Origin of the sequence: Neobacillus sp. SuZ13 (assembly GCF_030123365.1) — a bacterium.
Taxonomy (GTDB): domain Bacteria; phylum Bacillota; class Bacilli; order Bacillales; family Cytobacillaceae; genus Neobacillus.
On the sequence record NZ_CP126107.1, the window covers coordinates 5,020,932 to 5,078,602 of the forward strand.

Sequence of the window (57,671 nt, forward strand, 5' to 3'; positions counted from 1 at the left end):
GAAATACACCAAAGCACTATTAGAAAAGAAAATTGCTTTCGAAAATACATTTTTTGAGATATAAAAAAAGACCAGCATTTCTGCTGATCTCTTTTCTTTTTCCACTATGTAGTGGAGACGGTGGGACGTGCTCTTCCATGCTTTCGTCATGGCACTGACTATATCTTGAACCTGTCATCAAACAGGTCCTCTGGCGTCTTATGCGAATCATAAATTTACCTCTTCAAGGCGGGATTTCGCATCCTAGTACTACCTTTTCTGTGGCAGCCTATAAGTCGATACACGGCTGTTGGATTACTCCACATACCGCTCGGCATTGCCCTATCACAATGAAGTGACTTAGGTTTCACCGATAAAGCCAGATTTTCACTCGTGTGTTACCACACAAGGCGACTAATAACTAATCGAACCCACGTCCAAAGATATCGCCACTTAAGCTTCTACGAGTGTAGTCGATATATTGGTGTTTCGCTGAAGCCATATGCCTATCGACCGGCGTCCGGTCAGCTAGCCTGGTTGTTCTCTTCCTTCATCCTCAGGCGGTGGAATCCGGCGTAGCCCACTTAGAGTGAGTCCCTTACCCTACCACATGGGCAATGGAGGGAGGAACCGCTATGCAGTATTAAGCTGCGAAAGCGAGGTTGTTGTTAGTTTTGCCAGTTATGGCTTTGACGTTTTAACGAGGCCGATCCCCTCGACTCGCGACCTAAGCTCAAACTACCCCTGTCGAATCCGTAGCGTCCCCATAATAAAAGGAGCTGCAATCTAATGAAAGATTAAAGCTGTAGACGTTAGGATGCTCAGACAATTGTCCTTGAGCAAAGTATCTCATCGCTAACTTAGCGACAAACTTATTATAACATACTGTCCGCATATTTCAATTGCAAGTATCTGTAAAATAATTTCCAATTCATCCAACTACATCTTCTGACGATCACGGAAAGCTCGCTCGATTTCACGCTTAGCTTCTTTTTGCTTCAAGGATTCACGCTTATCGTAATTCTTCTTACCTTTCGCAAGCCCGATTAACACTTTACAAAAACCATTTTTCAAGTAAAGCTTTAATGGAACAAGCGCATAACCTGCTTCTTTTGTTTCACCGATTAGTTTATTAATTTCACGCTTATGGAGTAATAGCTTTCGAGTTCGTAATGGGTCATGATTAAAAATGTTACCTTGTTCATACGGACTGACATGCATCCCGAAAAGTATGGCTTCACCATTTTGAATCCTTGCATAGGCATCCTTAAGATTCACTTTTCCCCCACGAATGGACTTAATTTCGGTCCCCTGGAGAACGATTCCCGCTTCGTAGGTTTCTTCAATAAAATAGTCATGGTAAGCCTTTTTGTTTTGGGCAACTACTTTTCCTTCACCTTTTGGCATCTCTTTTTCACCTCATTCTTTGGCTTTATTTTAGCAGAACAGAACAAATAGGACAATGAAAAGGAGCCTTACAAAAGGCCCCCTACCTAAATCATTTGTTTTTCCGCTTATTACTTTTATTTTTTGGCACATTATCATAAAATTTGCGTTTTTTCTTCGATTTATTACCTTGGCCGTTACCGCCTTCAGACTTAGAATTGCCGCTTTGACCACCTCGTCCGTTGCCTTGCTGTTTATTGCGGCGCGGCTTTTTGGTATCGCTGCCTGTTTGGAAAACCCTTGAAGTCTCAACACGTTCCCGGCGTGTCCCTTTCATACCGACAATTTCAAAATCGATGGAACGTTCATCTTTATTCACCTTAACTACTCGGACCGTAATCTCGTCGCCAATTCGGAAGACGTTCCCTGTTCGCTCGCCAATCATGGCAAAATGACGCTCGTCAAAACGATAATAATCATCGGTCATATAGCTAACATGAACAAGTCCTTCAATCGTATTTGGCAGCTCGACAAACATTCCGAAATTCGTTACAGAGCTAATAATTCCGTCATATTCAACGCCAATTTTGTCTTCCATATACTCCGCTTTTTTCAATTCATCGGTTTCACGCTCCGCATCTACCGCACGGCGCTCCATTTTTGAAGAATGATCAGCGATTTCAGGCAAGCGTGCATTCCATTTTTCCTGTGTGGTCGAATCCAGCTTTCCTTCAATTAAATAGGTACGAATTAAGCGATGAACGATCGTATCAGGATAGCGGCGGATCGGTGAAGTGAAATGAGTATAGAACTCGGTTGATAATCCGAAATGACCAAGACTTTCCGGATCATATTTTGCCTGTTGCATCGAACGCAGCATGACAGTGGAAATCACCATCTCTTCCGGCTTTCCTTGAACTTCTTCAATAATTTCCTGAAGGGCTCGTGGATGCACATCATTTGCCGTACCTTTTACAATATATCCGAAGTTCGTAATGAACTCAAAAAATCTCCGCAGCTTATCTTCTTTTGGATCCTCATGAATTCGGTAGATAAAAGGAACTTCCATCCAGTGAAAATGCTCAGCTACTGTTTCGTTAGCTGCAAGCATAAACTCTTCGATTAATCTTTCGGCTACAGACCGCTCACGAAGAACGACATCGATCGGCTTACTTTCCTCATCCACGAGCACCTTTGATTCTTTAAAATCAAAGTCAATCGCACCACGCTTCATCCGTTTGTTTCTTAGGATGGCAGCCAATTCTTCCATCATTTCAAACATTGGCACAAGCGGTTCGTACCGGGCACGGGTTTCTTCATCATGTTCAGCCAAAATGAGATTCACATCATGATAGGTCATCCGCTCTGTTGTCTTAATGACTGATTGAAAAATTTCATGCGAAACAACGGCGCCCTCTGAAGTTATTTCCATTTCGCAGGATAAAACGAGCCGGTCCACTTTTGGATTTAAAGAGCAGATTCCATTTGATAAACGATGCGGAATCATTGGAATAACCCGGTCAACTAAGTACACACTTGTCGCCCGTTCTTCCGCTTCAAGATCAATCGGAGTTCCTTCTTTGACATAATAGCTGACATCCGCAATATGAACACCAAGCTTATAATTGCCATTTTCAAGCTTTGTAACAGTTACCGCATCATCTAGGTCTTTGGCGTCAGCCCCGTCAATTGTAACAATCGTTTCGTTCCTTAGGTCGCGTCGATTGGCCAATTCACTTTCATCAATGGTGTCAGGCACCTCGTTTGCTTGTCTTAACACTTCATCCGGAAAGGACATTGGTAACCCGTGCTTATGTATGACTGAAAGAATGTCCACGCCCGGATCGTTTTTATGGCCGAGAACGGTAATTACTTCACCCTCTGCGCTTTTCCGTCCTTCTGGATAGGTGATTAGCTTAACAACTACTTTATGGCCTTCGACTGCTCCTTTTGAAGCCGCTTTTGGTATAAAAATATCACTAGCAAACTTTTTATCATCTGGAATTACAAAGCCAAAGCTTTTGCTTTCCACATAGGTTCCGACAATTTGCTGTACTCCGCGTTCAATGATGCGGATAATACTTCCTTCCCGGCGCTGCCCCGTGCTTTCAGAGGAGACACGAGCTAAGACTACATCCCCGTGCATCGCGGTGTTTGTTTCATTTGGCGGAATGAAAATATCATCCATTCCAGGTTCATCTGGTGCGACAAAGGCAAACCCTTTGGCATGACCGATCAGCTTTCCGCGAATTAAATTCATTTTCTCCGGAAGTCCGTAACGGTTACTACGCGTTCTCACCACTAGGCCCTTTTCTTCCATTTGGACCAATGCTTTAACAAATTCCTTAAAGTCACTTGAGTCCTGGATACCAAAGGCTGTTTCTAATTCTTGAACGGTTAATGGCTTGTACGCCTCATCCTTCATGTATTGTAATACCTTGTCTATATGCTTTTGTATATTATCTTCCAAACTAATCCTCCTTTGTAGTTTCCGAGTTAATCGCGCCAGTCCAGCTTTTCTAAAAAGCTATAAACATCCTCATGTAATTGCTCCCGCTCCTTGTCGAGTGTGATGACGTGACCGGATTCTTCGTACCATTTCAATTCTTTTTCGACTGATTCGATTTCATTATAAATAATGTTCGCACTTTCAGTGTTAATCATTTTGTCATGACGTGCCTGAACGACAAACGTGGGTGCATAAATCATATCCACATTTTCACGCACATCGGCGATCATTGCCTGTAAGGCCTTTAATGTTTTCATTGGTGTTTTCTTAAACTCATTCATTTCCATTTCGATTTGCTCGTTTGATTTTCCTTCACGTTTTTTAAATTCACGAGCATATTCAAGAATTCCTTCGTACATGACCTCTTCACTTTTTATATACATTGGCGCACACATCGGGATAATCGCTTTTATAGGTACAGTGTATCCCAATTTCAACGAAAATACGCCACCAAGTGATAATCCAGCCACAGCAATTTCGGAGTGACCTTTATTTTTCAAAAATTCATAGCCATTAAGGACATCCTGCCACCAATCCTCTGGCCCCGTGTGAACGAGCTCTTCGGGCGGTACTCCGTGGCCTTTGTAGTGCGGGGCATGACAAGTATAGCCTTTTTTCTCTAAGAAACGCCCCAGCATCCGGACATCCGCTGAGTTTCCGGTAAATCCATGTAGGAGTAGAACAGCCCTTTTTCCTCCTTCAAATGTAAATGGTTTCGGTAAAACAAGTTTCATCATAAAAACTCCCTTAATTTCAATTCATTTAGTTTAGTTTTAGCAAAGCCATGATGAACATTCCAGAAATATGGCTCACGCTTCTGATAATAATTTTTTTCAACAAACAAAAAACCCGGTCACTCGGACCAGGTTCGTGTGTAAATGATTAAATTTTAAAGTAAGTCACTGCAATAGCAAGCAAGATAAACAAGATTGCTAAGACAACCGTAATACGGTGTAAAATCAAATCAAGTCCGCGTGCTTTTTGCTTACCAAATAAAGATTCTGCACCACCAGAAATGGCACCAGATAATCCAGCACTTTTACCAGATTGAAGTAAGACAACACCAATAAGTCCAATACTTACGATTACTAATAAAATCACTAAAAATGTATGCATAAAGGCCACCTCCTGTTAGTCGCACAATTCACAGTATATTAAATTTATCATATTTTGTCGCTTAAGACAATAGTCCCATTGTAACATTCGAGGCCAATGAAACAAAAAAGACACACATCAGAAAATGTGCGCCTTCTTTGATAATAAAATTATTTGCTTAAGTTGTAGAAAGTTTTCTTACCTAGGTATTGAGCTGTTTCACCTAATTGGTCTTCGATACGAAGCAATTGGTTGTACTTTGCTACACGGTCTGTACGAGATGGTGCACCAGTTTTGATTTGACCAGCGTTTGTTGCAACTGCAATATCAGCAATAGTGTTGTCTTCTGTTTCACCAGAGCGGTGAGAGATTACTGCAGTGTAACCAGCGCGTTTTGCCATTTCAATAGCATCAAATGTCTCTGTAAGGGTACCGATTTGGTTCACTTTGATAAGGATTGAGTTACCAATTCCTTTTTCAATACCTTCAGCAAGTTTGCGAGTATTGGTAACGAATAAATCATCACCCACTAATTGAACTTTTTTGCCAAGGCGTTCTGTTAAAAGCTTGTGGCCTTCCCAGTCATTTTCATCTAAACCGTCTTCGATTGACACGATTGGGTACTTAGATGAAAGTTCTTCGTACCAGTCAACCATTTCTGCAGATGTCTTTACGACACCTTCGCCAGCAAGATGGTATTTACCGTCTTCTTTGTTATAGAACTCAGAAGATGCAGCATCCATAGCAAGCATAACTTCTTCACCTGGCTTGTATCCAGCTTTTTCGATTGCTTCAACAATTGTTTGAAGAGCTTCTTCGTTGGATCCTAAGTTTGGAGCAAAACCGCCTTCGTCACCAACTGCAGTGTTAAGGCCTTTGCCTTTAAGAACTGATTTTAAAGTATGGAAAATTTCCGCACCCATACGAAGCGCTTCTTTGAAGCTTGGAGCGCCAACAGGCATAATCATGAATTCTTGAATATCAACGTTGTTATCCGCATGTTCCCCACCATTAACGATGTTCATCATTGGAACTGGAAGCTGCTTAGAGTTGAAACCGCCAAGGTATTGGTATAAAGGAATATCTAAGTAGTTTGCTGCTGCATGAGCAACCGCCATTGATACGCCTAGGATAGCGTTAGCACCTAGTTTTCCTTTGTTATCTGTTCCATCAAGTTCGATTAAAGCTTGGTCAACAGAAACTTGATCTAAAACGCTGAATTCTTCACCAACAAGATGTGGTGCGATAATTTCGTTTACGTTGTCGACAGCTTTTTGAACACCTTTTCCAAGATAACGTTCTTTGTCACCGTCACGTAATTCAACTGCTTCATATTCACCAGTAGAAGCACCACTTGGAACCATAGCGCGGCCAAAGGCACCTGATTCTGTAAAAACTTCAACTTCAACAGTAGGGTTACCGCGGGAATCTAATACTTCGCGAGCGTATACGTCTGCAATAAATGGCATGTAAAATCTCTCCTTAATAATTAGGTTATTTTAATAATGATGTACCAGTCATTTCAACTGGCTTTTCAACACCCAATAAGTCTAACATAGTTGGCGCCAAATCCCCAAGAATTCCTCCTTCACGGAGCTGAATTCCTTGTTTTGTCACAATTACCGGCACCGGATTCGTTGTATGTGCCGTCATTGGTTCGCCTTCTAGTGTAATTACTTCATCGGCATTTCCATGGTCAGCGGTAATAATGGCAGAACCGCCTTTTTCTAAAATTAAATCAACGATTTTTCCTAAGCATTCATCGACTGTCTCAATCGCTTTAATGGTAGGCTCAAGCATACCTGAATGCCCGACCATGTCAGGGTTCGCGAAATTCAGTAAAATCGCATCAAATTTATCTGCTTGAATTTCTTTTAAGAGTGCATCCGTTACTTCGTAGGCACTCATTTCAGGCTGAAGATCATAGGTTGCCACTTTCGGAGAGTTGATTAAAATCCGCTCTTCGCCAGGGAACTTTTCTTCACGGCCGCCGCTCATAAAGAATGTGACATGTGGATATTTTTCTGTTTCAGCAATTCTTAATTGCTTCAAATTGTTTTGGGATAAGACTTCACCAATGGTGTTATCTAAGTTCGTTGGTTTAAAAGCAACATATCCATCAACCGATTCGCTGAAATGAGTTAAGCAGACGAAGAACAGATCCTTCGGATGCTTTGGCCCGCGGTCAAAAGAACGGAAATCATCATTCGTAAATGTATTCGAAATCTGAATGGCACGGTCAGGACGGAAATTGTAGAAAATAACAGCATCATTGTCCTGAATTGTGGCAACAGGCTGACCATCTTCTTTTGTAATGACGGATGGGATTACGAATTCATCAAAGATTCCATGAGAATAAGAATCTTCCACAACATCTAAAGGATTTGTGTAGGTAGGGCCCTCCCCATAAACCATCGAACGGTACGATTTTTCGACACGCTCCCACCGCTTATCACGGTCCATAGAGTAGTATCTCCCTGAAATCGTTGCAAATTCACCTACTCCGTATTCCTTCATTTTGTCCAATGTCTCTTGGATGTATTTCGTCGCTGTTTTCGGACCAACATCACGGCCGTCGAGGAAGGCATGTACATAAACCTTTTCCACGCCTTCTTCTTTTGCCAGTTTCAGCAAGGCAAACATATGTTGAATATGGCTATGAACACCACCATCTGACAATAAACCGAATAAATGAAGGGCTGTACCATTTTTCTTGACATGCTCCATCGCACCTGTAAAGGTTTCATTTTTTTCAAATTCACCTTCACGAATCGCAATGTTTACGCGAGTTAAACTTTGGTACACGATACGTCCAGCACCAATGTTTAAGTGTCCAACTTCAGAGTTACCCATTTGTCCTTCAGGAAGACCCACAGCCTCCCCAGACGCTGTTAAATGAGAATGTGGATATTCGCTCCAGAAACGGTCAAAATTAGGTTTTTTTGACTGAGCAACCGCATTCCCTTTTGTTTCGCCCCTGCATCCAAAACCATCAAGGATGATTAGAGCAACGGGAGATTTACTCATAGCTGCCTGCCTCCAATAGTTGTAAAAAGGATTGTGCTTCAAGGCTTGCTCCGCCTACTAATGCACCATCAATATCTGGTTGTGCCATGTATTCTTTAATATTTTCTGGTTTCACACTGCCGCCATACTGAATTCTTACCGCATCGGCAACATCTTGCGAGAATTGCTGTGCAACAACTTGACGGATATGTGCACATACTTCGTTCGCATCGGCTGAAGTAGAAGATTTACCTGTACCAATCGCCCAAATTGGCTCATAAGCGATGACGGTTTGTTTTACTTGCTCAGCTGATAGACCTTGAAGGGCTTTTGCCACTTGATCGCCAACTAATTGATTGGTTTCCCCATTTTCACGCTGCTCTAATGTTTCACCGCAGCATACAATTGGAGTTAAGTTGTATTTAAATGCTGCTAAAGCTTTTTTGTTCACTGTTTCATCTGTTTCATTGAACATTTCACGGCGTTCTGAGTGTCCGATGATTACATATTGAACGGCAAGGTCAGCAAGTGCTTTAGGGCTGATTTCGCCTGTAAATGCTCCGCTTTCTTCAAAGTGCATGTTTTGAGCACCAATTTTGACATTCGTTCCTTCAGTTACTTCGACAAGGCTTTGTAAAAATAATGCTGGTGCACAGATTACAGAGTCCATTTTTTCTGGAGCAGGTACTTGTCCTTTTACTTCTTCTGCAAAACTTTTTGCTTCAGAAAGTGTTTTGTTCATTTTCCAGTTTCCTGCAATAATTGGTTTACGCATACTGGCACATCCTTTCAAAATTAAAGCGCAAGCGTCCGTTTAGCGGCGTATGGACTGGAGCGCTTCGACCGAGATAAAGGAAACACGGAGAGCGAAGCGATCCGATGTTGACTTATCGTAGTGAGAAGAGTGACGTCCACTAGCCGCTGGACGCTGGAGCTAGATAGCTTTCTAAGTTCAATAACCTTTACTTTCTATTATTATAAAGTAAATTATTTATCGTTCAATGCAACTACTCCTGGGAGTGCTTTGCCTTCCATGAATTCAAGGGAAGCGCCGCCTCCTGTGGAGATGTGGCTCATTTTATCTGCTAAATTGAATTTTTCAACGGCTGCTGCAGAGTCTCCGCCGCCAATGACTGAATATGTACCTTCTGCTTCAGCAAGTGCTTCTGCAACTGCTTTTGTTCCGCCGGCAAATTTATCAATTTCAAATACACCCATTGGTCCATTCCAAATTACTAGTTTTGATTTTTGAATAACGTCACGGTAGATCGCTGCTGTTTTTGGTCCAATATCAAGTGCTTCCCAATCAGACGGAATTTCTTCAATAGAGACTACCTTGGAATTAGCGTCTGCTGAGAAATCATCGGCAACAATAACATCGACAGGCATATAGAAATTCACACCTTTTGCCTTTGCTTTTTCAATGAACGAATTTGCAAGATCAATCTTATCTGCTTCTAGTAATGATTTTCCAACTTCGTGGCCTTGTGCTTTCACGAAAGTATAAGCAAGTCCGCCGCCAATAATTAAGTTATCAACTATTTCTAGTAGATTTTCAATAACACCAATCTTGTCCTTAACCTTCGCTCCACCGATAATCGCTGTAAACGGGCGTTCTGGATTAGAAAGTGCCTTACCAAGTACATCTAATTCTTTTTCCATTAATAGTCCAGAAACTGCTGGTAAAAGATGCGCGATCCCTTCAGTTGATGCATGGGCACGGTGTGCTGCACCAAAGGCATCATTCACATAAACATCTGCTAATTCAGCAAAAGATTTTGCCAACTCTGGATCGTTCTTTTCTTCGCCAGGATAGAAACGGACATTTTCAAGAAGCAGAACATCGCCTTCGGTCATCGTTTCAATCAATGATTTCACAGAATCACCATACGCTTCATCTGCCTTCTTCACGTCTTTACCAAGCAGTTCAGATAGTCTGACACCGACTGGAGTTAAGCGCATTTCTTCGACTACTTTCCCTTTTGGACGGCCAAAGTGGCTCGCTAGAATAACTTTAGCACCTTGATCAACTAAATATTGAATCGTTGGAAGTGCTGCACGAATTCGTGTTTCATCGGTAATTTTTCCATCCTGCATTGGAACATTAAAATCAACTCGGCAAAATACGCGTTTCCCTTTTACATCGACATCTTTAAGCGTTTTCTTATTCATAAGGACCTCCTAGAGTATTGAAAATTCAGCATAAAATCAGTAAAAAAGGGAGGGGGGCATATACTCCCCGCTCCCCTTTGGAAAACCTTTGTATGATTAACTTCTTATGATTGAAAAATCAATCATCGTCCGTTCAGATATATTAAAGTCCTTTTTGTGCAAGGTAGTCACAAAGGTCAACAACGCGGTTAGAGTAACCAACTTCGTTATCGTACCAAGATAATACCTTAACCATGTTGCCTTCAAGAACCATTGTTGATAATGCATCGATTGTTGAAGATACAGTAGCACCATTGTAGTCAGTAGAAACTAAAGGAAGATCGCTGTATGCTAAAATGCCTTTTAATGGGCCTTCAGCTGCAGTTTTTAATGCTGCATTAACTTCATCAGCTGTTACATCTCTTTCTAATTCTGCAACCAAGTCAACAACAGATACGTTTGGAGTTGGAACACGCATAGCCATACCGTTTAATTTACCTTTAAGTTCAGGTAAAACAAGCGCAACTGCCTTTGCAGCACCAGTTGAAGTAGGAATCATGTTTTCAGCAGCTGCACGCGCACGACGGTAGTCCTTATGTGGCAAGTCAAGGATTTGTTGGTCATTAGTGTAAGAGTGAACAGTTGTCATCATACCGCGTTTGATACCAAATGTATCATTCAATACTTTTGCAAACGGAGCAAGACAGTTAGTAGTACAAGAAGCATTAGAAATAACATGGTGGTTGTTAGCATCATATTTGTCTTCGTTAACACCCATAACGATTGTGATATCTTCGTTATCTGCTGGTGCAGAGATGATAACTTTTTTCGCACCTGCTTCAAGATGTTTCGCAGCATCTTCACGCTTTGTGAATCGGCCTGTAGATTCAACTACTACGTCAACACCTAGATCTCCCCAGCCTAATTGTGCAGGATCACGCTCAGCAATAACTTTCACTTTGTGTCCGCCAACTACTAAGTATTCACCATCAACAGTTACGTCTTCTGCAAGAGTTCCGTGAACAGTGTCATATTTTAAAAGATGTGCAAGCATGTTTGCATCAGTTAAATCATTAATCGCAACGATTTCAACATTGCTATTGTTTAATGCCGCACGAAATACGTTACGACCGATACGTCCAAATCCGTTAATACCAACTTTTACTGACATAATAAATTTCCTCCTTTAATTGGGTAAGGATGTTTTTATTTTAAAAAGGATTTACCCTTTTAATAACGTTTTTGCTGCACCCTCATCTGTGATTAATATTGTTGATTCCGGTGCTTGTTTTAAGTATGCTTTGATGGCTTTTGCTTTTGAGCCCCCGCCGGCAACAGCGATGACATTGGGAATGTGAACTAGATCTTCTAACTGCAGGCCAATCGTTGACACCTTGTGAACGATTTCTCCTTGTTCGTTAAAATAATAGCCAAATGCTTCACCTACAGCTTGTTGATTTTCTAGCTTATGCAAAACTTCAGAGTTCGTTTTGCGCCGCTCAGCCATTGTGATAGCATCCCCAATCCCATGAAGAACCATGCTTGCTGATTTAATTAGTTTTAAAACCTCATGAATGTCAGGTTCTTTGATGAGTGATTCATAAATTTCGGTACTAACCTGGTCAGGTACATAGAACACTCGATGTTTGGTATGGGTGTTTTTCGACATGATCGAGCAAATCGTATTTGCTTGATTGTTAACATCCTCACCTACTCCGCCTCTTGCTGGGACAAATAGTAGTTCTTTCTGGGTATGGTCGGGTGAAAGTCTTTCTGCGACAGCAGCCATCGTTGAACCGCCAGTTACAGCAATGATATTTTTTCCGCTGAGCAACTTTTTCATGCACACTGCACATGCCTTGCCAAGTTCACCTTTTACCATTGGCGATTCATCACTATCGCCTGGCACAATGATCACTTTCTTTATACCGAGTCGGTGCTTTAATTCCAACTCCATCACATCAATACCTTTTAATTCACGCATAAAGCCTTCTAAGTCTTCGAGCAAATTTTTCCCTTCAGGCGTTAAACTCATTCCCACATTATTTGTGTAAATTAAATTTTGCTCCCTTAGGAAATCTACTTCGCCTCGAAGGACTCTTTCCGTATATCCCAGGCTAACCGCTAAACTCCTTCTTCCTACCGGTTGCATAAAACCTATATATCTTAGGATAGAATATCTCTTCTGAAGGACTTGAAGGAGATCGGGTAATAGTCTTTTCTGGATATCGATTAATGACTGCATGAATCTCATGCTCCTTTATTATATGTAGTTGGTCTTAAAATGTCCACCATAGACATATTATGTCCCGCTACATCCAAAAAAATAACCCCTGCTACGTTTTTTATTGTAACAGGAGTGAAAACCTATTTCAACTGTTAAGATTGGTTTTTTTTTCATGCAAACGGTTACTTATGTCAAATTTGTTAATGACACCAAAACCTGCTTCTACTCCATCAATATGAACTACTGGAATCATTAAACCGTATTGTTCGGTTAATTCATCACTGGATTCAATATCAATTTCTTCTAAAGCGAAATCCCATTCTTTGCTTAGTTCGTGCAGTGTGTGCTTAGCTTTCTCACAAAGCGGGCAGCTTTTCCTAGTGTAAAACGTTATTATTGTTTGCTCCATCATTTGGTTTCCTTTCAATCAAACCTTTTTCTTTTTGCAGAAGAAGGAATGCCCATTTGATCGCGGTACTTAGCGACGGTCCTTCGTGAAACTACCATACCTTCCTCTGTTTTTAATTGTTCCACAATATCTTGGTCCGAAAGAGGTTTTTGTTTATTCTCATTTTCTATTAACGTGGAGATCTTCTTCTTTACTTGTGTGGATGAGGTATTTTCATCGTCCGAAACGGTTTGAATTGTACTTGTAAAAAATGATTTTAGCGGGAAGGTCCCGTAAGGTGTTTGCACATATTTTTCTCGTACCGCTCGGCTTACCGTAGATTCATGGATATCCAGTTCTCCTGCAATTTCCTTCATCGTCATCGGTACTAAATTGTTTGATCCTTTTTGAAAAAATGTTTCCTGCTTTTCAATAATTTTTGCAATTACCTTAGTGAGTGTCTCTTTCCGCTGCTCAATACTTTTTTGAATCCAATTATAATCTTGCAGTTTATCTTGCAGGAAGCGGCTCACCTGTTGGTCCTGGTCTTTGAATTTATGATAATACTGCTCATTTAGACTAATTCTTGGCAGTGATTCATCCGACATCCTGACAGTTAGGCCCTCACCCGATTGTTCAATGATAGCGTCCGGAATAATATATGTGGTGGTTTCTTTTCCTAGAATGGTTCCCGGCTTTGGGTTCAAGGATTGAATTTGGTCGAAAATATCTTGGATCTCTTTAAGGGTCACCTTTAATTCTTTTGCGATAGGCTTCCACTTTTTTTCGGCGAACGGAATAAAATATTCAGAGACAATCTTTTGAGCTAATTCATTATTTGGGTCTAGATAATAGATTTGCATCAATAGGCACTCTTGCAGGTTTCTTGCACCAATCCCGGCCGGCTCGAGTGTTTGAATGATGGCCAAGCATTCCTCTACGACATCTTCCATTACTCTTAGCTTTTGGGCGATTTCGTTAAGGTCACCTGTAAAGTAACCGTTTTCATCAAGATTCTGAATCAGATGGCGAATTACAGTTAATTGCTCTGCTGATAAGTTCGTTATTTTCAATTGTGAAAGTAGATACTCTTCAAGTGAAAAGGGTTTATCGGCAATTTGCTCAATCCAATCCTTTTCCACCTTTTGGTTTTTCCGGCGATTGCGGTCAATAAGTGGATTCATTGGCTTAATATTGCTATGTTCAACCTGTAACAGGGGATTTTCAAGTGCCTTATCGTCTAAAAAAGCAGTTAACTCTTGGGCAGAGTACTGCAACAATGCAATGGCCTGAGATAGCTCCTGTGTCATTGCCAATTTTAATGTCTGCTGCTGCCATAAACCAGCCTTTAAGTTCATTCGTATCCCCCCTGTTTTCTATTTTACACGATAGAGGGAAATTCGGGAATGGAAAATGATAAACTATGAAGTTCGGTGACTTATTAAACTGAATTTATCCAATAAAAAGCCCCCTGTTTCAGTAAACAGGGGGCCTTGGTGATGCGCTCGGCAGGAATCGAACCTGCATTTCAAGCTTCGGAGGCTTGCGTGCTATCCGTTGCACCACGAGCGCTAAATTGTAACGACTTACATATTATATGCCAGTTTCTCTAACAATGCAAGCAAAGATTTGGTTTAAAATAGTCAGAATTGGTTATGATGGATTAGGGAAAGTTGTCGAACAATTTTATAGTCAAATTGTTTGACCTTTATTGACCATCAGTGTATGATAACTATACATATTACTATTACCTTTACAATCAAAGGAGGAAGAAAAATGAATTTGATCCCTACAGTTATTGAACAAACAAACCGGGGCGAGCGTGCCTATGACATTTACTCCCGTTTGTTAAAAGACCGGATTATTATGCTGGGAAGCGCCATTGATGACCATGTAGCTAACAGCATTGTAGCACAATTATTATTCCTTGAAGCAGATAATCCTGAAAAAGATATTTCTTTATATATCAACAGCCCAGGCGGAAGCATCACAGCTGGTATGGCAATTTATGATACGATGCAATTCATTAAACCTAAAGTTCAGACGATTTGTATTGGTATGGCAGCATCCATGGGTGCATTCTTACTTGCTGCTGGTGAAAAAGGAAAGCGTTATGCCCTTCCAAACGCGGAGGTTATGATTCACCAACCACTAGGCGGTGCTCAAGGACAAGCAACTGAAATCGAGATTGCTGCAAAACGGATCTTATTCCTTCGTGAAAAATTAAACGGAATTTTATCTGAACGGACTGGCCAGCCTCTTGAAGTAATCGCTAAAGATACAGACCGCGACAACTTCATGACAGCAGAACGTGCAAAAGAATATGGATTAATCGACCACATTATCACTCGTAATTTAATTGATGATGAAAAGAAAAATAATAAGTAACATGGAAGCAATCGGTATCGACCGGTTGCTTTTATTCTTCAAAAAAATAAAAAGGCCGGTTCCAAATGGAGCCGGCCGCAAATATATTACTGTTCTTTTTGAATAAAATCAGCCAATGCTTCAATCGCGGATGCTTCATCGTCTCCATCAGCCACAATATCAATCATGACACCAGAGCCAACCGCAAGGCTCATTAAGCCCATAATGCTTTTCGCATTGACTTTCTTTCCATCTTTCTCAAGAAAAATATCCGCAGAGAACCGATTTGCTTCTTGGACAAAAAGAGCTGCAGGGCGTGCTTGAAGACCTGTTTTTAATTTTACTTCTACTTGTTTCACTAACATTATACAATTCCTCCTCATGGTTATCGTCTATATTTCTTGGAGCTTGTTCACAAAATTTACTACGAGCGCATGTTATGGCTTTCACATAATTACCTATTCAAGAAATTTCTATTCTTTTACCATCATATCCCCTGAACGAAGCCTTTCAGCAATAGCATCAATTTTTCTCAAACGATGATTTATTCCAGATTTACTGATCGCACCACCAGAAACCATTTCACCCAATTCCTTAAGTGTCACATCAGTATAGTTTAAGCGGAGTTCTGCAATTTCTCTTAATTTCTCAGGTAAAATTTGCAAACCAACCGTTTGATTGATGTAGCGGATATTCTCTACCTGCCGAATTGACGCACCAATCGTTTTATTAAGATTGGCTGTCTCACAGTTTACAAGTCGATTGACTGAATTGCGCATATCACGAACAATTCGAACATCTTCGAAGCGGAGAAGGGCGTTATGGGCACCAACAATATTTAAAAACTCGGTTATTTTCTCTGCTTCTTTTAAGTAGGTAATGTAACCTTTCTTGCGTTCAAGTGTTTTGCTATTTAGCCCAAATGTATTCATCAATTCGCATAAAGAATCATTGTGTTCTTTATAGAGCGAAGCAATTTCTAAATGATAAGAAGATGTTTCTGGATTATTGACGGATCCGCCAGCTAAAAAAGCACCGCGGAGATAAGAACGCTTACAACATTTCTTCTTTACAAGTTCTGGTGAAATATCATGAATGATCGTAAAACCTTCACCGATAATTTTGGTATCCTCGAGAATTTCCTTTGCTTGCTGGGATAAACGGACAATATAGACATTGTTTTTTTTCAAACGCATCTTCTTCCGAACAAGCAGCTCGACTTGGACATCATAACTCTTTTTTATTAATGTATAAATTCTTCTGGCAATCGCAGCATTTTCGGTTTGAATATCAACAACTAACTTACGATTTGAGAATGAAAGGGAACCATTCATCCGAATAAGAGCCGATAGCTCTGCTTGAATGCAGCACGTTTTCACTTCTAAGTTAGTTAATTCTTTTTTCGTTTCCGAAGCGAAAGACATCCCTTTCCCCTCCATACTAAAAACACACTAGTCTCATGCGTTTTTAAATAATTACTATTATTACGTTTCATAACGCTTTTTGGTTTCAACTAAAAGCAAATTATATAATATTTTCGCCACTTTTTTCGGGTCATGACGTAATGCGCCATTTTCTTGATAGGCAATATCAGCATGAACCACTTCGAGCCCTAATTCAAACAGGCGCGGCAAATCGTAAACAACAGGGTCGGCCAACTCTTCATTATAACGGAGCTGGATGTCCTGTGGAATTTCTTCATTATTAACAAGGATGGTATTGATAAACGCACAGCTCATATGATCATATAAGGCCTTTACATGGTCGCTTGCTGAAAAACCATGTGTTTCCCCCGCCTGGGTCATTAAATTACAGATATAGACCTTTTTGGCGTGTGAACGGCACAACTCATCCCCTATTTTTGGAACCAGCAAATTAGGCAGAATGCTCGTATATAAGCTCCCTGGCCCAATGATAATTAAATCGGCTTGACGAATCGCTTGAATGGTCTCTGGTAATGGACGAATATTCTCCGGCGTCATAAATACCTTTTTAATTCTTTTACCTGAGTAGGGAATTTTCGATTCCCCTGAGACAATCGTTCCGTCTTCCATCTCAGCATGGAGGACAACACTTTGATTGGCTGCAGGCAGGACTTTGCCGTGAACATTTAAAATTTTACTCATTTCCTGAATGGCATGAACAAAATTACCCGTAATCGAAGTCATCGCCGCCAGGATTAAATTACCAAGCGAATGTCCGGAAAGTTCATTCGATGTTTTGAATCGATGTTGAAACATTTCCTCTACGAGCGGTTCCACATCCGATAATGATGCTAAGACATTGCGGATGTCGCCAGGAGGAGGTATATGCAAGTCCTCACGCAAACGTCCTGAGCTGCCGCCGTCATCCGCGACAGTCACAATGGCGGTAATATCGACAGGATACTGTTTTAATCCACGCAATAAAACTGGCAATCCTGTTCCCCCGCCAATGACGACAATTCGTGGCTGTCCGTAAATGCTCATGTAGTTTTTTCCTTTCTCCTCTCAATGTCACGATGAGAAATACATGTCTTATAGTCCTTTTCGAAAAATTTACCAAGATACTCAGCTAGTGTTACTGAACGATGCTGTCCACCTGTACAGCCAATCGCAATAACTAGCTGCGCTTTTCCTTCTCGCTTATAATGCGGAAGCATGAAGGAGAGCAGGTCGGTTACTTTTTCTAAGAACTTATGCGTTTCATTCCATTTTAATACATAGCCGGAAACGTCTTCATCTAACCCAGTTTTAGGTCTCATATGCTCGATATAATGGGGATTAGGCAAGAAGCGCACATCAAACACTAGATCCGCATCAATAGGAATTCCATACTTAAAGCCAAATGACATGACATTGACAGTGAAGATTGATTGTTTATTCGCGGTAAATTCCGTTAATATTTTCTCACGAAGTTCCCTCGGTTTCATCTGGGAAGTATTGTAAATCACCTGAGCCCTGCCTTTTAGTTCCTCAAGAAGCTCGCGCTCAAGCGTGATTCCTTCTAACGGCAGACCTGTCTGTGCGAGCGGATGTGACCGCCTTGTTTCCTTATATCTGCGCACTAATGTGGAATCATCTGCATCTAAAAATAAGATCCTCGGAGCTACCCAGGATGTTTCTGCCAGCTCATCTAATGCTTTAAAAAGATGTTCAAAGAATTCTCTGCCCCGCAGGTCCATCACGAGAGCAACTTTATTCATCTTATTCCCGGATTCCTTCATAAGTTCGAGGAATTTTGGAAGCAGCGTCGGAGGCAAATTATCAACACAGAAGAAGCCTAAGTCTTCAAAACTTTGAATAGCTACAGTTTTTCCTGCACCAGACATCCCTGTAATAATGACCATTTGTATGTCATTTACTGCACCGGTACTCATGATTTATTCCCCCTATAAATTAGCTTGGATCTAATCGGTAACTTATTAGTTGAAAGTCTTTTGTATAAGTAAAAGTACCGTAAATAATTCCTTTTCCATGAATCATATAATCAAGAATATGATAATCGCCAGCGGCCATTGGCAAATTTTTTAATTGGTTAATCATTTGCCATTCCAACTTACCTTCCTCGGATTCGTCTAAATCGACCCCATCCGAATCTGTGGCTACAAATGTAAACATCATCCACTCCGAAAGCAGTTGGTCATTTTCTTTCATAATCATTGTAAATATCCCTTTTAATTGAGGATTTTTTAAATAGATCCCCGTTTCCTCACGGTATTCCCTAATGCAAGAATCCCGGACAGATTCGCCCGGCTCCATTTTCCCGCCAGGAGCTACCCACCAGCCGCGGCGTGGCTTTTGCAGCAGCAATATTTTTCCGTCTCTAATCAATACACAATTGGTGACTCGTTGCACAGCATTCACCCTCTTTTACACAGCATCTGCCATTTAACAACTCTCCCTTGAAGCTTGGTCTTTTTCTATACAAGCTCTCTTGAGACATGGCTATATTTCCTACTATAACTTTGAATTCATTCTTATTATTATACTATTTTTAGGATACAGTCACAATGGATTCAAATTTGATATTTATGTTAATTATTTGTACTTTGGAAAAATATAGAGGGATGAGCAGGTCTAGCTCAAAAAAATAGCACAGGCAACGGGCCTGTGCATGAAAGAAATATATTTTTAAAGGGGGTCAATTACTGTTTCTATCATACCGTAACTATATTGCACAATTGTTACAGAAGAATTAAAACAGAGTTACGTTTTTGTAAATCCCCGCCGCAATATTTCTTTTTTAAGCTTTTGGCTGTGTTAGACTTGTCTGTTGATTTACGTTCCAGGCGCTTTGCTTTCCGCGGGCGTTGCGGGGAGCCTCCTCGGCGCTTTTAGCGCCTGTGGGGTCTCCCCTGCCCCGTACTCCCGCAGGAGTCTTCGCGCCTTCCACTCCAATCAACAAAGTGCCAAAATTTACAATAAGCTTTAACACAGCCTAACTTTTTTGTTTCATTCCCTCTTTAAGTTCCTCAATATAATGCTGGGCGCTTTGGGCCGCGATACTGCCATCTCCAGTTGCTGTTACAATCTGGCGCAGTGTTTTTTCACGAATATCACCTGCAGCATAAATTCCCGGTACCTTTGTCTCCATCCGGTCATTCGTTTCAATATATCCATTTTCATTAGTAATCCCAAGGCTCGTAAATGGTTTCGATAGCGGTACCATTCCGATGTAAATGAAGACCCCGTCAGCCGGTAATACTTGCTCTTCGCCATTTTCGGTCGAAACAAGTGTGACACTGCCTACTTTGCCCTCTTTATCATTAATGGACTTGATTGTGTGATTCCAAATAAAATCCACTTTTTCATTGGCAAAGGCACGATCTTGAAGAATTTTTTGAGCACGCAATTCATTACGGCGATGGACGATGGTTACCTTGGAAGCAAAGCGGGTTAAGTACACACCCTCTTCAACAGCCGAATCCCCTCCGCCAATGACAAATAATTCTTTTCCTTTAAAGAAGGCTCCATCACAAACCGCACAATAGGATACACCGCGGCCGCCCAGTTCTTTTTCCCCTGGAACGCCAATTTTCTTATATTCTGCACCCGTTGTAATGATAACAGCAGAGGCTTTATATTGCTTTGAGCCTGTGACAACAATTTTATAATCGCCATGGTCTTGGATTTCTTTGATATCGCCATACGCGTATTCAGCACCAAATTTTTTCGCATGCTCGAACATCTTTGTTGATAAATCCGGTCCTAAAATACTTTCAAAACCTGGATAGTTTTCAACGTCCTCCGTATTGGCCATTTGTCCGCCCGGCATCCCGCGCTCAATCATTAATGTGGATAGGTTTGCTCTCGATGTATAAACAGCCGCAGTCATCCCCGCAGGGCCAGCGCCGGCAATAATAACGTCATAAATTTTTTCTTCTGACATTTTGTGGTCACTCCTTAAAAAAATACGATTAAGTAAGATTATTGTTCCCTTACTTAATCGTATATAACAAATGTTTTATCGTCCACCAATATGCTTAATTCAAATAGTTATTTACAATTTTCACATATTTACCAATGGTTGCGGAGGAAATTCCATAACGATCGGCTACCTCTTGCTGAGAAACCTTTTCACTACGCAGTTTGTGCCAAATATACTCGACGGCGCCCGCCCAGGCACGTTTATTTTTCAATTGGAGCCTGTCTTTAGAAACCTCGACAAACACAGAAAACCACATCAAATATAACCCGGACTCTATGGTACCAATTGGTTGAAAGGTTTCATAAAAGAGTTCGGCAACTTCCTGTGCATCGGACGTCTCAGAAGGTCTACCCGAACGAATCAATGAGATATATTCCTTTTCCAAAGGCGTGAATTTTTGATTTTGAATCAGCCGTTTGGAGGTGATGATTTCTTCCTTTTTACTCGAAACAGTCGTGAGAAAAAGAGCAAATAAGCGCTCCTCTACATAGTCGCTGTCCAGTTTTTGAAAAATTGAACCCGAAAGGTCTTCAAAACCGTTAGCAGGTGCATTTTCTTTGTTCCATGGTTCGGAGCCTTCTTTATCAGGATTAAGTTCCAGCACTTTTTTCCAGATATTTTTCGCAAACGTTTCATTGCCTGTGAAGTAGGCTGAATAGGAAAGCCAGTAGTAAAACGGACTATCACCATCAAAGCCGTGCTTATATAGTTTTTTCAGCCATAAATAGGCTTGCTCATATTCTCCTACTAAAGCAAATGATGCCCCAAGTTTAAATTGCTGTTCACTTAGAAGCGGTTGAATTTTCTTTAAGATGTCAATCATACCGGAAACATCTCTCTCCTGCCCTTGATAATAGGCAAAAACAAGCCTGTTACATAGGGCATGAAGGTTACCCGGATTTCGCTCTAATACCTCATCTAAAATGGATTCCGCCTTTTTTGTCTTTCCTAAATAAAAATAGGCGAGCGCTAAGTTGTTATACGCAGACCAATACTCCGGATAATCCTTGACGACATCTTTTAGAAGTTCAATTGCTTTTGGAAAGTATCCTGACTCAAGCAGGTCACGAGCCTGTTCTTGTTTAACGATAAGGTCATCCTGTTGATACAGATCATCCTCAAGATCTTCTGCTTCCAATGTAAGTACATCTAGTAAATCCTCAGTGTCCTCGCTAAAGTCACCATCTGGATCTAGCTGTAAATACAGTTTAGCGTGGTGATACGCATCTTTAAAAAATCCCATATGGGCATAATTATTGGCCAAAAAGTAATGGCATTCCACCATTTCTTGATCTAGTTCTTCAAGGATGAGGTGCAAGAGCCGGTTGGAATGTTCAAACTCGCCAAGTTCTGTTGACACAATCGCCAACTGGCATATAATCATCGGTTCACCCGGTTCAAGCTGCATCGCTCGCCCAAGATATTTTTTTGCTTTTATAAAATCACGGCGATGGTATGCCTTTAAACCCTTCGTGAAATAATATTCCCCCGTAGGAACAAATGTAAGTAATTTTCCCATATGCTTTCTTGCTTTCGCGTCTTTACCCATGAAGTCCTCCACATTTTTAACATAACTAAGGTAGTATACCACACTAGGGAGTTGTTCGAGAAGGGCTAGTATTGGGGGGAATTTCGGTTTGGTTTAAGGAGATACGGGGAAATGGAAGGATTTTTACAATTTTTGTTGAATTAATCTTACTTTTGTAAAATTATTGCTGCGCTTTGTAAAATAAGTTCTCAGTTTTGTAAAAATACAGCCTGTTTTGTAAAATTAGCCCTTAATTTTGTATAATTCTCTTTGCAATGTAGTTCCAAATAAATAAAACCAGTCGAATTACGACCGGTCTTTGTGTCTCTCTTCTAAAGTTCTCAAAACTTCCTTGAATGGAAGGCCTTGTTCGACGAGCAATACCTGCAAGTGATAAAGCAAATCAGCTGCTTCCCAACGTAGTTCCTCAGCATCGCGGTTTTTCGCTGCAATAATTACTTCTGCCGCTTCTTCCCCAACTTTTTTCAAGATCTTATCGACGCCTTTTTCAAACAAATAGGTGGTGTAAGCCCCTTCTGGACGCTCTCGTTCGCGGTCAACGATGACTTTTTCAAGCGATTGTAAGATCTGATAGTCTGCCAGACTTGAAGTCCCGGTATAGCCTCTTTCGGAAAAACAACTTACCGCTCCAGTATGGCAAGCAGGACCTTTCGGATATACAAGGACTAATAACGCATCTTGGTCACAGTCATAATTCATGCTTACAACGGTCTGGGTATTACCGCTTGTTGCACCTTTATGCCATAATTCCTTACGAGAACGGCTGTAAAACCATGTTTCGCCCGTTTCAATCGTTTTTGCGAGCGATTCCTCATTCATATAAGCAAGCGTTAATACTTCTTTGGTTCCAGCATCTTGAATAATGGCTGGCACTAACCCTTTTTCATCAAATCGTACATTCATCGAACCGTCACTCCTTTTTCCCGTAAATAGCTTTTTACTTCATGAACGGATGTCTCTTTATAGTGAAAGATGGATGCAGCTAGCGCCGCATCTGCTTTTCCGGCTAAGAACGCTTCCTCGAAATGTTCCGAATTCCCGGCCCCGCCCGAAGCAATGACAGGAATGGTTACTGCTTCGCTTACTGCCTTTGTGAGCTCCAGATCGAATCCATTCTTCTCACCGTCACTATCCATGCTCGTTAGCAAAATTTCACCCGCACCCAAACGGGCAGCTTCTCTAGCCCACTCAACAACTAATTTATCTGTGGGCGTTCTGCCGCCGTGCGTGAATACCCTCCATGTCCCAACTTCTTCATCATATTTTGCATCAATTGCGACAACGATGCATTGTGAACCAAAGTAGCTGGCACCTTCTTTGATCAGTTCCGGGTTAAGGACAGCAGCCGTATTCAGGGACACTTTATCCGCGCCGGCACGGAGGATTCTTTTCATATCATCCAACGCATTTATGCCCCCGCCTACCGTAAAAGGAATGGCCAACTCAGACGCGACAGCCTTGACGACTTCAACCATTGTTTTTCGACCTTCAACAGAGGCGGAGATATCTAGAAAAACAAGCTCGTCCGCTCCCTGCTCATCGTAAAATCGTGCAAGTTCAACAGGATCGCCGGCATCGCGCAGTTGCACGAATTGGATTCCTTTGACCACTCGGCCATCTTTTACATCAAGGCATGGGATGATTCTTTTTGTTAGGGTCATCGGGAGCCACCCACTTTCAGGGCCTCTTTTAAGGTGAATCGGTTTTCATAAAGGGCTTTGCCGACGATTGCTCCTTGAATCCCTTGGGATGCAATCGCTTGTAAGTCTGCTAGACTGCTCACTCCGCCGGATGCTATCACATTTTTCCCCGTCACTTCGGCCATTTCACAAACAGCGGCAATATTAGGACCGGCTAGTGTTCCATCCGTAGCGATATCAGTAAAAATAAACGTCTCGGCTCCAGCTTCAGCAAAGCGCTTGCCGAGGTCGACGGCCTTCAGTTCTGAAGTATCTAACCAACCGTGTGTCGCCACATAGCCATTTTTGGCATCAATGCCGACAGCAATTTTCGCACCATATTTTTTAATCATATCAATGGCAAATTCAGGGTTTGATACAGCAATACTGCCAATGATAACACGGTTTACACCATTCTCAAGATAGTGGAGAATATCCTCCTCCGAACGAATGCCACCGCCTATCTGAATATTTACATTTAACTTCTGTGCAGCTTCAATCACAAACCGGTCATTGACTCGCTTGCCATCCTTTGCCCCGTCAAGGTCCACCATGTGAATCCACTCGGAGCCATCTGCGGCAAAACTTTTGGCCATATCAAATGGCGAGTCACCATAAACGGTTTCTTGATCGTAGTCCCCTTGGAGGAGTCGGACGCACTTGCCGCCGCGCATATCAATTGCTGGATAAATCGTTAAACTCATCGGATTGCCTTCCTTTCCTCCACCATTTGTAGAAAGTTTGCTAAAAGGGCCATGCCCAGCTTGCTGCTTTTTTCAGGGTGAAATTGCATCCCAAATATATTATCTCTGCCTACAACCGCAGATACTTGCTCGTGATAATTCGCTTTTGCCAGTAACACGTCCGAGTTTTCCGCATCTACATAATAGGAATGGACGAAATAAACGTAATCCTCTTCTAAGTTTTTTAATAGAGGGGATTCTTGGACAAATTCAAGCTGATTCCAGCCCATATGCGGAACTTTATAGGTCTGTCCTTCTGGTGTTTTCCCCGGAAAACGATAGACACTGCCTGGCAGCAATCCTAACCCTTCCGTCGGTCCATTTTCTTCACTTCGTTCAAACAGAAGCTGCATCCCTAGGCAAATGCCAAGAAGCGGTTTACCTGATGCTGCAAATTCCTTGATCGTCTCAACGGGCAAACGCTCCATCGCATCCCGAAAAGAGCCCACCCCTGGAAGAAGCAGGGCATCCGCAGCCAGCAGCTTACCCTTATCAGCCGAAATAAAATACTCAGCACCGAGCCGCTCCAACGCCTTGCTAACACTAAACAGATTTCCCATTCCATAGTCAACAATGCCAATCATCTATAAAACATCCTTTCACGGTGCCTATCATGGTGCCTGACACCTTAGTTATGTTTTTCACATGGTGCCTGACACCATTACACTACTTTCATCTAGAACTACTAGAGCATTCCTTTGGTCGATGGAACGCCTTTGATGCGCGGGTCGATGGTTGTTGCTTCGTCGAGGGCACGCCCGAGTGCTTTAAAGACGGCTTCGATCATATGGTGTGTATTTTTTCCGTAATGGACGATGACATGAAGATTCATCCGGGCCTCGAGTGCTAGTTTCCATAAAAATTCATGAACTAGCTCGGTGTCAAATGTGCCCACTTTTTGTCCTGGGAACTCGGCACGCATTTCTAGATGCGGACGATTACTAAGGTCAACCACAACCTGTGCTAACGCTTCATCCATCGGAACAAAGGCATTTCCGTAACGCTTAATCCCGCGTTTGTCTCCCAATGCTTCGCGTAAGGCTTGTCCAAGACAAATACCGATGTCTTCTGTTGTATGATGGTCGTCAACTTCTGTATCCCCGTTGGCATTCACTGTCAGGTTGAATTGTCCATGCTTTGTGAATAAATCAAGCATATGGGTCATGAACGGTACACCCGTTTCTAAATTGGACAACCCTTCACCATCCACATCTAATGTTAATTGAATTTGTGTTTCATTCGTGTTCCGTTCAATACTTGCGATTCTTTCCATGTAATGGGCCCCCCTATATATTGTGCAGTACGATATTTTTATAATTTTCCATCGTTTTTCAATCGGAATTCAACAGCCCGTGCGTGAGCCTCAAGCCCTTCCTTCCGGGCAAATTCAGCAATTTTAGCACCATTCTCTACCATCGCCTTTTGGCTGTAGATGATCACGCTGGACTTCTTCTGGAAATCATCGACATTCAACGGGCTAGAGAACCGTGCGGTCCCGTTTGTCGGAAGAACATGATTAGGACCAGCGAAATAGTCGCCAACCGGTTCCGAGCTATAACGGCCGATAAAAATGGCACCTGCGTGTCGGATTTTCCCAAGCAGTTCGATCGCATTTTCCGTGATAATTTCTAAATGTTCAGGTGCTAATTGATTAACAGTTTCGATGGCTTCTTCCATCGTATCGGTTATGTAAATGGCACCATAATCCGCAATTGAGCGTGAGGCGATGTCTTTTCGTGGCAGCAGCTCGAGTTGCCTTTCCACTTCCATGCTGACTGCCTCTGCCAGGACACTTGAAGGTGTAACCAAAACACTGCAGGCCCGTGGGTCATGTTCTGCTTGTGATAGCAGGTCTGCCGCTACCTCGTCCGCTCTTGCTGTTTCATCTGCCAAAATGGCAATTTCACTTGGGCCGGCAATCATATCAATGTCAACATCCCCGAAAACCTCTCGTTTTGCCAACGCAACATATATATTTCCCGGACCGGTAATTTTATCGACGGAGTTAATTGATTCGGTTCCATAGGCAAGTGCCGCAATCGCTTGGGCACCACCCACCTTATAGATTTCCTCGACGCCTGCTTCCTTGGCAGCCACCAGGACCGCTGCTGGTAATTGGCCTTGATCGTCAGGCGGCGACACCATCACGATTCGCTTCACACCAGCAACTTTCGCTGGAAGGACGTTCATAAGAACGGAGGAAGGATAAGCTGCAGTTCCACCTGGCACATATACCCCGACGGAATCAAGCGGCGTGATTTTTTGACCTAGAACGGTTCCATTTTCCTCAGTCGTCATCCATGAAGGCCGCAGCTGCTTTTCATGAAATGAGCGAATATTTTCCGCTGCTTCTCGGACGATCGAGAGAAAACGCTCATCTACCTGCGCGTAGGCTTCCTCTATTTCTTTTTCAGTGACGGAAAAAGAAGATAAGTGTACACGGTCGAATTTCTCGGTATATTCCCGCAATGCTTCATCACCAAGTGTGCGAATCGCTGCGATAATTTCTTTGACCACGGTTACCTGCTCAGAGGTACCTGACTCGATCGATCTCTTTAACGAAACGAGGTCATTTACTTTTATTATTTTCATGTTAATTTCCCTCCAAAGAGACGACTTTACTAAGCCTTGTTACCAGTTCGTCAATCTTCGTATCCTTGATGCGGTAACTAACGGGATTAACGATAAGGCGGGATGTGACATCAACGATTCTCTCATACTCAACAAGACCATTTTCCCTCATCGTCCGGCCCGTCGAAACAATATCGACAATCCGGTCCGATAAACCAATGATTGGAGCCAGTTCGATGGAACCGTTTAATTTGATAATTTCCACCTGTTCTCCCTGCTCACGGAAATAGGCTTCAGCCACATTTGGATATTTTGTTGCGACCCTAGGTGCCACATCATTCATTTTTGTTCCGGGAAGACCGGCCACTGCTAAGTAGCAAGCACTTATTCGTAAATCGAGGAGTTCATAAACATCGCGCTCTTCCTCCAGCATGACATCCTTGCCGGCGATACCGATATCGGCGACCCCATGCTCTACATAGGTAGGAACATCGGTCGGTTTCGCCAAAATAAAGCGCAGTCCCTCATTTTCAACCTCGATGATTAGTTTACGTGAATCATCAAATTCTGGCGGAAGCTGATAACCAGCTTTCCGAAGCAATTCGACCGCCTCTTCAAAAATCCGCCCTTTTGGCATCGCAATTGTAAGTATATTATTCATCGGCACGCCCTCCGAGTAAGTAGGTAGTATCCGCAAATTTCTTTGTATAGGCATCAAGGTTTTTGACGCCATTAATATCCTGGAGCACAGTCCTTTTTCCTTCCTCATGCATCTGTTCGGCTAATTGAAAGGCTTCCTTTCGGCGCTCCTGACTGAAAAAGATGCAGGTAACTGCGTTTTCGAGGTCGATATTGCCAAGTGCCTCGAGAAGCCGATCAAGATGTACCGCGAACCCGGTGGCACTTGCATTTTTGCCAAACTTCTCGATTAAGCTGTATCGGCCGCCATTACCGATGGGAAAGCCAACATTCCCCGCGTAAACTTCAAACAATATCCCAGAATAGTAGCTCATATGGCTGACGTTGGTAAAATCAAATTTCACTTGATCCTCTACCCCATAGTCGTTCAGACAATCCCATAGTTCCTTTAACTGCAGGAGAGCAAGCTTGCCTTGTTCGTTTTCAATTAAATCAAACGCCTTACCGATTACTTCGATTCCTCCCCTTAAATCGAGGAATTGAAGAAGTCTTTGTTTATCAATTGATGATAGTGATAACGAGTTTACATGCTCGCGGTAACCGACATAATTTTTTTCATATAAAAATCTTCGTAGCGAATTTGCCCGTTCATCGGTCCCAAGGATTTGTAAAAACAGTTCCTGGGCAAAACCAATATGACCAATCGATACTTGGAACTGTGATAATCCGGCTTTTTTTAAAGAGGAAATAAGCAAGGCAATAACCTCACCATCGCAAGAAACGGTTTCGTCATTTAGGAATTCCACACCGATTTGTTCAAATTCAGCGGGACGGCCGCCTTCGCGCTGCTGAGCGCGGAACACGTTAGCAGAGTAGGCTAACCTTAATGGCATATCGTCCTGTAAAAGTTTGGATGCTGCGACTCTGGCGATTGGTGCTGTCATATCAGGTCGTAAAACCAGTGTATGCCCTTGTTTGTCGAGCAATCGGAACAACTGAGCATCTTGAATGGCAGATGCCGATCCAACTGTTTCATAGTATTCCAGTGTTGGTGTTTCAATAAATTGGCAGCCCCAAAGTTTGATCGTGTCTTCCATTAAAGTGCGAACGCTGTGTTTTTTCTCATATAACTCTGGAAGCGTATCTCTCATGCCTAAAGGCTTTTCAAACATAAACAAGCGACTCATCCTGCTCATCCTTTATTTTAGATTACGTTATTTTAAAATTTTCAAAACGCTTTAGTCTGCTAATGTGATAATGAATTAAAGTAGTTTTAGTTTACCCCTAGAAAAACTATTCGTCAATGAAAAAATCTGAAACTTTTGAGAGTAGGATTCCACCAATCTGTGGTAGGATTCCGCCGAACCTCGGCGTATATCCGCCAACCTAGTGAGGAATTCCGCCAAACCGAGAGGGAATTTCGCCAAGTTTCTGAATTTTTCCGCGAAACGACATTTTAATAGTTAGTTTACTACAAAAAAGCCTGGTTGCGAAAACCAGACTTAAAAAAATTGTACTATATTATTTTTTCATCCCATAAATTGAATCATCGGCCCAGCGCTCGGCCAATTCTTCCTTTGTATAAATGACCCGCATAGGATTGCCGCCAACAAACGCCCCTGGAGGAACATCTTTATGGACAAGGGTCCCAGCTGAGACGATGGCCCCATCCCCGATCGTAATCCCTGGAAGGATGGTGGAGTTCGCACCAATCATCACTTCACTGCCAATCACCACAGGACCGAGCCGGTATTCTTTAATTAAATATTCATGAGCAAGGATGGTCGTGTTGTATCCAATCACCGTATTTCGGCCGACACTGATTTTTTCGGGAAACATCACATCGAGCATGACCATTAATGCGAAGGATGTTTGCTCGCCCACCTTAAGCCCGAGGAACACCCGATACAGCCAATTTTTCATCCCTAAAAATGGCGTATAGCGGGCTAATTGAATCACAATAAAATTTTTGACAACCTTCCAAAAAGGCACTGTTTTGTAGACGTGCCATAAAGAGTTCGCCCCCTCAACCGGGTAGCGGGTGGTATTCCTCATCTTTCTCACTCTCCGAGGATCGGTAATAGGTCAGCCATGTTCTCAAGAATATAGTCGGGTTCATATTTGGCAATATACTCTCTGCCTTTAATCGACCAGGCACAACCGGCCGTTACGGTACCAGCATTTTTTCCTGCTAAAATATCGTGATAATTATCACCGACCATCATCGTCTCTTCCGGAGTAGAATCCAGTTGTTCCAGTGCCTTAAAAATAGGCTCAGGATCTGGCTTTGTCTTACTGACATGATCGTATGCAACAATGACTTCGAAAAAAGCATCCAGATTCATAAGGCGAAGTCCCTTCATCGTCACATCATGACGTTTAGTTGTGACGATCCCCAATTTGTAGCCCTTTTCTTTTAAAGTCCGCACAGTTTCCAAGACCCCAGCAAATTCCCTCACCAAGTTATCATGGTTACTGATGTTAAAGTCACGATATTCTAAAATCATTTCTTCCACGCGATCTGGATCAATGGTGCCAAAAGCTTCATGGAGCGTCGGCCCCATAAACGGCAATACATCCTCACGCTTGTACTTGTTTGGATAATATTTATCCAATGTATGTAAGTAGGAAGTAATAATTAATTCATTTGTATCAATTAATGTCCCATCTAAATCAAAAAGAACGGTCGTTATTTTGTTAGTCATTGGTTGCTTCCTTTCTTCACACGATTAACTATTTTCTTGATCTAAATATCGCTTATCTGTCAATTGTTTCGTGCGGCGATAGATAAGAATGGCCAGAGCACCCACCACTAATACAATCGAAATCGTTTGTGCCATTCGAAGGCTGCCAAGCATTAAACTATCGGTTCGCAGGCCCTCGATGAAAAAGCGGCCAACTGAATACCAAATCACATACGTAAGGAACATCTCCCCGCGGCGGAAATTGACGCGGCGAAGGAAGAGTAATAGGAAAAAGCCTGCAAAGTCCCAGAGCGATTCATAAAGGAACGTTGGGTGATAATAGGTTCCATTAATATACATTTGATTGATAATAAATTCCGGTAAATGCAAGTTTTCAAGAAATGCTCTGGTTACTTCCCCGCCATGCGCTTCCTGGTTCATGAAATTTCCCCAACGGCCAATCGCTTGTCCAAGAATAATACTTGGTGCGGCAATGTCGGCAATTTTCCAAAAGGAAATCCCGCGTTTTTTGGCAAATACATATGTGGTCAGTACCGAGCCAATCAGGGCACCATGGATCGCGATCCCGCCATTCCAAATTTGCGGGATATCCGCCGGATGATTGACATAATACTTCCATTCAAAAATAACATAATAGATACGTGCAGAAATGATTGCAATTGGGATGGCCCATAACATTAAGTCTGCAAACGTGTCTTTCTCTAATCCTCTGCGATTTCCTTCCCTGATGGCAAGGTACAAAGCAAGAGCCAAACCTGAACCAATAATAATTCCATACCAATGCACTGAAATCGGTCCAAGTGAAAAGGCAATCGGATTCAGCGGTTGAATAGTTTCGTTCATCTCTCTATCTCCTCTTCCCCTTAAATCTCGTCATGGTCCCCGTCTTCAATCACATCGGACAGACGCTCAGTAAATTGCTGCGCCGCATTTACACCCATTCTTTTTAGCCGGAAATTCATTGCTGCCACTTCGATAATTACAGCCAGATTTCGTCCTGGACGAACAGGGATTGTCAGCTTTGGAACATCTGTATCAATGATTCTCATTTTTTCTTCATCTAACCCAAGGCGGTCATATTGCTTTTTTGAGTCCCAAGTTTCTAGATTCATAACAAGAGTGATACGTTTATTACTGCGGACGGCTCCCGCACCGAACAACGTCATCACATTAATAATTCCTAAGCCGCGGATTTCTAGTAAATGTTCAATTAAATCAGGGGACGTTCCGACTAATGTATCCTGGTCTTCCTGGCGAATTTCAACACAATCGTCCGCCACCAGCCTATGGCCGCGCTTAACCAACTCTAAGGCTGTTTCACTTTTACCGACGCCGCTTTTTCCGGTAATTAATACCCCAATCCCGTAAACATCCACCAATACGCCATGGACAGCAGTTGTAGGTGCGAGCTTGCTTTCTAGGTAATTCGTGAGGCGGCTGGAAAAACGTGTGGTTTTCATACCCACTCGTAATACAGGAACGGATTCACGTTCGGACGCTTCAATCAGTTCTTTCGGTACCTCGATATCTCGCGTGACGATGATCGCCGGAGTAATATCGGTACATAAACGATCCATTCTTGAAGCACGTTCAGCATCAGACAGCATTTCAAAAAAAGAAAGTTCCGTTTTACCTAATAACTGAATTCGTTCAGCTGGATAAAACTCAAAATATCCTGCCATTTCAATTCCAGGGCGTGAGATGTCACTCATGGTGATGGGGCGGTTAATTCCCTCTTCGCCGCTAATTAATTCAAGTTTAAACTTCTCGACTATATCTTTGGTACGTACTTTTGGCAAGGAAACATCCTCCTCAACTAGAAAAGCGTAAGGCGCCTGCTTATCGGCGATATAGGGAGACTTTTCGATGGCAAGCGTAGCGTTGCCAGAGACATAGTCTCCCTTAATGCGTACATAAAGCGTTAGCTTTATGTAGCCAAGCAAAAGACGAGCCGGCAGGAAGGTTGCTCTTTAACCTTCATGACGGATTGGCTTTTGACCTCGAGCCGATGGCGCCTGGAGCTAGACAGTAATAAAATTTAAAAACATAGAAAAATTCCATTTCCACTTATTTTAGCATTTTTTATTAAATTACCATACTTTCATGTCTAAAAAATTAGAATACAGCCACTTGGGTATTTCTACCATATAAATAGGATGCCCACTTTTTATAGCGAGCACCCTGGTATTTAATATTAATCCTTGGATTTCCTTGCTGGCTGGAGCAGCGTTTTTTGAATAATCACGTTTACGAATGACATGAGTACAGCGAAAAAGAGGGCCATCCCAAAACCAGAAATCTCAAAGGCTTCTCCCATCAAATAATCCGTCAGCTCTAGCGTAATCGCATTGATAACTAATAAGAACAACCCCAACGTTACAATTGTTACTGGCAAAGTAAACAGAATCAGGATCGGTCGTACCAAAACATTTAAGATGGACAATAAAATGCTTGCCTGAAGTGCGGCCATAAATCCTGTTAATTGAAAGCTTTCGTGAAAATAACCTGCTAGTGCCATAAACAACACCGCGTTAATCAAACACCCAATCAGCCATCTCATTTTTCGGCATCTCCTAATAATTATTCTTGTGATTTGTGAATTGTGATTGATCCCGTTTTTGTATCTGCGTAGATTTTCATCATTTTATCAGGATGATTAATAGATTTAAAGCGAAGCGACTTTTGAATCATTTCGCTCTTCTCTTCAAGTACTTGAACACCAATGAGCTCCACATTAAATCCACCAAGATTCGTCTTCAATTCCCCATTTACTGGCAGATTATCTGGGATGTAGAGATCGATTCCGCCAGTTGTCGCTTTTACCTGAATCAACTCGGTGCGATTTCCGCTGATATTGCAGCTGATATTCCCATTAAAAGACTGCGTTCCCACCCTTTTAAAATCACCGTCGAGTTTGATTGCTCCGTTAATTGTCTCCGCTTCGAGGTCGTCGAACAAACTGTTGATAATTTTGACTTTCCCGTTTGCCGTTTCAACCTCTGCCTTATTGCCCTGAACTCGGTCAAGGTTTATTTTTCCATTAGCGGTTTTGACTCTTAGGTCAGCTACATTGATGTCTTCTCCGCTGACAGCGCCATTAAAGATTCTGATGCGCATACGGTCATACTGAGCTTTTGGCACAAAAATGGTTGAGTCTACCTTCATCCATTTTTGTTGCGTCATAAAACGCAATTTTTGATTCTCTACTGAAAAAATAGTATCTCTTAAAAAGTTCTGCCTTGCTTGGTCTGAGTTTTCAACCCGAAATACCTTTGCTTGACATTCAACTCTCACATCCGGTTGGTCCCAGGCCGCCAATTTAACCGAACCATTCGCCACGTCAATATCGACTTCTTTCAGGTCCGCATCACCCTGGTGAAAAATATGGGAGATCTCAACGGATTGACCAAAGTTCAAATCAAAATCAAAATCTTTAATTTTTTTCAAGGCAGAATCGACAAAGTCAAAAATCTTCGCCTTGGTCGATTGGAATTTCGCCTGGAAAGGATCTTCCTTCTTTGCTTCCTCAAAATTTACAACTGTAGAAAGCTCATTCACGATTTCCTCTTGCCTCTGCTCCATCGTTTGTTGTGCTTTTTCTAATTCATCCAGCAAGGTGATTGCTTCGTCAACGGTCAATTTTCCTTCTTCCACCATTTTTAATATCCGCTTTTTTTCCTCTTTCATTATTACCCACCCCAGCCTTAAAAATTTGTGTCACTTTATGCATATTCAGAAATGATTATCTTTATCCTTTATCTATTATTTACGAAAAAGGAAGCTGATTAGTTTCGTAGTTTTTTAATTAGGAACAAAACAAGAATATTTTGAAAAAGGGTGTCGGGGGGATTGCGCCGATTGAAGCTGGAATTTCGCCAACTTGAAGAGGAATTTCGCCAAACTTTCAATTTATTTCGCCAAACTCGGAGCGGATTTCGCCGATTGGCACCATAATTCCGCCAACTGCAAAATTCACAGACTTTCCTTGACCGAAAAAGGCCATAAAAAAAGAGCCTAAGGCTCTTTTCTCTACTTATGCTTTTATGGCACTCTTATCTTCAATTTGCTGTTTCATTCGAAGGCGGTCACGCTCAAGGATTGGCTTTAAGTATTTACCAGTGTACGATTCAGGGACTTCTGCGACTTTTTCTGGTGTTCCAGTTGCGACGATTGTTCCGCCTTTATCGCCGCCTTCAGGTCCTAGGTCAACAAGGTAATCGGCAGCCTTAATGACATCGAGGTTATGCTCAATCACAAGAACCGTGTCACCATTTTCAACTAAGCGCTGCAACACAACGAGCAAACGGGAAATATCATCCACATGAAGACCCGTTGTCGGTTCATCGAGAATATAGAAGGATTTGCCTGACGACCGGCGGTGCAGCTCTGAAGCTAATTTGACACGCTGGGCTTCCCCGCCGGATAGAGTTGTTGCAGGCTGGCCTAGTTTGATGTAACCAAGGCCGACATCCAAGATAGTTTGCAGTTTACGGCTGATTTTTGGAATGTTTTCGAAAAATTCTACCGACGCTTCCACTGTCATATCAAGAATATCAGCAATGTTTTTCCCTTTGTACTTTACTTCGAGGGTTTCACGGTTGTACCGTTTGCCATGGCAGACTTCGCATGGTACATAGACATCCGGTAAGAAATGCATTTCAATTTTGATGATTCCATCGCCGCGGCATGCCTCACAGCGGCCGCCCTTCACATTAAAACTGAAGCGTCCCTTTTTATAACCGCGGACCTTCGCCTCGTTTGTGTTGGCAAACACATCACGAACATCATCAAAAACCCCAGTATAGGTAGCAGGATTCGAACGTGGTGTCCTGCCAATTGGCGACTGGTCGATATCGATAACTTTCTCTAAATAATCAATGCCTTTAATACTCTTATGTTCACCAGGCTTTGTTTTTGCATGATGCAGCTTTTGCGCCAATGATTTATGTAAGATCTCGTTAATGAGAGTACTCTTCCCAGAACCAGATACACCCGTAATCGCAATAAACATCCCTAACGGCAGCTTCACATTGACATTTTTTAAATTGTTTTCCGATGCGCCTTTGATTTCAATAAAGCGGCCATCCGGCTTGCGGCGTTCTAAGGGCAGAGGGATAAACTTCTTCCCGGACAAGTATTGACCCGTCAATGAATTTGGATCTGCCATGACTTCGGCTGGTGTTCCCGCAGAAACGATTTCCCCGCCATGAACCCCGGCACCCGGACCGATATCAATCAGGTAATCGGCCGCAATCATCGTGTCCTCATCATGCTCAACCACAATCAAGGTGTTGCCGATATCGCGCATGTTTTGCAGCGTTCCAATTAAGCGGTCATTATCCCGTTGATGCAATCCAATTGACGGTTCATCCAAGATATATAAGACACCAGTTAAACGAGAACCGATTTGTGTGGCTAAGCGAATCCGCTGGGCCTCCCCGCCTGACAGCGTACCAGCAGTCCGGCTCAGTGTTAAATAATCGAGACCGACATTAATTAAGAAGCCAAGCCGCTCACTGATTTCATTGAAGATCAGTTTAGCAATTTGCATTTCTTTTTCAGAAAGCGTTAATTCTGCGAAAAATTGATTGGCCTCTTCAATGGAAAGGTCGGTGATTTGGGCAATATGGCGGCCATTAATAAGGACGGCCAACGTTTCTTTTTTCAGACGATAGCCCTTACAGGTTGGACATGGCTTTTGACCCATATATTTTTCCATTTGCTCCCGGATATAATCGGAGCTCGTCTCTTTGTACCGACGCTCCACATTGCGGATGACACCCTCAAATTCAATATTCCCCTCACGAACTTGGCCAAAATCATTTTCATAGCGGAAATAGATTTTTTCTCGACCTCCTCCATAAAGGACTTTTTCCAAAAGGTGTTCCGGGATATCCTTCACTGGGATATTCATATCTACTCCGAAATGATCACATACTGCCTCAAGCAGCTGTGGATAGTACTGTGAACTAGTCGGTTCCCACGGCGCAATTGCATGCTCCTTCAGTGTCAAGTCGCGATTGGGGATGACAAGTTCGACATCGACTTCGAGCTTAGAACCAAGTCCGTCACATTCAGGGCAGGCACCAAATGGACTGTTAAAAGAAAACATCCGTGGTTCCAGTTCTCCAATCGAAAAGCCACAGTGCGGGCAGGCATGATTTTCACTAAACAACAATTCTTCCTGACCGATCACATCGACGATGACTTTTCCTTCGCCTAGTTTTAGTGCTGTCTCGAGAGAATCAGCAATCCGCGCTGAGACCCCTTCCTTGACGACAATCCTATCAATAATGACTTCAATCGAATGCTTTTTATTTTTCTCTAACTCAATCTCATCACCAAGATCGAGCATTTCCCCATCGACACGAACGCGGACAAATCCTTGCTTCTTAATATCCTCGAGCACCTTCACATGAGATCCTTTCCGGCCTGACACCACCGGGGCAAGAATTTGCATTTTGGTCCGCTCCGGGTATTCTAAAATCCGGTCGACCATCTGCTCAATCGTTTGTGAGGAGATTTCAATCCCATGGATTGGGCATGTTGGATGCCCTACCCTTGCAAATAATAACCGCAAATAATCATAGATTTCTGTCACCGTACCGACCGTCGAACGGGGGTTACGGCTTGTTGTTTTTTGATCAATGGAGATTGCCGGGGAGAGACCCTCAATTGCATCAACATCCGGTTTATCCATTTGGCCAAGAAATTGCCGTGCGTAGGCAGAAAGGGATTCGACATAGCGTCTTTGCCCCTCGGCATAAATCGTATCAAAGGCAAGTGAGGACTTTCCAGATCCAGAAAGTCCCGTTAAGACAACAAGCTTATCTCTCGGAATGGTGACATCGATATTTTTCAAATTGTGGGCTCTAGCGCCTTTCACAATCAGTTTTTCCATTGCCATTTTTACGTCATCCTTCCGCTTTCAATTCCAAAATTAAATCACGAAGCTCAGCAGCACGTTCAAAGTTAAGCGCTTTGGCTTCGACCTTCATTTCTTTTTCCATTGTGGCAATTAATTTTTCTCTTTCTTTCTTGTTCATCTTACTAAATGAAGCTGCTGGTTTGTAATCTTCCTGCTCCTCAGCCGCATGTGTAGCACGGATGACGTCACGGATATCTTTTTGAATTGTCATTGGGACGATTCCGTGCTTTTGGTTGTACTCCTCTTGGATGGAACGGCGGCGCCTTGTTTCAGTGATCGCTAATTCCATGGAATTCGTAATTTTGTCTGCATACATGATGACATGTCCCTGGGCATTCCGGGCGGCACGGCCGATTGTTTGGATTAACGAACGTTCCGAACGAAGGAAGCCTTCTTTGTCGGCATCCAGGATCGCGATCAGAGAAACCTCAGGAATGTCGAGACCTTCCCGAAGCAGGTTAATCCCAATGAGAACATCATATTTGCCGAGACGCAATTCTCGAATAATTTCAATCCGTTCGAGCGTCTTAACCTCAGAATGCAGGTATTGAACTTTAATGCCGATTTCCTTCAGGTAATCCGTTAGATCTTCGGACATTTTTTTCGTCAAGGTGGTCACAAGGACACGTTCATTTCTCCGTACCCTTTCGTGAATTTCACCAATCAAGTCATCAATCTGCCCCTCAATTGGACGAACCTCAATCGTAGGGTCTAAGAGTCCTGTCGGACGGATAATTTGTGAAACCATTTTCGGTGTATGTTCCAGCTCGTACGGTCCAGGTGTGGCCGAAACATAAATGATATTGTGGATATGCTTTTCGAACTCATCGAACATTAACGGCCGGTTATCAAGCGCTGATGGGAGACGAAAGCCGTGATCTACAAGGACTTGTTTCCGTGCTTTATCGCCATTAAACATACCCCTGACTTGCGGCAAAGTTACATGTGACTCGTCAATCACCATCAAAAAGTCTTTTGGAAAATAATCCAACAGGGTATATGGAGTGGAGCCCGCTTCTCTTAAGGTTAAATGGCGAGAGTAGTTTTCAATCCCTGAGCAAAAGCCCATTTCCCGCATCATTTCCAGGTCATAGCGTGTCCTTTGTTCGAGCCGTTGGGCTTCGAGTAATTTATTGTCCTCGCGCAGTTCTTCGAGGCGTACTTCTAGTTCTTTTTCAATATTTTCAATGGCTATTCTCAGCTTTTCTTCCCGTGTAACGAAGTGGGAGGCTGGGAAAATGGCAACATGCTCCCGTTCACCCATAATCTCTCCTGTGAGCGCATCAACCTCGCGAATCCGATCGATCTCATCACCAAAAAACTCCACTCGAAGGCAATGCTCGTCACGAGAAGCAGGAAAAATCTCGACAACATCGCCACGGACGCGGAAGGTTCCCCGCTTGAAATCGATATCATTCCTGTCATATTGGATATCGACTAATCGACGTAACAGCTGATTTCGCTCAACTTCCATTCCTGTTCGGAGCGATAAAACCATTTCTCGATATTCTTCAGGAGAACCCAAACCATAAATACAGGAAACGGAGGCAATCACAATTACATCTTTTCGTTCAAAGAGAGAAGATGTCGCTGAGTGGCGTAATTTATCAATTTCATCATTGATACTTGCATCTTTTTCAATGAATGTATCCGTCTGTGGCACGTAAGCCTCTGGCTGAAAGTAGTCATAGTAACTGACAAAATATTCAACCGCATTATTTGGAAAAAATTCTTTAAACTCACTGTAGAGCTGTCCAGCAAGGGTTTTGTTATGAGCAATAATAAGCGTTGGTTTATTTACCTCTTTAATTACATTTGAAATCGTAAATGTTTTACCCGTACCTGTGGCACCAAGCAATGTCTGTTCTTTTTTATTATTCTTGATCCCGTCAACTAATTGACTGATCGCCTCCGGCTGGTCACCTTGGGGCGAGTATTTTGACACTAATTCAAATTGATCCTTCACGAAAAATTCCCTCCCGTAAAATCAATTACTTTTCAGCATATGTACCTAATAATGGACCGGGATGGTGCTGGAAAGTATATCCTCTAAATTCATATTAACATTCTACCACATTCACCTAAAAACAAACCAATAATATGCGAACGAATATTCGATTTCATTAAAAAAGCCTGCCATTTTACTGACAGACTTTTAATAGTTTCAATTCTTAGGTCTTCTTCAATGCCTTCTGCTTCATTTTTTCAGCCATCCAAAAACCGGCAGTTAACGAGAATGCATCCACTACGATCAACATAAACGTGTTGGTATACCCTTTATATACCGAAGTGGCAATTAGAGCCACGGTCAAGATGAGCCCAATCACTCGGTTGTAGGTGACCCGTGTAAAAAGCAAGACGAGCAGCCCTGGAAGAATAAGCGCTGAGAAATATCGAATAACCGTTTCCAATGAGTACACCTCATTTATTTCATACTATTTATTTATTCTAGAAATTAATTCACAAAATTGCAACAAAAAGGATAGATGGAACTGCCATTCCAAAGCTTATTTTTGCATACTAACATGCATTTTCCCGTCTTTTGGCTGAGTAAATAGACTAGTTACTACAAATCCAAAAAGTGAAAGTAGGATCGGGAAGACAACCGTGTGAAAACCAAATGGATTTGGATAAAGTTGATCCAATAAAATGTATGATCCCATTCCTAAAATCATCGAAGAGATGGCTCCGTATTTATTGCCCCTGCTCCAATATAAGCCTAAAACCACCGGCCAAATAAAGACAGACTCAAGCCCTCCAAAAGAAAACAGATTCAACCAAACAATCAAATCTGGCGGGCTTAAAGAGAACACTATGACAATTATTCCTATAATCGCCGTTACGCTAAAACTAACCTTTTTCACAAGATCGTTCCCTGCATCCGGCTTGATGTAATTTAAATAGACATCTTTTACTAAAGCAGAGCTAACCAGAATCAATAAAGCGTCCACAGTCGACATAATGGCAGCCATTGGTGCAGCCAGAACGATGCCTGCAGCATATGGCGGCAGCACTTTCATTGATAACATCGGCATAACCGTATCCCCAATTTTCACTCCTGGCAGAACGGGTCTGGCAAACACGCCAATAAGATGCATTCCAAGCATGATAAAACCGACCACAAAGGTTCCAATAATAATTGCACTATGCATCGCCTTTGAATTTTTATAAGACATCGCTCGGACAGCAATTTGCGGCAAGCCGACGACACCAATCCCTACCAAAATCCAAAAAGAGGAAACGAAGGTTGGTGTCAAACTCCGCTCAGCCCCAAAGGGACTGATTAAATTAGGATTTTCTGCGGCCAAGTCGGAGATAATCTTTGGGATTCCGCCACCGGCCTTAATCGTTGCGATTAAAAGGATTAATGTTCCTCCAAACATAACAATACCTTGGATGGTATCTGTAATGGCAACCGCTCGAAAGCCCCCGACAATAACAAAGACGAGAACCGAAAAGGCAAAGATTAGTAGAGCTGTGGTGTATGGTAAACCTGTTAAACTTTCTACCAAACGTGCTCCGCCAATCCATTGTGCGGTCATCGATGAAAATAGAAAGATGATGATACTAGCAGCTGACATCAACACAACTGCTTTACTTTTGTACCTCTCTTTTAAAAAGTCAATCAAGGTGATTGCTTTGTATTGACGAGAAATAATCGCAAACTTCTTGCCTAGGACCATTAATGTAAAATATCCAGTGGCTAATTGGGCCATGGCCAGGAGGACCCAGCCTAATCCTTGCGTATAAGCGATACCTGGACCACCGATGAAACTGCTGGCACTGCCATAAGTCGCCACCATCGTCATCGCCAATATAAAACCGCCCATTTGACGTTCCCCTAAAAAGTACTCCTCTAAGAATGAGTGAGATCTAATAACAAATTTGTTTGCCCACATGCCAACTGCAAAGATAATGAATAAGAAAATAAGAAGCGGAGTAATGACGGCCCAATTCATTTGATTTCCCCCTCTTCCTCTTCAAAGGGAACATCCTTGAATAATACCTTTACCGTAAAAATAACGAGAATCACCATAACAATGAAACCTACAATACAACTATAAAAAAACCAAGCAGGCAACCCCCATATGTATGTGTAATTTTCTACTTTGGCTGAACCGAGCCCATAGGCAAAGCCGTACCACCAAAGAAAATTAATCAAAACAAGGATTATTCCAATCACAGCTTCCCTGTGAGCAATTTTGAAACGCTTGTCCCGCGGATAACCACTTTTCTTCATTGTCTTCCTCCTAGCTAAAAACACTCTAACATATTCAGGTTATTTTTAACCAATAAAGAAAAAATAACCAACCTAATCCTAGCGGAAAAAGAAAAAATGAGCAAAGAAAAAAACCTATCTGTTGCGGATAGGCTTAATGGATGGATGTTTTAATTAATTACATGTCCCATGCGGGCTAGGGCAGCCGTTTGCTTCTTTTTCTACTTGAATGGTGCTGTGTTCGATGTGAAACTGGTCGTGAAGGATCTTTTGGGATTGTGAGAGGATTTCATCATGAACACCGCTATCTAATATGGTAATATGGCAGCTCAATACGGGATATCCAGAGGTAATTGTCCAAATGTGCAAATCATGGACTTCCTTCACCAATGGGATCTTTTTAAGTTCCTCTTTCACAAGACTGATATCAATCTGTGATGGCGCACCCTCCATTAAGATATGAAACGAGTCCTTCATAACCCTGTACCCACTTAGGAGAATCAAGACAGCTACAATGACACTCGCGATCGGATCTGCAATTCCCCACCCGAAAAACATAATCAATAATGCGGCAACAATCGCGCCCACCGATCCCAGCATATCTCCAAGAACATGCAAGAAAGCACTCCTGACATTCAAGTTTTCATCCTTGTCACCCTTCATTAATATCCATGCAGCAATAATATTAACGATCAGCCCCGTTACAGATATCATCAGCATTCCAGTACTTTGCACCTCTGGAGGATTGAAGAAGCGTTGAAAAGCCTCAAAAAAGATATAGATGGAAATAACCACAAGAGTTAAGCCATTCAGGGCTGCAGCGATAATTTCAAATCGTTTGTAGCCATAGGTTTTTTCCGGCGATACCTGTTTCTCCCCGAGCTTGATGGCAAAAAAGCTTAACCCAAGTGCGGCAGCATCACTCAGCATATGACCTGCATCTGACAAAAGCGCCAAGCTATTTGTTAACAGACCACCAATTACTTCAACTACCATAAAGGCAGCAATTAATAGGAAGGAACTCAACAAAGCTTTTTTATTACTCGTATGCGAATGTCCATGTGAATGCCCGTGTGAATGACCATGCGAATGGCCGTGATGGTGATGACCCATGTTAATCCCCCCAGAGCTCTCTGGATAGAGCGGCTCAATTATTTATCTGTTTCTAAACCGAAAATATTACGATTAAGGCTAGTGTTTTCTAATCTTAATATTTCGATACCCTGCCTCAAAACGGCAGGTATCGCAGCCCTAAGAGGCCGTCTTCATTCAAAGGTTCGTTTGATTATATGATATTCAAGTGATGGTTTGAGTGTCAATCTTTTTATACATTATTCTTTCAAAAAGAAAGCGTTCATTTATTTAATTAATATTTTTAATTTTCCCATTATTAATCAAACTATTGTATTCCATAATATTATAGCGTTATAATATGTTAGAGTAATAATACGGTAACGTACTAAAGTAAATTAATAATAGATAAGGTGGTAGTTTGAATATGAAACGTATATCAACGATTGTTCTAATAATAGCAGCACTATTCTCCATCCTTACGGGTTGTTCTTCTAAGACATCTGAAGCAAAGGACAACACGTTGGTCATTGGGATTGATGATAAATTTGCTCCAATGGGGTTCCGAGATGAAGATAACAAGATTGTTGGTTTTGATATTGATTATGCCAACGCAGCAGCAGAAAAAATGGGGAAAAAGGTAAAGTTCCAACCGATCGATTGGAGTACAAAAGAAGCGGAACTTAGCAGTGGAAGAATTGACCTTATTTGGAACGGATACACTATTACAGATGAACGAAAAAAGAAAGTTCTTTTCACAAAGCCATATTTAAAAAATGCCCAAGTGGTTGTGACCATGGCTGATTCAAAGCTATCTAAATTAGACGATTTAGCGGGTAAAGTAGTCGGCTTGCAAACACTATCTTCAGCAGCTGATGCTTTAGATGCTTCACCAATCAAAGCAAAAATAAAGACAGTAACCGAGTTTGCGGATAATGTCCAGGCTTTAACCGATTTAAAGAGCGGCCGGTTGGATGCGGTAGTTATTGATGAAGTTGTCATTGATTATTACATGTCGAAAGAAAAAGAAGCCTTCAAGATTCTTGATGAATCACTAGCTCCTGAAGAATACGGTATTGGTGTTAAAAAAGGAAACGATGACTTACTGAAAAACCTGCAAAAAGCTCTCGACGAGATGAATGAGGATGGCACAGCCTCCCAAATTTCGGAAAAGTGGTTTGGCGAAAATAAGGTTTTAAACTAATAATGAATATATAGCGAACAGGATTTCCATAGGGAAGCCTGTTTTGCTTTTGGAGGAACATCAAATGTCTGTTGATTATCTAATTTCCATACTAAAACCTATGCTCGAAGGGGCACAGATGACCATCTTCTTGTTTTTGATTGCCATTGTCGTGTCCATCCCCCTCGGGTTTGTTTTAACTCTAGCTGTCGGCAGCCGTTTTAAACCACTCTCCTTGCTTGCAGAGGGCTATATTTATGTCATGCGTGGAACACCACTTCTACTCCAGTTGTTATTTATCTGTTTCGGGCTGCCGATGATTCCAGTAGTTGGTGAATATTTAGTTTTGGATCGCTTTGTGGCTGCCTGTATCGGTTTCATCTTGAACTATGCGGCTTATTTTGCTGAAATCTTCCGCGGTGGGCTGCTTGCGATTGATAAGGGGCAATATGAAGCCTCGCAAGTTCTCGGATTAAATAAATGGCAGACCTTAACGAGAGTTATCCTGCCGCAAATGTTCCGGATTGCCCTTCCATCTGTTGCGAACGAATCCGTGACATTAGTGAAAGATACCGCCCTCCTTTATGCCGTTGCTGTACCGGAATTGCTGCACTTTGCGCAAACAGCGGTCAATCGTGACTTCACCATTGTCCCTTTCTTTGTGGCAGGGGTTATTTATTTAATCATGACGCTCCTGTTAACTATGGTCTTTAAAGGGCTTGAAAAACGGTTCAAATTTGAATAAGAAGGAGTGGTGGAGATGCCTGTTATTGAAATATCTAACCTGAAAAAATCATATGGCAACTTAGATGTCTTAAAAAATATTACATTTGATGTTCATAAAAATGATGTCGTTGCGGTAATCGGTCCATCTGGTTCAGGAAAAAGTACGATGCTCCGCAGTTTGGCCCAACTTGAAAAAATTGACGCCGGCAGTATTGTTGTTTCCGGAAAGCATTTAGCCAAAAATGGTATCTACGCAAATCCGCAAGAATTAAAAGAGATTAACGCAAAAATGGGGATGGTCTTTCAGCATTTCAACCTCTTTCCGCACCTTACCGTGAAAGAGAATCTGGAACTTGCCCCCAAAATGTTGAAGAAGGAATCGGCTGCTGCTATACAAAAGAGAAGCAGTGAGCTTCTTGAGAAAATTGGTCTTGCTGACCGGGCCGCTGCCTATCCTGCAAAATTATCAGGCGGACAGAAACAACGAGTAGCCATCGCCCGAGCACTCATGTTAAATCCAGAAATTCTACTCTTTGATGAGCCGACTTCTGCCTTAGACCCAGAATTGACGGGTGAGGTGCTGAAAGTAATGAAGGATTTGGCGGAAGAACATATGACAATGATTGTCGTAACCCACGAGATGGGCTTTGCCAAGGAAGTAGCAAACAGAGTTGTTTTTATGGACAACGGGGAGATTGTTGAATCCGGTTCGCCGGTCGAATTGTTTACGAACCCTAAGAATGAACGAACGCAAGCCTTTTTAAAACGTAGTTTAAAGTGATTTTAGAGCGCAAAAAACGGCTGATTTCTCAGCCGTTTTCTTATTTTCCCACTGAATCATCCTTTAGTGCCACCCAAAACGCCACGCCAATCGATGCAAACATGACCAGAAATGGGGCATAAAATAGCAAAAAATCATCCATTACATTCCCCCCTTAAGCATGCTCATCATTCCGATTACCTTGGACATATTCTTTATTGAACAAAAACAATTTTAATAACAGGTACAAAGATGGGAGGAGTAATCCCAGCCCTGCAATAAAGGCCACAATCAGGGCAATTGCCATTGATTGATTCGTAAAGCTGTCGTACAGGGTGAGATATGGATACAGTAAATATGGATAATGGGACGCGCCGTAGGCGAGGAAGGCAAGTGCAAATTGTCCTACCAATAGCCAGAATGCCAAACCATAGGAACGACGTTTCCAAATGAAAAAAACAGTTCCCGCAAAGAATACGACCGACAACCCAAACAACCACCAGAGGTCGAGTAATCGCTGATAATGTTCAGGGTTGTGTGTCCTCATTTCAAAAATAATTCCTGCGGCAGTGATAATTGCTGGTCCGGCCCAGCTAAGCGCATATTTCCGCAATAGGTTCGTTGCTTCCTCATCCTTAGCATGATGGGCATACCAAGTCAAAAATACTGCGGATATATATAACACAGCCGTCAGACTAAGGACCACAATGCTCCATGATAATGGGCTGGTAAACAATGCCCAATAATCAAGGACCGGTGCCGAGTTTTCAATTTTCACGAAGCCGCCTTCCGAAATGGACAATACACTCGACAACGACGCAGGAATGAATAATCCCGTTAACCCGTATAAAATGGTGTACCGCTTATGCTTGAGCCCTCCGTAAGTGGTAAACGCATAATACGCCCCTCGAATCGCCAGAAGAATAAGCGCGATACTAGCTGGTACAAGCAGGGTGGTCCCAAAGTAATAAGCTGTTTTTGGAAAGAAACCAACCATGCCGACGAAGAAAAATACTAAAAACACATTGGTGACTTCCCAGACAGGCGATAAATAGCGTTGAATAATCTTCGTCAAAATATGCTGTTTCCCCGTTAAAGTACTAAATGCGTTAAAAAAGCCTGCCCCAAAGTCGATCGATGCGATGATGATATATCCAAAAAGAAACAGCCCTAATGCGCTGATGCCAATGATTTCAAGTGTCAAAATATATCACCTGCTTTCTCTGAAGCACGGTCGGCCAGTTCCTGTTCCACTGTATTTTTTCGGAACATCCGCCATAGGACCACCACACTGCCCACACCGAGGACAAGATAAAGCCCAGCAAATAACACCAACATTAGATCGACTTGGCCGCTTGTCGTTGCGGCATGTTCTGTACGTAAAATCCCTCGTAAAACCCACGGTTGACGCCCAACCTCGTCCAACCACCAGCCTGCTTCAATCGCAAGAATAGAAAGAGGACCTCCCAGTACAATCAGCCACCCAAACCATCTAGATAATACAAAACGCCAGTGACGCCATATACCTAGGATGTACACGAAGGAAAGCATGGTCATCCACATACCGATGGTAACCATCGTATCAAACAGATAGTGGATATAGAGCGGCGGCACTTCATCCTTCGGAAATTGATCAAGCCCAATCACTTCTGCACTTGGGACTTCATGCGCTAAAATGCTAAGTGCATAGGGAATTTTTAGAGCATATTTCACTTCTCCATTATCAAGTACACCATAAAGGACGAGAGGAGCCCCTTTCCCTGTTTCAAAATGCCATTCGGCCGCCGCTAATTTTTCCGGTTGGTACTCGGCTAAATACTTTCCAGAGAAATCTCCTAAAAGGGCGGTGGCTGCTGAAAAGATGAATCCTAGTTTCATGGTTAAAAACAACGCCTTTTTATGGTACGTAGAGTCGGAACCTCTCAGTAACCGGAAGGCTCCAATCGCAGCAAGAACAAAAGCGGATGTCATATAAGCGGTGACAACCACATGAGCAACTTTTGTTGGCATAGCCGGGTTAAACATTGCCAGAATGGGACTCACATCCACGAGCTGTCCATTAACTACATCAAAGCCCCGCGGAGCATTCATGAATGCATTCACAATCGTAATAAAGACAGCTGAAAATGAGGCTCCTAATGCCACCGGGATTAGCAGGAGCAAATGTTTTTTCTGATTTTCAAACCGATCCCATGTGTATATGTATATACCTAAAAAAATGGCTTCAAAAAAGAAGGCAAAGGTCTCCATAAATAACGGCAAGGCGATGACATTTCCAGCTAACTGCATAAAGTTGGGCCATAGGAGTGAAAGCTGTAAACCAATTGCAGTCCCAGTTACAACACCAACAGCTACGGTAATCACAAATCCCCTTGTCCATCTTCGTGCTAATAAAATATAGTGTTCGTCTTGCTTCTTGATCCCGACCCATTGAGCAATCATAATCATCAGCGGAATGCCGACGCCGATGGTTGCGTATATGATGTGAAAGGACAAGGTTAATTCTGTCAGCACACGGCTAAAAAATACGGCCTCTTCATTTCCCATTCACTTACCACCTTTCTTATCCTGAAAACAGCCGTCCAATGATCGATAGTCCCATAATGGAGGCCACAATAAAGGCCAGCCAAATGAGCTTCCTTTCTTGTTTTTTATAAATATAAATCCCCCCTGCCGTCCTGTTAAATGAATTCTCTCTTTACATACCATTCCCAAAATTATCGCGGAATATATTGAACACTTTTGGAAAGTATCATCACTTTATCCACAGTAAATAGAGGCTATGGAGTTCAGTCCACAACCCCCACCACAGCCCCGCCTTTTGTTTTTTTGCCAAGACGAACGGTCAGGATTACTCCAAATTTATGCATTCCTAACATTAGGACTCCCGCAAACATTTGATCAAGTCTTGTGTTAAATGAAGAAGGTAGAATATCAAGGGAACTTAATTGGCTTAGTTGGGAAGGTGAGATACAGAGATTTGCGGTGAGTTCAGAAAGAAGAGGATTATTCATTCCACCTATGAATGCAGTGATAATAAATAGCAAACAGGCAGGCATAATGACTAAACCGCTAAGAAAAAGATAACGCTTTTTCTGTTCTTGTGAATGATCCCTCTTCGGGTCAGGGACCGTTATCGGCTGCCACATCCGAAAAGATAGGAGCAGTAGTACAAATAAATATCCATTATGAACAAAGGCGGTTTGGGCTAGGGATGTTAACACGATTGGAAAATGGTACATCAAGAACATGGCCCCAAACGCATATAAGGCGGCTTTCGACGGTAAGATGTACATGCTGACTCGTTTTGTTAGAGAATGTTCTCGAATGGATTGGATTAAAACATCTGGGATACCTAATACAAATAAAGGTGAGATGATAAAATATAAAATACTCATTTGAAGCATGTGCAAGCTAAATGACAGATGACTAATTGTTTCAAATGGACTGCCAAAGGTTAAGTACATGATGCCTAAACTGAGGAAATATAGCAGGGGCTGCTTTTGATAAAATTTGATATTTGTATAAGACGCTACTACATATACGTATATGGCGGCTAGGCAAATTAGGCAGGCTAATAATGGCATATTCCACAACAATTGACCTTCCAGCCACATCGCATAGAACATGAAATCCCCTCCCTACACTATTTAAAGCGAACAGATAACTTTAGATTTTATGATTTTTTTGCTGATATATGACAAAAAGAAGAACCATTTGGCTCTTCCTTTCTATCGCTTTCTTGCAAGGTTTGTCTTTTCTAAAAAATTACTTTCAATTTTCTCATAAAACTCAATTAACCAAATGATAACCTTGTTTAATTCCTTGAATCGAATTAGCATGAAATGGATGGCAAATGCCACGCCTGCACCTATCAACATTCCTGCTACCACATCTAAAGGATAATGTACTCCTGTCCAAACGCGTGACAAAGCAATTCCTGCAGCTAAAACTAACCAAATCCAGCCGTCACTTTTTTTCCAAATCCAAATCGCTGTTGCAATTACGAAGGCTGCTGTCGCGTGGTCACTCGGAAACGAGGCATTTTTTACATGAGGAATTAGCCAGTTTACATGATGGGTGACAAAAGGACGATTACGATAGAAGAAGTGACCGATTTCTCCATTTATACTTAGTGCAACACAAGCGGCCAAAATGGCTTCAACGACCATTTTTCGATTTTGTGATTTACGATAAAACCAATAAAAAATGATTCCTGCGAAAAATAAATACTCTGCTTTTTCTGCTAAAAATATCATCAATGGATTTAAAAATCGCTCACTGATTGCAAGGTGATTGATGATTTGAAAGATTCCATAGTCTAAATTAGACAATTTAACTTAACCTCCTGATTCATGTTTTCCAACAATCTTATATCCGTAACGGAGAAGAATAATTAACGAATCCCAACTGCCTGACACTCTTTTTTTGGTCTAGTAAGTTTTCTAACAATTCCACAATTTTTTCCGGCTTGTCTAGCTTTATTTCCTGCTGATAATAATCAATCGCATGCTCCCAATTATTCATTCTATTCTGATCCTTTAACACACTTAGCAATTGCTTTTCCAATGAAGATTGATGGTCAAGCTCAAATACGAGCTTTTTACGTTTTAAATATTGGAGATTTATTTTCTCTTGTCCTGGAAGTGCGGAATGAACAAAGATCGGCAGCCTTTTTCTGATTGCTTCACTTATGGTGACCCCACCTGGTTTTGAGACAATCGCATCAACTTCTTCATAAAGTAAATTCATTTCTGATCTGGAAGTAAGATAGGTTAAGGGTTTAATATGATTTAAATCCCACGAAAGGATTTCATCATAAAGCTTCTTGTTTTTTCCACACAGAACCACGAAATCTAAGTTTGAAGAGCATTTTAATTCCTCAGCTTGCTTTAACAGCCCACCTAAACCACTATTCCCTCCAGATAATAAGATTTTGGGACGACCATCCTTGTATTGTTTCCGCTTAACGGTTTTCGAAATTTCTTCATGGACAGGAATACCCGTGACAATCATCTGTTGGTCTGGGATTTGATATTTTGTGCTTAGTCTTTCTTTGATCTCTTGACTAGGGAGGAAATGGAGGTCGATCCCCTCTTTTCCCCAAACACTATTAATAAAGAAATCTGTATAAACATTAATAATCGGTATGTCGCATTTCCCCTTCATTTTTAACTTACTTAGAAGATAGGACGGGAACCCATGCGTACAAACAAGTAAATCTGGTTTTTCCTCTGCTATTAATTGCTCCATTTTCTTCAAAAAGAGCGGTTCATACCATTTAAAGGAATGTTTTTTTGTTGGCGGTACGTAAAAAAAGCTCTTGTAAGCGAGATTATAGGTGTCTGGCGCGTATCGAATCCAATTAAGATAGCCCTTTGTAATCACTTTTTCTAACGATTTATTCGTATAACTTAATAAGTCAATTTTTTTCAAAGTTAGATCGTCTGTATGATTTTTTAAAAGGTCCATTAATGCCTCAGCGACTTGATGATGTCCTGACTGCATTTGTAAGAGTGGTAAAAACAAAATCTTCTTCACTTATTCCATCTCCTGTTCTACTAGAAATCATTCCTTAAAAATAATAATTTCTAAACTACCCTTTCAATGTAACACTCATTTCTAGAAAAACTGGATTTTTAATGGATTTTTAATCTTCCCTTCAGCTTTTTTTTAATTTGATTGTTAAATCGACTGTGTTAAAGGTTAATGTTTTTTTTGGCACTCTATTGATTGGAGTGGAAGGCACGAAGACTCCTGCGGGAGTACGGGGCAGGGGAGACCCCGCAGGAGCAAAGCGACGAGGAGGCTCCCCGGCACGCCCGCGGAAAGCGAAGTGCCTGGAACGGAAATCAACAGACAAGTTTAACACAGCCAAATATTAAAAAACCCGAAAAGATATCTTTTCAGGTTTTTTTAGTGTGCCTATTTAAGTAATTCCTTCTTTTTCCTTTTATATACTTAAAGATAATATATAGCGAAAAAAGAAAGAAAAATGCAATTCCTACATATGGAACATAGTCTGGATTTATATGGAATACTTTCCCTGCAAAATAGCCTCCTACAATAAAAGGAATGGTCCAGAGGAAAGTGCCTATCATGGAAAAAACCAAAAACCTCCGAAGTGGAATGTTGTTGATCCCGGCAAAATATGGGCTTATTTGCCGGATACCTGGCAGATAAAAACCTATCAGGATGGTTTTACGAACGTTTTTCGTATATTTGCCACTTATCTTTTCCCAGCGGTCATCAGTAATCCCGACATACTTGCCGAACTTTTTAATAAATGGGGCCCCTGCAAATTTTCCGACTGAATAAGCAGTCAGCATTCCAATAAACGCTCCAAGAATGGAACACAGCATGGATAGCCCCAATAAGAGCTGATGATGAAAACTCAGCACTCCGATTAAAAAGAGCAGCGATTCTTCCGGTGCAGGAATACCAACAATCCCAAAGAATAAAAAAAGAAAAATGACAAAGTAACCATATATATTAATATAATTTATTATTGTCTCTACATTCATAGCAGCCTCTAAAAGTTAACTTTTTCTAATGCGATAAATTTTGTTCCCTTTTTAACGTTTTCCTGTAAGTAAATATCTAAACACTTTAGCATATAATAGGGCGCTAGCTTATCTGCACCCCATGTTTCCCCACAGTCATGAAGCAACAACACGGAACCTGCTTCCGTCGCTTGCAGCAATTGGCTAAGCAGACCACTTTTGCCTTTCGCTGCCTTCCAATCGCCGAAGATATGTGACCACATAATCACTTTAAATCGCTTACTCAAAAATAAGCTGAAAAGATTAAAGCTCCCCCACGGTGGTCGATAGAAGGTTACTTTTTCATTTGTGAGTTGATGGATGGCCTGTTCCGTCATTTGTAATTGTCTCTTTAAGTGAAAAGGCGAGAGAATCCAGCTTGAAATATGGTTATAATGATGAATGCCAATTGTATGTCCCTCCTGACTCATCCGCCTGATTATGTCAGGGTAGGCTTCCACTTTGCTGCCCACTACAAAAAAGGAGGCCTTTACATCATATTTTTTCAAAAGATCAAGCAATTGTGGCGTGTATTCGGGATTGGGACCATCATCAAACGTTAAGGCAATAGCATGGTCATTTATCCTTTTAACGATTTCCCGTCCGCTCATACGAATGAGTATGGTGGGTAATATCGCATAGATCAGGAACAAAATGAATAAAAGCATAAAACTCACAATCATTATTTTAATCACTCAAAAACATTTCCTTTCCATCTTCCCTTAGGTAGGAACAACTCCACTTCTGTCCCCACTCCCTCCGTACTTCTTACGATGATTTCGCCTTGGTGCTGTTTCATGATATTTTTTGCAATCGACAATCCTAGACCCGTCCCGCCTGTCTCTCGGCTTCTGGCCTTGTCCACCCGGTAAAAACGTTCAAAAACATTTTCTATTTCACACTCAGGTATGCCGATTCCGTAATCCTTTACGGAAATGATTGTCCACTGTTCCTTTTCCTTTAAATACACATCGATTTTATCTTTACTGTATTTGATGGCATTATCAATCAAGATAATAATTGCTTGTTTTAATTTGACTTCATCGGCTACAACGGAGATGTCAGGTTCTTGATAGTGGAGGCTGATTTCTCTTTTATAGGCACTCTTAAGCTGCTTAAAAATAAGCTCACACAAGGCTACTACGTTAATTGATTTTGCTTCTAAACGATTTCCTGATTCTGTATCAGCTAAATCCAGAAACCGTTCAGTCATCTTTTGAATTCTTGTTGCTTCTAAATGAATCGATTCAATCGCATCATGGGCAACCTCTTCATTTTGTAACCCACGTCTTAGAAGGAGGTCTGCATAGCTTTTGATTACCGTGAGCGGGGTTTTTAATTCATGGGAGGCATCAGAGATAAATTGCCTCTGTTTTTCGAGATTTTCCTCTAATCTGCCTATCATCCGATTAAATGTTACCGCCAATTTTTGCAATTCATCCTTTGTCTCATGTTGGATGACGATTTTTTTCGGAATCCCACTTTTTTCAATATCCTCCATGGTGTTAATCATATTAGAAATAGGCCTCATAATTAGATTGGATAACCATCTGCCGCCCAACAGCGATAATACCGCTCCGAGTATCGTACAAAAAGTAAGAATAGATAGTAATAAGTCTTTTCCAGTTTCCAATCCTACTAATTTCTCCCCGAACTCCAGTGTTCCAACAACCTGTCCATGTGCTTGAATCGGCACTCTGACAATTGCAATTTGTTCTTCTTGATGATTAAGTCGAATGGTACGCCTTTCTGTACCCTTTTCGCTCGTGAATTTAGGTTTTATTTTAGAAGCCAGCTGCTGGTCGTTTGTTACTTGATTAATAATTTTCGCATCCGGTTGAACGATCCTTATAAAAGATTGATTCGTTAGGTAGGGGGTTAATTTTTCTTTAATAACAGATTGGGAATCTTCCTTGTTTATTTCATTTATCAAGTAATCAGCCTTTTGAAACAGTTCACTATCTTCCATATTGACAGTAATCTTCATAAATGAAAAAAAGACCACAGCATTCACAGCAAGTAACACACAAATTATCCAAGCCGTTGTAATTAGATTAATTTTTGTGGTAATCTTCATTTCTTTAATTCTCCCTTACGGTATAACCGATTCCTCTCACCGTTTGAATAATCGTCGGGTCAGAAAAACCTTCTTCAATCTTCTTACGTAAATGTCTGATAAATACATCAATGACATTTGTTTCTCCTTCATATTCATAGCCCCATACATGTAGAAGGATGCTTTCCCGCGTGACAATTCTATTTTTTTGCGATAGCAAATACACGAGTAAATCGAATTCCTTTGGAGTTAACGTGATCGAAGTCTCACCCCTTTTGACCTCTCTCGTATCAATATTCACGGTTAAATCCCTTATTTCTAAAAGGGAATCATCGGTATATGAAGCTTTTATTGCAATGGAACTTTGACGAAGACATGAGCGAATTCTTGCTAATAATTCCTCAATCTCAAATGGCTTTGTTATATAATCATTTGCCCCTTGATCGAGTCCTGCTACCTTATCGATTGTCATATTACGGGCGGTCAATAAAATAACAGGTATTAGGTTATTCTCTTTTCTTATTCTTCTTAATACCTCAATACCATTGATTTCGGGTAACATAACATCCAATAAAATTAAATCCAATTTTTCACTTAGGGCTGCCTGCAAACCTGATTTTCCGTCATATGCCACCATTACTTCGTATCCCTCATAGTCGAGTTCAATCTTTAATATCTTGGCAATCTGTTTTTCATCCTCTACAACCAAAATCCGCTGTTTCATCGTCATCCCTCCTTTTTCACTCTTAGACTTAGCAGCAAACTGTAAGTTTTTATATAACAATCTATATCTCTCTGTGAACCCATCTCATTCAATTTAGCATGTTTTTTGCTTAGTTTTCTTTTTTTCATTGAATTTTAATCTTTCGTTCATACACTAGGTTGTGTAATGTTACGAGTTTAACGACAAAAACTCCTTCTTTTTGTGGAAGGAGTTTTTTATAAAATTTTGGTGTCAGGCACCTATTGAATTTGATTATTTGCCTTTTCTGGCATTAGTTCTTGCAGCGTATGTTTGCGAATAGCTAAGACTAGGTCGGCAAGGAAATACAATCCTATCGCTGACCAGACCCAGGCCCAAAATGGTTCTACTGCTCCGTATGTTGAGACAATGACAGGATGGATCCATTTGATACATAGGAGCGACAGGACCATCCAGGATAAAGAAAAGGGCAGGCAAATATGACCATGAAGCTGCAGGGGTGTATCGGTGTAATCCCACCATTTCCGGTTAAAAAGCTTTTGCAGAAGCGCTCCTGTTACATATTCGACCAAAGTTGGGATGAAGAAACAAAGAAAAATAACTACTCCCCCATTTGTTTCTGGTGAAATCAAATAGACCAAAAGTACAGGGGTAATGCCGTACATCGGTTTAAATGGCCCAAATAAAAAATTCGGCTTAAAGAATTCCCGTTTCGTCAAAAAGTTATAACTGTTTTCAAGGAGCCAGCCTAAAAACGAATAAACGGTGAAATAAAAAATCAGCGCGGCAGCTTCTTCAAGATTAAAAAGATCAGGATTTTGAAACTCAATTCCATTCAGCAAATTAATAATCATGGCTGAACCACCTTTCATGGATAAGAATTTCCCACTTTAGGTTTAACAGCCATGCTTCCAAATATACAAAAAAATTCCTGTTTTGTGCTTTTCAAACTTGTGAAAGTGCTTATTTACATTGCAGCGGATTTTTCCTCCTGTCTTGACCGGAATTTTACCACTGAAGCAAATATCAATACGATACTTCCGACTCCAATCCATGTTAAAACTGATGTCGGATGATTCCAGCTGAAATTCTTCCCAAAAAAGAACAAGTCTCTGAGTCCTTCGACTAAAAACCGAATCGGCAGCCAGGGATTGATCCAATCGCGGTAAAAGGGTGACATGAACTCTGGTGCCATCGCTAATAGGGGCGCTCCAAAGAATAGCATGATCACAAAAATGGGAACCCCCTTGATTCCGGTCCAGGAAAGTACTGCTGAAATCATTAAGAAAAAACTGTAACACGCCAGGGATAAGAAAAGTGCCGTATCTCCAAATTGTGAAATATGAACTCCGATTGCATCGGCCATCCAGGTTAATCCAAATCCTGCTACAAGGGCGATTACTGCTCCCATCAATACTTGAGCGATTAGTGCACTAAACTTTTCCTTTCGAGTTGCAAACCTTACTTTAGACAGGGTTAAAAAAATGATCACCGCTCCAGCAATACTTGCCATCCAAAGCGGCTGGAATAAGGAAACAGGCGCATTTCCATTCATGCTATTTGTACCGGTTTCATTAACATTAATTACTTTTTTCGTGATCGGTGACACAAGGGCCGCAGCCTGTTTGGTAGTCACTGTCCCCCCTTGTACTTCAAATGCTTTTAATAGTTGGGTTCGTACATTCGTATTGATTTGATCGACCATTCCATTTAGAACTGTACCCGCCATTGTCGAGCCAGCCGTATTTATCCCTTGATTCACCACTATTTCAATTTCAGGGGATATAGGTTTAGGACCGCGAAGCGAGGCTTGCTTACTAGAGAAATCCTTAGGAATGACTAATGCTGCATAATAATCACGATGATCTAACCCTTTCTTCGCTTCCTGATAACTTGAGACAGAGATAAATTTAACGGCAGGCTCTTCACCTGAAGTAGATTGGGATGTTTTCTGAATCATGTCTGCAATGGTTTTCCCCATATTCACTTTTCCCTGGTTAGGAATATCCACTCCTTGGTCTTCATTAACAAACACAATCGGTAAATTCTTTGGAGTAGGTTGGACGGATGGTATGAGCGTTAAGCCAAAAACAAGCACCACAACTAAGACAATGATCGGTGATAAAAAAGCCAATTTACTTTTAAATAATTTCATGGAAATCCTCCTCTTATTTTCCTATAATAATCGGACACAATGTTGATTAATGTTCATGGTGTATATTATAATTCGTTTATTAATAAAGGCAATCAACAATAAAAAGCTATCTGTCTATTACTTGACACAAATGAATGAAACGTTTATTTTTTCTAAAAAAAATTTATTCGGAGGAATAGGAATGTCGGAAAAATCAACTGATAAACGAATTGTAAGGACAAAGCGATTGATTCGTGATGCTCTCACAGAGTTAATGGAGGAAAAAGGGTTTGAAGGTATTACCGTCCGAGATTTAACACAAAAGGCAGAGATTAATCGGGGAACATTTTATCTACACTACCATGATAAATATGATTTATTGGAGCAGAGCGAAGCGGAGATCTTAATCGAAATTCAAAAAATCGCACAAGAAATAAACCCCCTTGATTTCATAAACTTTAATCGGGAAGATGAGCCCTTTCCTTTCATTATTACCTTATTTGAACTTTTCCAAGAAAATTCAAACTTCATGAAAGTAATACTGGGTCCGAAAGGAGACGCATCATTCCAAGGGAAATTGAAAGATTTCATTAAACAGACCTTTTATCAAAATATCATGTCAAAAATAAACAAAGATAATTTGCTTGTCCCGGTGGACTATCTGTTTGCTTATGTCAGTTCCGCCCACCTCGGGGTGATTCAACATTGGTTAGAAAGCGGGATGGAAAAATCTCCACGCGAAATAGCAATGATCCTATCGCGAATCACATTTTTAGGACCCAGAAATGCTCTTGGTTTTAAACAAAATTAGATTGCCCTATTAACAGGCATCCTTTTTTTAAGAGTAAATCAACACATTGTTGCTTTTTGTTTATTGCTTAAATCCACCTGCGCTGTAAAATGAAATCATAACAGCCATCTTAGGAGGCATGATTGATTGATGAAT

58 protein-coding genes, 1 tRNA gene and 1 other RNA gene (2 of these 60 cut by a window edge) are annotated in these 57,671 nt (G+C 41.6%); 7 read left to right on the plus strand and 53 right to left on the minus strand.

What is annotated here, in order from left to right:
* On the plus strand, positions 1-64 hold the end of the coding sequence (locus tag QNH17_RS24950) for an LAGLIDADG family homing endonuclease (protein WP_283875808.1). 344 nt of this gene lie to the left of the window's left edge; the window shows 64 of its 408 coding nt (coding positions 345-408); the start codon falls outside the window, past its left edge; the stop codon is at positions 62-64.
* Between the two features lie 337 nt (positions 65-401).
* Here QNH17_RS24950 and ssrA read toward each other — a convergent pair.
* The 14 genes from ssrA to QNH17_RS25020 all read right to left on the minus strand — a co-directional run bounded on the left by ssrA (position 402) and on the right by QNH17_RS25020 (position 14,313).
* Positions 402-737: a transfer-messenger RNA gene (gene ssrA, locus QNH17_RS24955) on the minus strand.
* Between the two features lie 181 nt (positions 738-918).
* A complete protein-coding gene (gene smpB, locus QNH17_RS24960; RefSeq protein WP_026567812.1) occupies positions 919-1,386 on the minus strand; it encodes an SsrA-binding protein SmpB in 468 nt (155 codons plus the stop codon).
* A 91-nt stretch (positions 1,387-1,477) separates the two neighbouring features.
* A complete protein-coding gene (gene rnr, locus QNH17_RS24965) occupies positions 1,478-3,835 on the minus strand; it encodes a ribonuclease R (protein ID WP_283875810.1) in 2,358 nt (785 codons plus the stop codon).
* Positions 3,836-3,861: 26 nt separating this feature from the next.
* Positions 3,862-4,608, minus strand: coding sequence for an alpha/beta hydrolase (locus QNH17_RS24970; protein WP_283875811.1), 747 nt, complete (start codon positions 4,606-4,608; stop codon positions 3,862-3,864).
* 148 nt (positions 4,609-4,756) lie between these two features.
* Positions 4,757-4,990 (minus strand): preprotein translocase subunit SecG, encoded by a 234-nt coding sequence (gene secG, locus QNH17_RS24975; RefSeq protein WP_026567803.1) that lies wholly within the window; start codon positions 4,988-4,990, stop codon positions 4,757-4,759.
* A gap of 149 nt (positions 4,991-5,139) precedes the next feature.
* Entirely contained in the window at positions 5,140-6,438 is a 1,299-nt protein-coding gene (eno, locus tag QNH17_RS24980) for a phosphopyruvate hydratase (protein WP_144553979.1), read from the minus strand.
* A gap of 25 nt (positions 6,439-6,463) precedes the next feature.
* Positions 6,464-7,996, minus strand: coding sequence for a 2,3-bisphosphoglycerate-independent phosphoglycerate mutase (gpmI, locus tag QNH17_RS24985; RefSeq protein WP_283875814.1), 1,533 nt, complete (start codon positions 7,994-7,996; stop codon positions 6,464-6,466).
* Entirely contained in the window at positions 7,989-8,750 is a 762-nt protein-coding gene (gene tpiA / locus QNH17_RS24990; protein WP_283875816.1) for a triose-phosphate isomerase, read from the minus strand. Before tpiA ends, gpmI begins: the two co-directional genes overlap by 8 nt.
* Before the next feature lie 212 nt (positions 8,751-8,962).
* Complete coding sequence (locus QNH17_RS24995; protein WP_283875818.1) at positions 8,963-10,147, minus strand: phosphoglycerate kinase; 1,185 nt, start codon at positions 10,145-10,147, stop codon at positions 8,963-8,965.
* A gap of 142 nt (positions 10,148-10,289) precedes the next feature.
* Positions 10,290-11,297, minus strand: a complete 1,008-nt coding sequence (gene gap / locus QNH17_RS25000) for a type I glyceraldehyde-3-phosphate dehydrogenase (protein ID WP_026567798.1) — start codon at positions 11,295-11,297, stop codon at positions 10,290-10,292.
* Between the two features lie 51 nt (positions 11,298-11,348).
* A complete protein-coding gene (locus tag QNH17_RS25005; RefSeq protein WP_283875819.1) occupies positions 11,349-12,371 on the minus strand; it encodes a sugar-binding transcriptional regulator in 1,023 nt (340 codons plus the stop codon).
* 127 nt (positions 12,372-12,498) lie between these two features.
* Entirely contained in the window at positions 12,499-12,765 is a 267-nt protein-coding gene (locus QNH17_RS25010; protein ID WP_481858548.1) for a glutaredoxin family protein, read from the minus strand.
* A gap of 11 nt (positions 12,766-12,776) precedes the next feature.
* On the minus strand, positions 12,777-14,099 hold the full coding sequence (rpoN, locus tag QNH17_RS25015; protein WP_283875821.1) for an RNA polymerase factor sigma-54: 1,323 nt from the start codon (positions 14,097-14,099) through the stop codon (positions 12,777-12,779).
* Between the two features lie 142 nt (positions 14,100-14,241).
* Positions 14,242-14,313: transfer RNA gene (locus QNH17_RS25020), tRNA-Arg, on the minus strand.
* Between the two features lie 204 nt (positions 14,314-14,517).
* Between QNH17_RS25020 and clpP the strand changes: the two genes are divergently transcribed.
* The gene (gene clpP / locus QNH17_RS25025) at positions 14,518-15,129 is read left to right on the plus strand and encodes an ATP-dependent Clp endopeptidase proteolytic subunit ClpP (RefSeq protein ID WP_283875822.1); all 612 of its coding nucleotides are present in this window, start codon (positions 14,518-14,520) and stop codon (positions 15,127-15,129) included.
* 86 nt (positions 15,130-15,215) lie between these two features.
* Here clpP and QNH17_RS25030 read toward each other — a convergent pair whose 3' ends face one another.
* From QNH17_RS25030 to QNH17_RS25160, 27 genes are all read right to left on the minus strand, one after another.
* The gene (locus QNH17_RS25030) at positions 15,216-15,473 is read right to left on the minus strand and encodes an HPr family phosphocarrier protein (RefSeq protein ID WP_026567793.1); all 258 of its coding nucleotides are present in this window, start codon (positions 15,471-15,473) and stop codon (positions 15,216-15,218) included.
* Positions 15,474-15,581: 108 nt separating this feature from the next.
* The gene (gene whiA, locus QNH17_RS25035) at positions 15,582-16,532 is read right to left on the minus strand and encodes a DNA-binding protein WhiA (protein ID WP_144553996.1); all 951 of its coding nucleotides are present in this window, start codon (positions 16,530-16,532) and stop codon (positions 15,582-15,584) included.
* A 60-nt stretch (positions 16,533-16,592) separates the two neighbouring features.
* A complete protein-coding gene (locus QNH17_RS25040) occupies positions 16,593-17,576 on the minus strand; it encodes a gluconeogenesis factor YvcK family protein (protein ID WP_026567791.1) in 984 nt (327 codons plus the stop codon).
* The gene (gene rapZ, locus QNH17_RS25045; protein ID WP_283875825.1) at positions 17,573-18,466 is read right to left on the minus strand and encodes an RNase adapter RapZ; all 894 of its coding nucleotides are present in this window, start codon (positions 18,464-18,466) and stop codon (positions 17,573-17,575) included. The genes QNH17_RS25040 and rapZ overlap by 4 nt, the downstream gene beginning before the upstream one ends.
* 19 nt (positions 18,467-18,485) lie before the next feature.
* The gene (locus QNH17_RS25050; protein ID WP_283875827.1) at positions 18,486-18,944 is read right to left on the minus strand and encodes an 8-oxo-dGTP diphosphatase; all 459 of its coding nucleotides are present in this window, start codon (positions 18,942-18,944) and stop codon (positions 18,486-18,488) included.
* 583 nt (positions 18,945-19,527) lie between these two features.
* On the minus strand, positions 19,528-20,478 hold the full coding sequence (gene trxB, locus QNH17_RS25055) for a thioredoxin-disulfide reductase (RefSeq protein ID WP_283875828.1): 951 nt from the start codon (positions 20,476-20,478) through the stop codon (positions 19,528-19,530).
* Positions 20,479-20,572: 94 nt separating this feature from the next.
* On the minus strand, positions 20,573-22,066 hold the full coding sequence (locus QNH17_RS25060; protein ID WP_283875829.1) for a tetratricopeptide repeat protein: 1,494 nt from the start codon (positions 22,064-22,066) through the stop codon (positions 20,573-20,575).
* 285 nt (positions 22,067-22,351) lie between these two features.
* On the minus strand, positions 22,352-22,969 hold the full coding sequence (gene hisIE / locus QNH17_RS25065) for a bifunctional phosphoribosyl-AMP cyclohydrolase/phosphoribosyl-ATP diphosphatase HisIE (RefSeq protein WP_283875830.1): 618 nt from the start codon (positions 22,967-22,969) through the stop codon (positions 22,352-22,354).
* The gene (hisF, locus tag QNH17_RS25070; protein WP_283875832.1) at positions 22,966-23,727 is read right to left on the minus strand and encodes an imidazole glycerol phosphate synthase subunit HisF; all 762 of its coding nucleotides are present in this window, start codon (positions 23,725-23,727) and stop codon (positions 22,966-22,968) included. The genes hisIE and hisF overlap by 4 nt, the downstream gene beginning before the upstream one ends.
* Positions 23,724-24,449, minus strand: coding sequence for a 1-(5-phosphoribosyl)-5-[(5-phosphoribosylamino)methylideneamino]imidazole-4-carboxamide isomerase (hisA, locus tag QNH17_RS25075; protein ID WP_283875833.1), 726 nt, complete (start codon positions 24,447-24,449; stop codon positions 23,724-23,726). Before hisA ends, hisF begins: the two co-directional genes overlap by 4 nt.
* On the minus strand, positions 24,446-25,072 hold the full coding sequence (hisH, locus tag QNH17_RS25080; protein ID WP_283875834.1) for an imidazole glycerol phosphate synthase subunit HisH: 627 nt from the start codon (positions 25,070-25,072) through the stop codon (positions 24,446-24,448). The genes hisA and hisH overlap by 4 nt, the downstream gene beginning before the upstream one ends.
* A gap of 101 nt (positions 25,073-25,173) precedes the next feature.
* The gene (gene hisB / locus QNH17_RS25085; RefSeq protein ID WP_283875835.1) at positions 25,174-25,761 is read right to left on the minus strand and encodes an imidazoleglycerol-phosphate dehydratase HisB; all 588 of its coding nucleotides are present in this window, start codon (positions 25,759-25,761) and stop codon (positions 25,174-25,176) included.
* Positions 25,762-25,799: 38 nt separating this feature from the next.
* A complete protein-coding gene (gene hisD, locus QNH17_RS25090) occupies positions 25,800-27,080 on the minus strand; it encodes a histidinol dehydrogenase (RefSeq protein ID WP_283875836.1) in 1,281 nt (426 codons plus the stop codon).
* A 1-nt stretch (position 27,081) separates the two neighbouring features.
* Positions 27,082-27,720: an ATP phosphoribosyltransferase gene (gene hisG, locus QNH17_RS25095; RefSeq protein WP_283875837.1), complete on the minus strand. Its 639-nt coding sequence runs from the start codon at positions 27,718-27,720 to the stop codon at positions 27,082-27,084.
* Positions 27,713-28,885, minus strand: a complete 1,173-nt coding sequence (locus tag QNH17_RS25100; protein ID WP_283875838.1) for an ATP phosphoribosyltransferase regulatory subunit — start codon at positions 28,883-28,885, stop codon at positions 27,713-27,715. The genes hisG and QNH17_RS25100 overlap by 8 nt, the downstream gene beginning before the upstream one ends.
* Positions 28,886-29,219: 334 nt before the next feature.
* A complete protein-coding gene (locus QNH17_RS25105) occupies positions 29,220-29,753 on the minus strand; it encodes an acyltransferase (RefSeq protein WP_144554021.1) in 534 nt (177 codons plus the stop codon).
* A gap of 5 nt (positions 29,754-29,758) precedes the next feature.
* A complete protein-coding gene (gene ppaX / locus QNH17_RS25110) occupies positions 29,759-30,403 on the minus strand; it encodes a pyrophosphatase PpaX (RefSeq protein ID WP_283875840.1) in 645 nt (214 codons plus the stop codon).
* A gap of 24 nt (positions 30,404-30,427) precedes the next feature.
* Positions 30,428-31,246, minus strand: coding sequence for a prolipoprotein diacylglyceryl transferase (lgt, locus tag QNH17_RS25115; protein WP_283875841.1), 819 nt, complete (start codon positions 31,244-31,246; stop codon positions 30,428-30,430).
* Positions 31,247-31,266: 20 nt separating this feature from the next.
* Complete coding sequence (hprK, locus tag QNH17_RS25120) at positions 31,267-32,202, minus strand: HPr(Ser) kinase/phosphatase (RefSeq protein WP_283875842.1); 936 nt, start codon at positions 32,200-32,202, stop codon at positions 31,267-31,269.
* A gap of 395 nt (positions 32,203-32,597) precedes the next feature.
* The gene (locus QNH17_RS25125; RefSeq protein ID WP_283875843.1) at positions 32,598-32,963 is read right to left on the minus strand and encodes a phage holin family protein; all 366 of its coding nucleotides are present in this window, start codon (positions 32,961-32,963) and stop codon (positions 32,598-32,600) included.
* Between the two features lie 20 nt (positions 32,964-32,983).
* Complete coding sequence (locus QNH17_RS25130; RefSeq protein ID WP_283875845.1) at positions 32,984-34,090, minus strand: DUF4097 family beta strand repeat-containing protein; 1,107 nt, start codon at positions 34,088-34,090, stop codon at positions 32,984-32,986.
* A gap of 346 nt (positions 34,091-34,436) precedes the next feature.
* Positions 34,437-37,310, minus strand: a complete 2,874-nt coding sequence (gene uvrA, locus QNH17_RS25135) for an excinuclease ABC subunit UvrA (RefSeq protein ID WP_283875846.1) — start codon at positions 37,308-37,310, stop codon at positions 34,437-34,439.
* Positions 37,311-37,317: 7 nt separating this feature from the next.
* Positions 37,318-39,297: an excinuclease ABC subunit UvrB gene (gene uvrB / locus QNH17_RS25140; protein WP_283875847.1), complete on the minus strand. Its 1,980-nt coding sequence runs from the start codon at positions 39,295-39,297 to the stop codon at positions 37,318-37,320.
* 205 nt (positions 39,298-39,502) lie between these two features.
* Positions 39,503-39,742: a DUF2198 family protein gene (locus QNH17_RS25145; protein WP_144554037.1), complete on the minus strand. Its 240-nt coding sequence runs from the start codon at positions 39,740-39,742 to the stop codon at positions 39,503-39,505.
* Between the two features lie 96 nt (positions 39,743-39,838).
* Positions 39,839-41,290, minus strand: a complete 1,452-nt coding sequence (gene panF, locus QNH17_RS25150; protein ID WP_283875850.1) for a sodium/pantothenate symporter — start codon at positions 41,288-41,290, stop codon at positions 39,839-39,841.
* A complete protein-coding gene (locus tag QNH17_RS25155) occupies positions 41,287-41,571 on the minus strand; it encodes a YhdT family protein (protein WP_283875851.1) in 285 nt (94 codons plus the stop codon). Before QNH17_RS25155 ends, panF begins: the two co-directional genes overlap by 4 nt.
* A 153-nt stretch (positions 41,572-41,724) precedes the next feature.
* A complete protein-coding gene (locus QNH17_RS25160) occupies positions 41,725-42,663 on the minus strand; it encodes a cation diffusion facilitator family transporter (protein ID WP_283875853.1) in 939 nt (312 codons plus the stop codon).
* 385 nt (positions 42,664-43,048) lie between these two features.
* On the opposite strand from QNH17_RS25160, the gene QNH17_RS25165 reads away from it, so the two are divergent.
* The 3 genes from QNH17_RS25165 (at position 43,049) to QNH17_RS25175 (ending at position 45,311) form a co-directional block, all read left to right on the plus strand.
* The gene (locus QNH17_RS25165) at positions 43,049-43,825 is read left to right on the plus strand and encodes an amino acid ABC transporter substrate-binding protein (RefSeq protein WP_283875855.1); all 777 of its coding nucleotides are present in this window, start codon (positions 43,049-43,051) and stop codon (positions 43,823-43,825) included.
* 64 nt (positions 43,826-43,889) lie between these two features.
* Entirely contained in the window at positions 43,890-44,549 is a 660-nt protein-coding gene (locus QNH17_RS25170; protein WP_283875857.1) for an amino acid ABC transporter permease, read from the plus strand.
* A gap of 15 nt (positions 44,550-44,564) precedes the next feature.
* Positions 44,565-45,311: an amino acid ABC transporter ATP-binding protein gene (locus QNH17_RS25175; protein WP_283875858.1), complete on the plus strand. Its 747-nt coding sequence runs from the start codon at positions 44,565-44,567 to the stop codon at positions 45,309-45,311.
* Positions 45,312-45,351: 40 nt separating this feature from the next.
* Here the strand turns inward: QNH17_RS25175 and cydS are convergent, their stop codons facing one another.
* From cydS to QNH17_RS25230, 12 genes are all read right to left on the minus strand, one after another.
* Positions 45,352-45,453, minus strand: a complete 102-nt coding sequence (cydS, locus tag QNH17_RS30110; protein WP_481858549.1) for a cytochrome bd oxidase small subunit CydS family protein — start codon at positions 45,451-45,453, stop codon at positions 45,352-45,354.
* A gap of 12 nt (positions 45,454-45,465) precedes the next feature.
* Positions 45,466-46,494, minus strand: a complete 1,029-nt coding sequence (locus QNH17_RS25180) for a cytochrome d ubiquinol oxidase subunit II (protein ID WP_283875859.1) — start codon at positions 46,492-46,494, stop codon at positions 45,466-45,468.
* Positions 46,491-47,837: a cytochrome ubiquinol oxidase subunit I gene (locus QNH17_RS25185; protein ID WP_283875860.1), complete on the minus strand. Its 1,347-nt coding sequence runs from the start codon at positions 47,835-47,837 to the stop codon at positions 46,491-46,493. Before QNH17_RS25185 ends, QNH17_RS25180 begins: the two co-directional genes overlap by 4 nt.
* 242 nt (positions 47,838-48,079) lie before the next feature.
* Complete coding sequence (locus tag QNH17_RS25190; protein ID WP_283875862.1) at positions 48,080-48,919, minus strand: cytochrome c oxidase assembly protein; 840 nt, start codon at positions 48,917-48,919, stop codon at positions 48,080-48,082.
* A 102-nt stretch (positions 48,920-49,021) separates the two neighbouring features.
* Entirely contained in the window at positions 49,022-49,624 is a 603-nt protein-coding gene (locus QNH17_RS25195) for an undecaprenyl-diphosphatase (RefSeq protein ID WP_283875864.1), read from the minus strand.
* 37 nt (positions 49,625-49,661) lie between these two features.
* The gene (locus QNH17_RS25200) at positions 49,662-50,831 is read right to left on the minus strand and encodes an MGDG synthase family glycosyltransferase (RefSeq protein WP_283875866.1); all 1,170 of its coding nucleotides are present in this window, start codon (positions 50,829-50,831) and stop codon (positions 49,662-49,664) included.
* 365 nt (positions 50,832-51,196) lie between these two features.
* Positions 51,197-51,814 (minus strand): DedA family protein, encoded by a 618-nt coding sequence (locus QNH17_RS25205; protein WP_283875867.1) that lies wholly within the window; start codon positions 51,812-51,814, stop codon positions 51,197-51,199.
* A gap of 8 nt (positions 51,815-51,822) precedes the next feature.
* Positions 51,823-52,527, minus strand: coding sequence for a polysaccharide deacetylase family protein (locus QNH17_RS25210; RefSeq protein ID WP_283875868.1), 705 nt, complete (start codon positions 52,525-52,527; stop codon positions 51,823-51,825).
* Positions 52,524-53,909, minus strand: coding sequence for a sensor histidine kinase (locus QNH17_RS25215; protein WP_283875869.1), 1,386 nt, complete (start codon positions 53,907-53,909; stop codon positions 52,524-52,526). The genes QNH17_RS25210 and QNH17_RS25215 overlap by 4 nt, the downstream gene beginning before the upstream one ends.
* A 4-nt stretch (positions 53,910-53,913) precedes the next feature.
* A complete protein-coding gene (locus tag QNH17_RS25220; RefSeq protein WP_283875870.1) occupies positions 53,914-54,612 on the minus strand; it encodes a response regulator transcription factor in 699 nt (232 codons plus the stop codon).
* A gap of 239 nt (positions 54,613-54,851) precedes the next feature.
* Entirely contained in the window at positions 54,852-55,445 is a 594-nt protein-coding gene (locus QNH17_RS25225; RefSeq protein ID WP_283875872.1) for a putative ABC transporter permease, read from the minus strand.
* Positions 55,446-55,558: 113 nt separating this feature from the next.
* Positions 55,559-56,746: a YhgE/Pip domain-containing protein gene (locus QNH17_RS25230; RefSeq protein ID WP_283875873.1), complete on the minus strand. Its 1,188-nt coding sequence runs from the start codon at positions 56,744-56,746 to the stop codon at positions 55,559-55,561.
* A gap of 181 nt (positions 56,747-56,927) precedes the next feature.
* Here QNH17_RS25230 and QNH17_RS25235 point away from each other — a divergent pair, with 181 nt between their 5' ends.
* Together QNH17_RS25235 and QNH17_RS25240 are read left to right on the plus strand one after the other, a co-directional pair.
* The gene (locus tag QNH17_RS25235; RefSeq protein ID WP_283875875.1) at positions 56,928-57,536 is read left to right on the plus strand and encodes a TetR/AcrR family transcriptional regulator; all 609 of its coding nucleotides are present in this window, start codon (positions 56,928-56,930) and stop codon (positions 57,534-57,536) included.
* 129 nt (positions 57,537-57,665) lie between these two features.
* A protein-coding gene (locus tag QNH17_RS25240; RefSeq protein WP_283879597.1) for an ABC transporter ATP-binding protein crosses the window boundary here: on the plus strand, positions 57,666-57,671 show its start. It continues 720 nt past the right edge of the window; only the first 6 of its 726 coding nucleotides appear in the window; it begins with the start codon at positions 57,666-57,668; its stop codon lies beyond the right edge, outside the window.

Bases quoted from the DNA above. Each gene is read 5' to 3' on its own strand.
- smpB (WP_026567812.1), bottom strand. From the start codon at position 1,386: ATGCCAAAAGGTGAAGGAAAAGTAGTTGCCCAAAACAAAAAGGCTTAC.
- QNH17_RS24970 (WP_283875811.1), bottom strand. From the start codon at position 4,608: ATGAAACTTGTTTTACCGAAACCATTTACATTTGAAGGAGGAAAAAGG.
- secG (WP_026567803.1), bottom strand. From the start codon at position 4,990: ATGCATACATTTTTAGTGATTTTATTAGTAATCGTAAGTATTGGACTT.
- eno (WP_144553979.1), bottom strand. From the start codon at position 6,438: ATGCCATTTATTGCAGACGTATACGCTCGCGAAGTATTAGATTCCCGC.
- gpmI (WP_283875814.1), bottom strand. From the start codon at position 7,996: ATGAGTAAATCTCCCGTTGCTCTAATCATCCTTGATGGTTTTGGATGC.
- tpiA (WP_283875816.1), bottom strand. From the start codon at position 8,750: ATGCGTAAACCAATTATTGCAGGAAACTGGAAAATGAACAAAACACTT.
- QNH17_RS24995 (WP_283875818.1), bottom strand. From the start codon at position 10,147: ATGAATAAGAAAACGCTTAAAGATGTCGATGTAAAAGGGAAACGCGTA.
- gap (WP_026567798.1), bottom strand. From the start codon at position 11,297: ATGTCAGTAAAAGTTGGTATTAACGGATTTGGACGTATCGGTCGTAAC.
- QNH17_RS25005 (WP_283875819.1), bottom strand. From the start codon at position 12,371: ATGCAGTCATTAATCGATATCCAGAAAAGACTATTACCCGATCTCCTT.
- QNH17_RS25010 (WP_481858548.1), bottom strand. From the start codon at position 12,765: ATGATGGAGCAAACAATAATAACGTTTTACACTAGGAAAAGCTGCCCG.
- rpoN (WP_283875821.1), bottom strand. From the start codon at position 14,099: ATGAACTTAAAGGCTGGTTTATGGCAGCAGCAGACATTAAAATTGGCA.
- clpP (WP_283875822.1), top strand. From the start codon at position 14,518: ATGAATTTGATCCCTACAGTTATTGAACAAACAAACCGGGGCGAGCGT.
- QNH17_RS25030 (WP_026567793.1), bottom strand. From the start codon at position 15,473: ATGTTAGTGAAACAAGTAGAAGTAAAATTAAAAACAGGTCTTCAAGCA.
- whiA (WP_144553996.1), bottom strand. From the start codon at position 16,532: ATGTCTTTCGCTTCGGAAACGAAAAAAGAATTAACTAACTTAGAAGTG.
- QNH17_RS25040 (WP_026567791.1), bottom strand. From the start codon at position 17,576: ATGAGCATTTACGGACAGCCACGAATTGTCGTCATTGGCGGGGGAACA.
- rapZ (WP_283875825.1), bottom strand. From the start codon at position 18,466: ATGAGTACCGGTGCAGTAAATGACATACAAATGGTCATTATTACAGGG.
- trxB (WP_283875828.1), bottom strand. From the start codon at position 20,478: ATGTCAGAAGAAAAAATTTATGACGTTATTATTGCCGGCGCTGGCCCT.
- QNH17_RS25060 (WP_283875829.1), bottom strand. From the start codon at position 22,066: ATGGGTAAAGACGCGAAAGCAAGAAAGCATATGGGAAAATTACTTACA.
- hisIE (WP_283875830.1), bottom strand. From the start codon at position 22,969: ATGAATGTACGATTTGATGAAAAAGGGTTAGTGCCAGCCATTATTCAA.
- hisF (WP_283875832.1), bottom strand. From the start codon at position 23,727: ATGACCCTAACAAAAAGAATCATCCCATGCCTTGATGTAAAAGATGGC.
- hisA (WP_283875833.1), bottom strand. From the start codon at position 24,449: ATGAGTTTAACGATTTATCCAGCAATTGATATGCGCGGCGGCAAGTGC.
- hisH (WP_283875834.1), bottom strand. From the start codon at position 25,072: ATGATTGGCATTGTTGACTATGGAATGGGAAATCTGTTTAGTGTTAGC.
- hisB (WP_283875835.1), bottom strand. From the start codon at position 25,761: ATGGAAAGAATCGCAAGTATTGAACGGAACACGAATGAAACACAAATT.
- hisD (WP_283875836.1), bottom strand. From the start codon at position 27,080: ATGAAAATAATAAAAGTAAATGACCTCGTTTCGTTAAAGAGATCGATC.
- hisG (WP_283875837.1), bottom strand. From the start codon at position 27,720: ATGAATAATATACTTACAATTGCGATGCCAAAAGGGCGGATTTTTGAA.
- QNH17_RS25100 (WP_283875838.1), bottom strand. From the start codon at position 28,885: ATGAGTCGCTTGTTTATGTTTGAAAAGCCTTTAGGCATGAGAGATACG.
- QNH17_RS25105 (WP_144554021.1), bottom strand. From the start codon at position 29,753: ATGAGGAATACCACCCGCTACCCGGTTGAGGGGGCGAACTCTTTATGG.
- ppaX (WP_283875840.1), bottom strand. From the start codon at position 30,403: ATGACTAACAAAATAACGACCGTTCTTTTTGATTTAGATGGGACATTA.
- lgt (WP_283875841.1), bottom strand. From the start codon at position 31,246: ATGAACGAAACTATTCAACCGCTGAATCCGATTGCCTTTTCACTTGGA.
- QNH17_RS25125 (WP_283875843.1), bottom strand. From the start codon at position 32,963: ATGAGATGGCTGATTGGGTGTTTGATTAACGCGGTGTTGTTTATGGCA.
- QNH17_RS25130 (WP_283875845.1), bottom strand. From the start codon at position 34,090: ATGAAAGAGGAAAAAAAGCGGATATTAAAAATGGTGGAAGAAGGAAAA.
- uvrA (WP_283875846.1), bottom strand. From the start codon at position 37,310: ATGGCAATGGAAAAACTGATTGTGAAAGGCGCTAGAGCCCACAATTTG.
- panF (WP_283875850.1), bottom strand. From the start codon at position 41,290: ATGAATTGGGCCGTCATTACTCCGCTTCTTATTTTCTTATTCATTATC.
- QNH17_RS25155 (WP_283875851.1), bottom strand. From the start codon at position 41,571: ATGAAGAAAAGTGGTTATCCGCGGGACAAGCGTTTCAAAATTGCTCAC.
- QNH17_RS25160 (WP_283875853.1), bottom strand. From the start codon at position 42,663: ATGGGTCATCACCATCACGGCCATTCGCATGGTCATTCACACGGGCAT.
- QNH17_RS25165 (WP_283875855.1), top strand. From the start codon at position 43,049: ATGAAACGTATATCAACGATTGTTCTAATAATAGCAGCACTATTCTCC.
- QNH17_RS25170 (WP_283875857.1), top strand. From the start codon at position 43,890: ATGTCTGTTGATTATCTAATTTCCATACTAAAACCTATGCTCGAAGGG.
- QNH17_RS25175 (WP_283875858.1), top strand. From the start codon at position 44,565: ATGCCTGTTATTGAAATATCTAACCTGAAAAAATCATATGGCAACTTA.
- cydS (WP_481858549.1), bottom strand. From the start codon at position 45,453: ATGGATGATTTTTTGCTATTTTATGCCCCATTTCTGGTCATGTTTGCA.
- QNH17_RS25185 (WP_283875860.1), bottom strand. From the start codon at position 47,837: ATGGGAAATGAAGAGGCCGTATTTTTTAGCCGTGTGCTGACAGAATTA.
- QNH17_RS25190 (WP_283875862.1), bottom strand. From the start codon at position 48,919: ATGTTCTATGCGATGTGGCTGGAAGGTCAATTGTTGTGGAATATGCCA.
- QNH17_RS25205 (WP_283875867.1), bottom strand. From the start codon at position 51,814: ATGAATGTAGAGACAATAATAAATTATATTAATATATATGGTTACTTT.
- QNH17_RS25215 (WP_283875869.1), bottom strand. From the start codon at position 53,909: ATGAAGATTACCACAAAAATTAATCTAATTACAACGGCTTGGATAATT.
- QNH17_RS25220 (WP_283875870.1), bottom strand. From the start codon at position 54,612: ATGAAACAGCGGATTTTGGTTGTAGAGGATGAAAAACAGATTGCCAAG.
- QNH17_RS25225 (WP_283875872.1), bottom strand. From the start codon at position 55,445: ATGATTATTAATTTGCTGAATGGAATTGAGTTTCAAAATCCTGATCTT.
- QNH17_RS25230 (WP_283875873.1), bottom strand. From the start codon at position 56,746: ATGAAATTATTTAAAAGTAAATTGGCTTTTTTATCACCGATCATTGTC.
- QNH17_RS25235 (WP_283875875.1), top strand. From the start codon at position 56,928: ATGTCGGAAAAATCAACTGATAAACGAATTGTAAGGACAAAGCGATTG.